Consider the following 55650-nt stretch of genomic DNA (forward strand, 5'->3'; position numbering starts at 1 on the left):
CGATGAGCAATGTCATTCCTCCTAGGAAAGTGGCCGAGACGTACTCTTCGATTTTGTTCAGTATGTTATCTCTGTTGGCGTTCACAACGGCACTCCTAAAAGGCCGGATACCTTCTACAGGTACCCGGCCTTGGATATTTTATTTTCCTGCGACGGTCGCCTTGACCTGTTCGATCAGGTCCTTGCCGATTCGATCTTCAAACTGCTTGTAGACACCTGCAGTCGCTTCGGCCCAGCGGGTGCGCTCTTCGGGGGTCAGAGTGTATACATTCACGCCCTTGCTCGGAAGCTGGGCCATGATTTCGGCCTCGCCATCCCGTATCAGCTTTCTCTGGTAGAGTTTGCTCTCTTCAAATGCGTCTTCGATCATTTTGCGGTTTTCCGGGGACAAGCTGTCCAGGAATTTCTTGGAGATCATGACCAAGTGAGGACTGTAGATGCTTCTGACGATAGTCAGGTAGTTGTTAACTTCAGGAAAATTGTTGTGCCAGGCGAGGTTGAGATCAATGTCAATGCCGTCGACGGTCTTCTGCTGCAAGGCGGTATAGACTTCGCCCCACGCAATTGGGGTTGGGTTCATGCCCAGGGCCGCGAGCGTGGCAATGTGGGCCTTGGAGGCAGTGGAACGGATCTTCAGATTTTTGGCATCCTCAATGGTTTTCACGGTTCGCTGGTTGTTCCAGAGATTTCGGAAGCCGATTTCCATATAGCCAAGTCCGACGATGCCGCTTTTCTCCATCGCTTTTGCTGCCTTGGCACCGATGGGGCCATCCGTAATCTTGTCAGTTGACTCGTAATCCGGAAACAGGAACGGGAGGTCGTAAATCAGAAATTCGTCCGAGAAGGGGGCGAGATTGGGGGTTGAGTCGCAGCCCATCTGAAGCATGTTGTACTGCAGACCTTGTACGACGCTGTCGAAATTGCCGAATTTTGAACTGTCGTAAATGTCGACACGGAATTCGCCTTTGGAGCGGGTTTCAACGAGTTCCTTGAATTTTTCGAAGGCCTTCCCCATGGGATGCTGGGGGACATTGGGGTGAGCTAACTTGATGACAGTTGGAGCTGCAAACGCGGCAGAAACACTCAGGGCGACCACGGCCACAACAACAATCGCGATATTCCTGATGCGGGACATGAGTGACTCCTCTTTCGTTTAAAAACATTTTTAAAAAGTTACCTAAATCCGAAGCATCCAGCCAGTACAAAACTGCCCGCGTCAAGGAGCGGGCAGTCATTTTCTAGTCGCGGAAGGTATCCAGATACGCATAAAGCGCCGGAGAACCGCCTGTGTGGAGGAAGAGCAAATTGGAACCATCTGGAAAATACCCGGAGCGCACCAAATCGATGAGGCCAGCCATGGCCTTGCCCGAGTACACCGGATCGAGAAGGATGCCTTCAGTGGAGGCCAGCAACTTCACCGCCTCGACCATACTCTCTGTCGGCAACGAGTAGCCGGGCCCGACATATCCATCGAAACAGGTCACCGCTTCAGCGGAAATGCCTCCCCTCACGCCCACGAGTTCGGCAGTTGCCTCGGCCAGCTTGTGCACGATTCCTTCCTGGACTTCCTTGGTGCGGGAAACATTCACCCCGCTGACAGGAATGTCCGCGTTGCACCCGACCATGCCCACCACGATCCCGGCATGGGTGCCCGCGCTGCCGCTCGGGACAACCATGTGGTCGATCTTCAGGCCCATTTCGAACAACTGCTGGAGAATTTCCTGGGCGCAGGCCACGTACCCGGTGGCCCCGATGGTATTGGAAGCGCCTCCTGGCACGACGTAGGGTTTCTTCCCCTTGGCAGCCAAGTTGTCCGCCACTTTCTGCATTTCACCCATCATGTCCGAACCGGCCGGAACCACCGTGATGCTTTTCACACCCATGAGGTGGAATAGGAAGTTATTCCCCGAGGCGTCGGGCTTGTAACTGCCTTTGACACGCTCTTCCAGCACCAGATGGCAATCCATGCTTTCTTTCACGGCCCAGGAGAGGGTCAGGCGGCAATGGTTGGACTGCACTGCTCCGCAGGTGATGATCGTGTCTGCGCCTTTTTCGAGAGCATCGGCTATGCAGAAGTCAAGCTTGCGGGTTTTGTTGCCACCTGCGCAACCCGGCAGGAGATCGTCGCGTTTGATGAAGATGTTCACCTTGCCGCCCAAGGCGCGGGAAAAGGCGGGAACTGCCTCGATGGGTGTAGGGGACTTGACGTAGCCCCTGCGGGGAAACTTTGCCAGATTCATGTGTGCTCCTTGCTCAAGGAAGTTGAAGAGATATCAATCCCGCCTACAGACGATCGCCTCGATTTCGACCTTGGCGCCCAGCGGCAGCCTGGCGACTTCAACAGCGCTCCTGGCGGGAAAGGGTTGGCTGAAATAAGTGGCGTACACGGCATTTACCACTTTGAAATCATTCATGTCCGCCAAAAAGACCGTCGTCTTCACGACGTCGCCGAGGGTCGCCCCGGCTGCTTCCGCCACCGCCCGGAGATTCTTCAGCGACTGATGCGCCTGCTCCTCGACCCCGTCGGGAAAGGTGCCGGTTTCTCTGTCGATGGGCAGTTGCCCGCTGATGAACACAAGGCCCGGCACAGCGATGGCGTGCGAGTAGGGACCGACCGCAGCCGGGGCTTTTTCTGAAGTTATTTGTTTTTTGCTGTCCATCCGCCTCCCCCTGAGAAGCTCATGTTTGTTAACTTGTCACCATGTGAAATGTCGACATTTGTGCATTTTTATTCTTCGGCATTGCTCGCTGTCAAGGGAAATTGTTCAGAGAGTTGAATAGTTGTGATTCAATTTTTAAACAATAATTGCAGCATATTATGAGAATAAATTTCTGTTTCGACACTCTCGGGCGGGAATGTTCAGGTAACAGAGGAGAGTTAGGAGACAAGGTCGTGACAAAAGCATTTGTCAGGATTCGAGCCGCTTTTCTTGTTGATGGCGAGGAGTTGTGGGCAGAGCTGATTGATGCTGACAGTGATGGTTCAATTGAGTGGCATTGTTGCCATAATGGGGTATAAATATCGAGTTTTAATATATAATTTCAGATTGTTGGCTGCGAATGAATCAAAGAGTTTCCATCCTTCGGCATCAAAAACGAGAAAGCCGTTGAAGCTGGTAACTTCAACGACCTTTTCCCTTTTTGATGAGGTCGGTTTCGCCGGCACGGTCCACATCCTCGCTCCACGATCCGTTCCGACAAACCGCGCCGGACTCCGCGTCGTATGACAAGGCTTTGGTCGTTCAGGCAAGAAGCTCCCTGCAATACCCCGTGCAGTGCCTAAGTCGGTGTCGGGACTTTCTCGGCAGCTAGTGGGTGTGCGTTTTCCCGCATCCGCCGTGGGCTCCGGGAACGCAGTTCCGGGCCTGTTGTCCGTCGCCGGGGCCCAGGTCTTGGGTGGAGATCAATTCCCGCAGGATGGCGCAGGATTTCCGGGGCCGGACATGGCTGCACATGCCCCGCAGGGAGACGAGCTGGCGCTGCAGGCTGCGCAGGTTGTCGATTCGTTCGGTAACGTGGGCGATGTGCGCGTCCAGGATGGCGTTGACCTCGCTGCAATCCCGCTCCGAATCGAGCCTCACATGCATGAGGGCGCGGATTTCCTCCAGGGTCATTTCCAGCACGCGGCAGTTGCGGATGAAGCGCAGGCTCTCCAGATGGGACGGGCCGTAGAAGCGATAGTTGTTGGCCCCGCGTTCCGGATGGGGCAGCAGGCCCTCGCGTTCGTAATAGCGGACGGTTTCCACCGAGCATCCCGCCTGTTTCGCCAGTTCTCCGATTTTCATGATGCGCCTCCGAAAAATTGTGCTTGACCCTGAAGTTGCTTCAGGGTGTGTGGTAAGACCGAAAACAATTCGCGCAAGCACCGCTGGACGATTTCGACCATGGCGGCGCAAATTTCGGAGGATCGACCATGGCACAGCTTACATATAACATCGAAGAGATGGACTGCGCGGAAGAGGTGAAGCTCTTGACCCGCGCCCTGCTGCCCGTGGTGGGGCAGGAGAACCGGCTCGGTTTCGACGTCCTGCAGCGCAGGCTGCGGGTGGATGTTTCCGGGCTGTCCGTCACGTCGGAGCAGATCGAACAGGCCGTTGCCGGCACCGGCATGCGTGCCGAGCCGGTGCGGGAGGCCGTGCCGTCCTGCGCCTGTTGCGGCGGCGCGTGCGCCACGCAGGGTTCCCTGTGGAAGCGGCGGAAACGGGAAATCCTCTGCCTTGTCAGCGGCGTGCTGTGGGCGGCCGGGCTGGTGCTGATGATGACGGAGCACGGTTCGGTCCTGGCGGCCTTCCGGGACAGCGACATGGCGCCGTTGTCCGCCAGGGCGCTGTGGATCGTCTCGGCCTGCGTCGGCGCCTGGCACGTTCTGCCCAGGGCCCTTGCCTCGCTGCGCGCCCTGCGGCCGGACATGAACCTGCTCATGGTCCTGGCCATCGCCGGGGCCATGGGCATCGGCGAATACTCCGAAGGCGCGTCCGTGGCCTTTCTGTTCGCGCTGGCCAACCAGCTCGAGGCCTGGAGCGTGGGCCGCGCCCGCAACGCCATCGAGGCGCTCATGACCTTGGCCCCGGACAGGGCGCTGGTCCTTTCGCCTTTTTCCCTGGAGCCGGTCGAAACCCTGGCCGCGTACGTGCCGGTCGGTGCGCGCGTCCTGGTCAAGCCCGGCGCCAGAATTCCTCTGGACGGCGTGGTGCGGGCCGGCTCGTCCGCCGTGGACCAGGCTCCCATCACGGGCGAGTCCGTGCCGGTCTTCAAGGCGCCGGGCGATCCTGTCTTCGCGGGCACCGTGAACACCGACGGCGCGCTGGAAGTGGAAACCACAAAGCGCGCCTCGGATTCCACCCTGGCGCGCATCATGCGCATGGTCGAGGAGGCGCAGTCGCGTCGCGCCAAGGCCGTGCAGTGGGTGGAGAAATTCGCGGCGCTCTACACCCCGGCCATGGTCGGCGTGTCGCTGCTGGTCGCCCTGGTCCCGCCGCTTTTTCTGGGCGGGGAGTGGGGACGGTGGGTGTACGAGGCGCTGGTCGTCCTGGTCATCTCCTGCCCCTGCGCCCTGGTCATCTCCACCCCGGTCAGCATCGTCGCGGGCATGGCCTCGGCGGCGCGCAACGGCGTGCTGATCAAGGGCGGCGCGTTTCTGGAGGTCCCGGCCGGCCTCGACGCCGTGGCCCTCGACAAGACGGGCACCCTGACCTTCGGCAGGCCCCAAGTCACGGCGGTCAGCGTCCATGGCGACATATCGGAGCCTGAACTGCTGCGCATCGCCGCGGCCCTGGAGTCCCGCAGCAGCCATCCGGTGGCCCGGGCCGTGCTGGCCCATGCGGCATCCCAGGGCATTACCCCCGGTCCGGTGGAGGATGCGCAGTCCCGGCCTGGGCTCGGCGCGTCGGGAACGATCGACGGCGTGACCTGCCATATCGGCAACATGCGCTATCTCGCGGGCACGGACGGGCATGAACTGTCAGCCGCCGAACAGGCCCTGCTGGAGCGTCACGAAGAGTCCGCCGGGACGGTCGTCGCGGTGTGGAGCCGCGGCGCCGTGCTGGGCTTCCTGAGCGTCGAGGACACGGTCCGGCCGCAGGCCCGGGCCGCCCTGGATCAGCTCAAGGACGCGGGCATCGGGACGATCCTCATGCTGACCGGCGATTCCCGGCGCAGCGCCGAAAAGATTGCGCGCGAGACGGGTGTGACCGAAGTGCGGGCCGACCTTCTGCCCGAGGACAAGACCAGGGCCGTTTCGGAACTGGCGGCCGCCGGCAGGAGGGTGGCCATGGTCGGCGACGGCGTCAACGACGCCCCCGCCCTTGCCTCGTCGCACCTCGGCGTGGCCATGGGCGCCATGGGCACGGACGCGGCCATCGAAACCGCCGACGTGGCTCTCATGAGCGACGACCTGGCCAAGCTGCCCTGGCTGATCCGGCATTCGCGCCGGACCATGGGCATCATCAAGGCCAACATCGCCATCGCCCTGGGCATCAAGGCCGTATTCCTGCTGATGGCCGTGCTGCAGCTGGCGACGCTCTGGACCGCTGTGCTGGCCGACCTCGGCACGTCCCTCTTCGTCATCTTCAACGGCCTGCGCCTGCTGCGGATCAAGCAGTAGGCCTTGCAAGCTGCTCAGCCTCCGGTCCGTACGTTATGCGTCGCACCTTGTGCTGCGGGAAATGCTCAAAAAAAAGCGCGGCACGTTGACGTTGCCAACGTGCCGCGCGCTTTCCGGACTGATCGTTACAGTTCCAGTTGCTGGATGCCCTCCAGGGTCCACTGGGGGGACGGGTCGCTTTCGTCGCGCCGGATGTGCCAGACTTCCCTGACCTGTTCCGCCGGGGCGCCTTCGCCGTCCTCGCGTAGCATGGCGTCGAAGAGGACGCTGATGACGGTCTCGGTGCCTGAGTTGCGGGCCTCCAGCACGCGCGCCTCGACCATGAGAATTTCCGTGCGTCCGGGCGCCGGGTCGAGCGATGCCTGGCGTGCGATCTCGCCGTGCACTTCCGGGCTCGTGAACTGGCGGATGTCGTCGATATCCCGGCGGTCCCAGGACGCCTGCAGGCGGGTGTACAGGGCCTTCGCCCCGGCCAGGAATTCCTGCTCGTCCAGGCCGTGGGGCATGACGGGCTGCTGCGGCGCCTGCGCTTCGAAGCGCTGCTGGCCCCATCCGCCGTGAGAGCCGGGGTTCCGGGCTTCTTCATGTCCGGCGTAGGCATAGGGGGCGGAATTTGCCGTGGCCGCGCGGCGGGATTTCACGAACTTGAACAGCAGGAACCCGCCCATGGCCAGGAGAAGCATGTCGAGCATGCCCGGGCCTGCGAATCCGCCGCCGAAAAGCATGGAGCCGAGCAAACCGCCCATGAGCAGACCGCCGAACATGCCGCCGAGGCCGCCGAAGCGGGACGGGCTGTTCGGCGCAGCCTGTTTGGCCATGGCCGGGGAGTCCTTGGAAGGGGAGGCCTGCTTGTTGTAACCGCTGCTGTACGAGGGCTTGCTGCCGAAGGACCCGCCGCCGCCCATGCGCTTTGCGTCGGCCAGATCCGGCCAGGCGAAAAGGAGCAGGGTCAGGGCGATAAGGGGGAAAAAGAGGTAGGCTGTTCTTGTATGCGCAACGGCCGCGCAGGATGGAGAAAGAGAACCGGTCTTCATGGAACCTCCTGATTTGGCTGGAGGTCATCCAAAAAAAGACCTCCAGCATGGTTGATCATGCTGAAGGTCTGGCTCATCGGTTGGTTCCGACGGCAAGGCCAAGCGCTTTCGCGCCAGTATTGTTGACCTTGCCACTGGGAGCTACTCCCCTTCAAACTTTCAAATATTGTGCATGGAGGCGCATTGTCAAGAATAATTCCGAGCGTTGTGCTCCAAAATGGACCGTCATGCCGTGTTCGGCCTTTCAGGCTGCTCGGGACGCTGACTCCGGCCCCGTCCCGCCATCGGACGTCCCCCCACGATCCTGGCTGTCAGTCTCCGGACCCAATGGTCGGTCGGACCGCAGGTGGCGCAACGTCACTGCGTGCGGGCGGTTTCGTCCGTTCGGGGACCGTCGCAGGCCCGGACGACGGTACGGTTCCTTCCAAGGGCCTTGGCCTGGTAGCAGGCCGCGTCGGCGACGGAGAAGAATTCGTCGACGCTGACCCTGGGGCCCTGCATGGCGGCGATTCCGATGCTGACGGTGAAGGCCAGCTCCTTGCCCCCATGCGTGAACCTTCCTTGCGCGATGGCTGTGCGAATCTCTTCGAGCACCGTACGCGCAGTCTCCAGACCTGTGTTGGGAAGCAGGATGGCGAACTCTTCGCCGCCGATCCGGCCGACGGTGTCCGAGGAGCGCAGGCGCGAGGTCAGCGTGTCGGCCAGGTATTTCAGGGCGGCGTCCCCGGCCGCGTGTCCGTAGGTGTCGTTGATGCGCTTGAAGTGGTCCGCGTCCAGGAGCACCAGACACAGCGGCTGACGCAGGCGCGTCGCCTGGGATATTTCCGCTTCGGCCCGCCCCATGAAGCAGCGCCGGTTCCAGAGGCCCGTCAATTCGTCCGTGGCGGCCAGCAATCTGAGCTTCTCTTCGGCCATGATCTTGATGGTCACGTCCTTGAAGCTCCACAGCCAGCCCGTGACGCCATCGTCTTCGAGCAGCGGGCGGGCCGTCTGTTCGAGGATGATCCCCGTTTTCAGGTGAATCAGCTCGCTGTCCCGGCCCTTGCGGCGCGATTCGAGCACGCTGCCGGCGGATTCAGGCAAAACCGCCCCTCTGACGTGCCCGATGACAAGGCCGCTCAGCCCCTCGCCGACGTGCTCGTCCCGCAGTCCCCACAGTTCGAGGAATCGCTGGTTGTAGTGCGTGATCCTGTCCCGGTCGTCCAGCACCAGCAGGCCGTCGCTGGTCGTCTCCAGGATGAGCCTCAGCTCCGCGGCCTTGCGGCGGAGGGAGGACTGGGTCATCCCCTCGATGCTGTCCGCGATGGAGGCCAGTTCGGCGTTGGAGAAGGACGGCGGCTTTCTGCCGGCCTCTTTGCCTGAAGTGATGTCGGTGATGCGCCGCTTGAGTGTCATGAACGGCTCGACGAAGCGCGATTCGTACGTCTTGAATTGCAGGAACCCAAGCAGCAGTGTGACCAGGGCCGTCGCCGTCACGGTCAGCGCGATCCTGCTCCGGATCGGCGCCATGACCTCGTCCCGGTCCACGGCGGACACGATGATCCAGTCGTTGATCTTGAGCCTGGTGAAATACGCCATCCGGGTCCCGGCTCCGGGCAGGAGGTATTCGACGTAACCGGCGTCGCCCGTGAACAGCGCCATGGCCCCCGGGACAATAGTCTCCAGGTTCCGCTCGAGTAAGCCTGTTTTTTCGTTGTGGATCAGCAGCAGACCGTCTGAGTTGATGACGTAGTTCGACTGGCTGGCGAAGGATTTGATGCTGTTGAGCATGCCGTCCATCCTGGACAGGGTGCTGTCGACGGAAACGACGCCGCGCAGATCGGACTTGTCGAAGAAGGCCGACGAGATGGCGACAAGCCACTCCTGGTCGACGATATCCCGGTAGGGCAGGCCGATCTTCATGTCCGGCCAGGCCCGGACCGCGGCGGTATACCAGGGCCGGACCCTCGGGGCGTAGTCTTGGGGCGGGGTATAGCCATTGATCAGCAGTTCCCCGCCTTCGTAGCCGGCATAGCAGTACTTCACGTTCGGGTTGGACAGCTCGACGAAGCGGAAATAGGTCCGGGCGCGTTCCCGTGATTCCTCTCCGCCGGTGTCGCCGTGCACGACATCGGGCGTGGCGGCCATGATCCGTACCGCAGCCGCCAAGCCTTCCAGGTGGGCCTCGACATAGGACGAGATCTGCCTGTTCGCACCGGTGATCCGTTCGCGGGCGCTGTCCATGCCCGCGCGGTATATCCCCATGGACTGCATGGACACGACGACAATGGCGATCGTCGCCAGACAGAGCAGGCCGATGAGGAACATTTCCCTGCGGATGGTCTGGCCGCCGGAGTAGGAGGACTCCCGGTCAGGGGGGGCGGGGCGTCGGGAAAGAAGCTGTTTCAGGCGGTGGATCATGTATTGGAGAGTCCGGACGGTCATGGTCGGGCGTTGCGGCAGCCGTGCTCGATTTGCCGTGGCTGCCGGAAATATCAGCAAGAGTTCATTATTACAAGGCGGGAGTCGATGTTCTGGCGGCGATGATCTGCGCCACCCTGCGGCGGAAAGGGAGTCGATGTGCTGAGAATGTACGGGCTTCGGCTTTACCTGTACAATCAGTTCGTATATTTTTCGCAGAGGTGATCAAGAACGTATTCGGTAGCCGGGCAGCCTGTGTTTGCGGAATTTTGGGATGGCGACATGAGTACGGAGAGCGCTGACAGGGGGCTGGTCGTGGAGAGGGACTCCTCGATGAGGAAGAAAGCCGGGGGCGACCTTGACGGACGCATGGGGCGGCTGTAGTTTCTTTTCATTCGAAGGGGAGTAGCTCCTCCAGGCAAGGTCAACAACACCGGCGCGTCCGCGCTTGGCCTTGCCGTCGGGACACACCGATGAGCAAGACCTTCAGCACCGAACCGTGCTGGAGGTCTTTTTTTGCGGACCTTCGGCCAAGACCCGGAGGTCTCATGAAAAACAACCGTTTTCTGCCGTCTACGTCATCCGTGAACGACGGCTTCGTCCCGGATCCCGGCGTCCATTCCGCCGGGTTGCCGTACATCTTGAGCGGGGGCTTCGCGTACCCAGGGAGGGACCGCGCATGATCACACCGATTCTCGCCGTCGTGTTCGGGCTCGCCCTCCTGGTCTGGAGCGCCGACCGCTTCGTGGACGGGGCCGCGTCCGCGGCCTGCCGCCTCGGCATGCCGTCGCTGCTCATCGGCATGGTCATCGTCGGCTTCGGCACGTCCGCGCCGGAGATGGTCGTCTCCGCTCTGGCGGCAAGCCAGGGAAATCCGGGCATCGCCCTGGGCAACGCCTTCGGCTCGAACATCACCAATATCGCCCTCATCCTCGGCCTGACCGCCGTCATCCGGCCCGTCATGGTGCATTCGCGCGTGCTGCGCACGGAACTGCCGATCCTTACGGCCGTGACCGCCTTCGCCGCGTGGCAGATCATGGACGGCGAGGTCTCGCGTGGCGATGCCGCGATGCTCCTGGCCGTCTTCGGCGGGCTAATGGCCTGGACCATATGGCAGGGCCTGCGCCGGAAGACCGATGCCCTGGGACTGGAGATGGAGCAGGAGATGGGGTGCCCCATGCCCCTGCGCCGCGCCCTGACCTGGCTGGCGGTCGGCCTTGCGCTGCTCGTGGCCAGCTCGCGCATCCTGGTCTGGGGTGCGGTGGAACTGGCCCGCGGTTTCGGGGTCAGCGACATGATCATCGGCCTGACCATCGTCGCCGTGGGCACCTCACTGCCCGAGCTGGCCTCGTCCATCATCGCCGCGCGCAAGGGCGAGGACGACATCGCCCTGGGCAACATCCTCGGCTCGAACCTTTTCAACACCCTGGCCGTGGTCGGCATCGCCGGGTCCATCTCCCCCATGCGCGTTGGTCCGGAGGTTTTCTCCCGCGACATCCTGGTCATGGCCGGCCTGACCTTTTCCCTCTTCGTCATGGGCTACGGTTTTCGCGGCCCGGGCCAGGGGCGTATCAACCGTTTCGAGGGCACGTTCCTTTTGGTCTGCTACGTCGGCTACGTGTCCGTGCTGATCCGCAGCGTGCTGCTGACCTGACGGTGCGTTTGCGCCCCGGTGCATGTTGCCGGTCCGCGGGAAAACCTGATACGTAGGTTCCTCCCGGCGGACCGGCGTCCGGGCGCGGGTGAGACGCAACAAGGAGGACGGGCATGAAATGGCGCGGACGGCAGGAGAGCTCGAACATCGATGACCGCCGGGGGCGCAGCGTCAGGGCCGGCGGGCTGGCCGGAATGGGCGGCCTGGGGATCATCGTGGCCATCGTCTACATGCTCCTGGGCGGGAACCCCCTGGACCTGCTCATGCTGGTGCAGGAGCAGCCCTCCACCTACGAGCAGTCCGGCGGCGAATACCGGGAAAGCGCCGAGGAGCGCGACGTGCGGCAGTTCTCCGCCGTGGTGCTCAAGGAGACGGAGAACGTCTGGCACGACATCTTCTCCCGCTCCGGGCGGCGTTACGAGGAGCCGACCCTGACCATCTATTCCGGCCAAGTCCAATCGGGGTGCGGGTTCGCGTCGTCGGGTTCCGGCCCTTTCTATTGTCCGGCCGATCAACGGATATACCTCGACCTGGCCTTCTCCAACGAGCTGCACCACAAGTTCGGCGCACCGGGCGATTTCGCCCTGGCCTACGTCATCGCCCACGAGGTCGGGCACCACGTGCAGAACCTGCTGGGGGTCCTGGGCAAGGTCCACGAACTGCGCTCGCGGGTCAGCCAGGAGGAGTTCAACGCGTATTCCGTCCGGCTGGAACTCCAGGCCGATTACATGGCCGGCGTCTTCGCCCGCCACGTCCAGAACAAGAACCTGCTGGACGAAGGGGATGTCGAGGAGGCCATGAACGCGGCCAGCGCCGTGGGCGACGACACCATCCAGAAGAAGGCGCAGGGGTACATCATGCCGGACAGCTTCACCCACGGCACGTCGGAGCAGCGCATGCACTGGTTCAGACAGGGGTATCTGGCCGGGGATCTGTCCCGGAGCGACACCTTCTCGCGGAACCCCTGAATATCGGACCCGGACGGCCGGCGGGCACGGCCGGGAAGATCGTTTTCCGTTCTCCGGTTGCGTCCGTCAGGGATGCGGCGCACGGGCGGCAGGAGATCAGCTTCCTTCGGTGATCCCCAGCCGGCGCATCTTGGCGTAGAGCGTGTTGCGGCCGATGCCCAGCTCCTTCGCCGTTCGCGACATGTTGCCCGCATGTCGTTCCAGGACTTCGCGGATGATGTCGGCTTCCTGGTACCGCAGTGAGCCGGAGCGGAGCTTCCCCGAGGTTCTGGGCGCAGCGGCCGACGTGCGGAGATGCTGCGCGAGGTCTCCGACCCGGAGGAGGGGCCCCTCCATGGCGTTCAAGGCATGTTCAATGGCGTTGATCAGTTCGCGCACGTTGCCGGGCCAGTGGTGGGCGCGAAGCCGGGCCAGGGCGGCTTCCTCGATGCCCTGGAAGGGCAGGCCGAATTCGCGGGCCAGCCGCTCGGCGTGCGCCCGGGCCAGGGTCTCGATGTCGCTCCCTCGCTCGCGCAGGGGCGGGATGTGGATGCGGACCACGTTCAGGCGATAGAGGAGGTCCGGCCTGAAGCGGCCCTGGGCCGCCTCCTGCTCCAGGTCCTTGTTGGTGGCGGCGATGATCTTCACGTCCACGGGGATGGCGCGCCCGCCGCCGACCCGCATGACCTTCCGGTCCTCCAGCACGCGCAACAGATTGACCTGCATGGCCAGCGGCATCTCGCCGATCTCGTCCAGAAACAGGGTGCCCGTGTCGGCCAGTTCGAACTTGCCGGGACGGCCCTTGCGGTCCGCGCCGGTGAAGGAGCCGCCGGTGTAGCCGAAGAGCTCGCTCTGGATCAGTTCCGGGGCGATGGCCCCGCAGTTCACGGCCACGAAGGGTCCGTCGGAGCGACCGCTTTCGGCGTGGATGCCGCGGGCGAACAGCTCCTTGCCCGTGCCGGACTCGCCCGTCAGCAGCACGGTGGACGGCGTGCGCGCGGCCTTGAGGGCCAGGCCGATGGCCCGGGCGATGGCCGGGCTCTGGCCGAGGATGCATCCGAGCCCCTGCCGTTGCTCCGTTTCGCCGGCTTCATGCTTCAGGCTGCCGGCCAGGCGCGGAGAGACGGTGCGGTCGCGCCGCGGGGCGCGCTGCGGCTCCATGACGGCAACCACGGTGCCGACCCAGGTGCCGTTCAGGGAGTACATGGGCGTGGCCCGGGCCAGAAGTTCGTGGCTGACGCGGCAGGGCATGGGGATGGCCGCGGCTTGCCCGTCTCGGTGGCAGGCCAGGAACGCGCCGTAGTCGAAGAACCTGTCCGCAGGCTGCCCCTGCAGGGCCGCTCCGGGCACCCCGAGCAGCGTTTCGGCGGCGATGTTGGCGTCGGAGATGAAGCCTCGGCAGTCGATGGAAATCATGCCGGTCAGCACCGAATTGAAGGCCGCGGCCACCAGGGACCCCGAGCGGTGTTCGAGTTCCGCGCAGTGCTGCTTGAAGAGGCGCTTTTCGAGCACGCGCACGGCGTCCAGGACCAGGGTCAGGGCCAGGGCGTGGTCCCCTTCGGAGGGGCCGGAGATGTCGAAGCAGCCGACGATGTTGCCGAGGGGGTCGAAAATGGCGGCTGCGGAACAGCTCCAGCTGTGGTGGCTCTCGCAGTAGTGCTCTCGGCCGAAGACCTGGGTCGGCTTGCCCGTGACCAGGGCCGTGCCGATGGCGTTGGTGCCGACGCTGCCCTCGGCCCACAGCGCCCCGGGCCCGAAGTTGAGCTTGTCGGCCAGCTTGAGCGTGTCGGGGTCCCCGCTGGTCCTCACCACGTAACCCTCGGCCGTGGTCAGGGTCATGAGCAGATTGCGGTCCCTGATGGCGGCGTAGACGTCGTTCTCGACGTCGCGGGCGAGGCTTCGCAGCCTGCCCGCAGCGGGTTCGAGGCTCTCCATGGGCAGGAAGTTCCAGCACTTGCGCGGTCCGGGATCGACGTCCTGCTTGCGGCAGCGGCTCCAGGACTCCCGCAGGGCCCGGTTGAGGCCTGTGACATCATGGTGCCCGGTCCGCATGAACTGTGACCACTGGGCGTAGCTCACGCTGCACTGTCCCGGGCGATTCATCCCGGAAAGCTCAGGTGCGCCCCCCTCGCCGGGGTCGGCCAGTCCCGTCTCTTCCCGCCGCACGTCAAACCCGTGCTTGTCCCAAACCAATGTGTACATGGCGATACCTCTTGGTTTGCGCCTTATCCTCGCAGTTTCCGCATACTTTCCCAGTAAACCTGCATGGTCAAGTGTTCCGTTTCCGAACACCGTTCTATTGCTGTGTCACAACATACTGATTTCAATGGACGGCCACGGTGTTGCTCCGCGGTTGTATCCATCGTTCGCTTTTCCTGTTCGCTTCCGGAACAATCGGTCAGGTGCGATGGTGTTTTGTAATATCCTGTTTTGTATAGAGATTTACTGAGGAATACAGTGGCGCCCCCGTTGCAAAACAGACAGCAATACCAAAAGGAGGTGTTACTGGTGGCACACAATGCAATCATGCCCAAGTGGGGCCTGACCATGAAGGAAGGCAAGATCACCCGCTGGCTCAAGCAGGAAGGCGAGAGCGTTGCGGCGGGCGAAGCGCTTTTCGAGGTCGAAACCGACAAGATCACCAATACAGTGGAAGCCCCGTCATCGGGCGTTCTATTTCAGATTGTCGTTCCCGCCGGCAACGTCGCCCCGGTGCAGGCCGTTGTCGGCGTCATCGCCGAGTCCGGCGAGACTCCTGACCGTGTGGCCGGGGGTGCCGTGCAGGCTGCCGCCGTCCCGAAGGAGGCCAAGGCCGCGTCCGTCCCGGCGGCAGCCGGCGGGGAATTCGTCCCGGCCACACCGGCCGCGCGCAAGTTGGCCAAAGAACTCGGCGTCGACCTGGGCGCCGTGCAGGGCACAGGTCCCGGCGGCCGCGTCACCGAAAAGGACGTCCAGGACTTCAAGGACTCCGGCCCGGCGATCAACGCCAGCCCGCAGGCCATCGAGTTCGCCCGCGCACACGGCATCGACCTGAGCGAAATCCCGGGCACGGGCCCCGGAGGCAAGGTCACCAAGGTCGACATCCTGCGGGCCATGCAGCCCCAGGCAGCACCCAAGCCCGCGGGTGGCGCGTCGGCCGTGTCCGCGCCGGTTCCGGCCGAGGCCAAGGTCGTGCCTATGGAGGGCATCCGCCGGCTCATCGCCGAGAACATGAAGGCCAGCCTGAACAACGCCGCCCAGCTCTCGGTCTTCGTCGAGACCGACGTCACGGCCATGGTCTCCCTGCGCGACCTCTTCCTGGCCCGCAACAAGAAGAACCCTGACTACCGCCTCTCCTACAACGACATCATTTCCTACGCAGTGTGCCGGGCCCTGAAGAAGCATCCCATGATGAACTCCACCCAGACCGGCGATTCCATCTACCTGCACGAGCACGTCAACCTCGGTGTGGCCGTGGCCCTGGATAACGGCCTCATCGTCCCCAACGTCAAGAACGCCGACACCCTGGGCCTGGACGCCCTGGCCGCGGCCGTGCGCGACGTGGCCGGGCGGGCGCGCAAGGGCGGCCTGACCATGGACGAGATCAGCGGCGGCACCTTCACCATCACCAATGTCAGCATGCTCGGCATGGACGGCTTCACGCCCATCCTGAACCCGCCGGAGACGGGCATCCTGGGCGTGGGACGCGTGGTGGAGAAGCCCGGCGTGTTCGAGGGCGGGATCTGCGTCCGCAAGTACATGACCCTGTCCCTGACCTTTGACCACCGTGTCACCGACGGCGCTCCGGCCATGACCTTCCTGCGCTACCTGGCCGACCTGCTTGAACAGCCCGTCCTGATGCTGGCGTGAGGCGGCCATGAAACGTTTTGCCATCGAACTGGGCTACGGGGCCGACCTGCACGGGGCCGACATGACCAAGGCCGCCGCGCGCGCCGTGCGCGACGCCATGTCCAGGGTCTGCCTGGCCGGGCTGGTGGAGATCCTGGGCCTGACGAACTTCGCCGGCGTGCACGTGCACGTCGAGGTGGCCGTGCCCTGCCCCGAGGCCGTGGATACCGCGGCGCTTGCCGCTCTGGTGCCCATCGGCACGGTCAGCGTGAAGGTGGTGCAGGGCGGCCTGCGCACGGCCGGGCTCCTGGTCGAGCGCTTCGGCCCGGACCAGAGCGACATCGTGGCCGCCTGCGCGGCCCTGACCGTGTCCGTGGAACGTACGGAATAATATCCGCGTGCAGCGCGGAAAAACTGGAGGAAACAATGAGTCACGACAAAGAGATCATGGTGAAGATGTACACGACCATGAACAAGATCCGCATGTTCGAGAGCATGCTGCAGGAGTACTTCGCCGCGGGCAAGATCCCTGGCTTCGTGCACCTGTACCTGGGCGAGGAGGCGGTGGCCGTGGGCGCCTGCGCCTGCCTGACGGACAGGGACAGCATCACCAGCACCCACCGCGGCCACGGGCACCTCATCGCCAAGGGCGGTGACCTCAAGCTCATGATGGCCGAGATCTTCGGCAAGAGCACGGGCTACTGCAAGGGCAAGGGCGGATCCATGCACATCGCCGACGTGGACCTGGGCATCCTCGGCGCCAACGGCATCGTCGGCGGCGGCGGCCCTTTGGCCACGGGGGCGGCTCTGGCGGCCAAGTACCGCAAGACCCAGGACGTGACGGTCTGCTTCTTCGGCGACGGCGCGTCCAACCAGGGCACGACCCAGGAATCCCTGAACCTGGCCAGCGCCTGGAAGCTTCCTGTGGTCTTCGTCAATGAAAACAACGGCTACGGCATATCCTGTCCGCAGTGCAAGTCCATGGCCGTGACGGACATCGCCGACCGCGCCGCCGCCTACGACATGCCCGGTGTGGTGGTGGACGGCAACGACGTCCTGGCCGTGCACGAGGCCGTGGGCGAGGCAGTGAAGCGCGCCCGCCGCGGCGAGGGCCCGACGCTCATCGAGTGCAAGACCTACCGCTGGCGCGGGCATTTCGAGGGCGACGCCTGCACGTATCGTTGCGTGGAGGAACTGAACGAATGGATGGCCAAGGATCCCATTCCCCGTTTCGAGGAGAAGCTGGTCGAGAGCGGGCTGGTCACGGCCACGGAGCTCGAGGGGATAAAGGCGGCGGTGAAGAAGGAACTGGACGCGGCCCTGGAGTTCGCCCAGTCGAGCCCGCTGCCCGAATTGTCCGCCCTGCTTGAGGATGTTTACGCCTAACCCGCAACACGGAGAGAATCATGGCCAAGAAAACATATCTGCAGGCCCTCAACGAGGCCCTCGCACAGGAAATGGAAAGGGATCCCAACGTGTTCATCCTCGGTGAGGACGTGGGGCGGTTCGGCGGGTGCTTCGGCGTTACCCAGGGGCTTTTCGACCGCTTCGGCGAGGAGCGGGTCATGGATACGCCCATCACCGAGAGCGTCATCGTCGGCGCGGCCGCCGGCGCGGCGGCCTCGGGCCTGCGGCCCGTGGCCGAGCTCATGTTCGTGGACTTCATCGGCGTGGCCCTGGACCAACTCTTCAACCAGGCCGTCAAGATGCGCTACATGTTCGGCGGCAAGGCCAAGGTGCCGATGGTCCTGCGCATGCCTCAGGGCGCGGGCATCGGCGCGGCCGCGCAGCACTCCCAGTCCCTGGAGGCGTGGTTCATGCACATCCCCGGCCTGAAGGTGGCCATCCCCTCCAGCCCGGCTGACGCCAAGGGCATGCTCATCAGCGCCATCCGCGACGACAACCCCGTGGTCTTCCTTGAGCACAAGCTGCTCTACGGCGTGGAAGGGGACGTGCCCGAGGAGAGCTACACCGTCGAGTTCGGCAAGGCTGACATCAAGCGCGAGGGCACGGACGTGACCGTGGTGGCTACCTCGAAGATGGTCTACTCGGCCCTGGAGGCTGCCGAGACCCTGGCCAAGGACGGCATCAGCATCGAGGTGGTGGACCCGCGCAGCCTGCTGCCGCTGGACACGGAGACCATCCTGAACTCCGTGCGCAAGACCCACGCCCTGGTCATCGCCCACGAGGCCGTCGGTTTTGCCGGCCCCGGCGCCGAGATCGCCGCGCAGGTTGCCGAAAAGGCCTTCGACTACCTCGATGCGCCCATCACCCGCGTGGCCGCGCCGTTCTGCCCGGTGCCCTTTTCGCCGCCGCTGGAGCAGGCCTTCATCCCCGGCGCCGACGAGATCGTGAAGGCGGTCCGGGCTTTGCGCTAGAACCATTGTCCCTGCGGAGACCCCTTCCGCAGGGACTTTTCCCTTTTTGAGGAGGTGTGCGTGAGTCTTGCCGCCATCGTGGCCAATCCCGCCTCGGGCAAGGACATCCGCCGTCTGGTGGCCCACGGCAGCGTCTTCGACAACCAGGAGAAGGTGCGCATGGTGCGCCGCCTGCTGCTGGGACTGGAGCGGGCCGGGGTGGAGCGGGTGCTGTACATGCCCGAAGGCTACGGCATCGTGCCCCGCGCCCTGAACGCCATCCGTCCGGACATGGCCGTGGAGGCCCTGGAGATGCCCGTGCGCAACAGCCAGGAGGACTCCATCCGCGCCGCGGAGATCATGGAGACCCTGGGTGTCGGCGTGGTCGTCGTGCTTGGCGGGGACGGCACCAGCCGGGCCGTGTGCAAGGGGCTGTCGGACACGCCCGTCCTGCCGCTCTCCACCGGCACCAACAACGTCTTTCCGTATATGCTCGAAGCCACGGTGGCCGGGCTGGCCGCCGGGCTCGTGGCCACGGGCGCGGTGGAGCGGGAGACGGCCTGCGTGCGTTCCACGGCCCTGGAGATCCTGGTCGACGGCGAGGTCGCCGACCTGGCCCTGGTGGACGCGGCGGTGTACGAGGACGTGTTCGTGGCCTCGCGCGCGGTATGGGACATGAGCAAGGTCTCGAAGCTCTGCCTGACGCGCTGCCGGCCGGACAGCATCGGTCTTTCGGCCGTGGGCGGCCAGGTGGAGCTGATCCGTCCCGAGGAGTCACGCGGTCTGGCTCTGGAGTTGGGGCCTGACGCGGCCGAACGTGTCGTGGCGGCCATCGCGCCGGGGCTGTTCGAGGAGGTGGGCATTCTGCGCCGGGAGATCATGGAGCCCGGTGTCCTGTATCCTGTCGGGCATGCGCCGTGCCTCGTCGCCCTGGACGGCGAACGCGAGGTCTCGGTGCGGCGCGGCAGCGAGGCCGCCATCCGCCTGACCGTTGACGGGCCTTGGGTGGTGGATGTGGGGCGGGTCATGGAGGCGGCCAGGATTCGACGGATTTTCGCGCGCTGAACGTCAACCGGCCGGGATGGTCCGGCCGTTCAAGGAGAAGATCATGAGCGAGCCACTCAAGGCGGCATTCCTGTTCATCGCCCCCGAGGCGGACCCGGCCGTGCACCGTCAGTGGGTGCGCACTCCGGCCGTGCATGTCCTGGCCATCGCCGTGGCCTCCTATGCCCAGGCCGAGGAGATCGCGCCCAGGTTGGTGGTCGAGGAGGGTATCGGCGCCTTCGAACTGTGCGGCGGCTTCGGCCATGAAGGCGCGGCCAGGGTCGCTGCCGGCGTCGGCGTGCCCGTGGGCGTGGTCCGTTTCGACGGCCATCCCGGCCTCGGCAACGTCAGCGGCGACAGCCTGTTCGGACGCCGGAGGGCCTGATTCCGGCTACTTTGCAGGTGCGAGGACGTGCTCCTTGGGCACGAAGCAGGTGAAGCGGCCGGTAAAGACCGCTTCACCGTCCAGGAGCACCTCCACGCCGACAAAATGCTTGCGGTCCTGGACTGGTTCCAGGACCGCGACCGCCTCCAGCACCTGTCCCGCGCGTACGGGCTTCAGAAACCGGCACTCGGCCGCACCGAGGACCACGGTGGGCTGGTTCACGGCCAGCATGGCCGCGTAGTCGGCCAGGCCGAAGACGAAACCGCCGTGCACCAGACCGCTGTCGTCGGACTTCATGCTGTCGAGGGTGGTCAGTACGACCCGGCATTTTCCGGGTTCCAGTTCGACGGCCTTCCCGCACAGTGAGGCGTCGATGCCTTGGTGTGTCGCGATTTCCATACGCCGGGTCTTCCTTGCCTGCAGGGTTCGGGGCCGCCGCAGCGGCCCGCTGGTTGTCTAGCCGAAAAGATCCTCGATCTCCTCGAACACGTTTCGCATATACATCATCTTGGGCGAGCCGCCCATGGAGATGGCCAGCATGGCCGCCTGCAGGATTTCCTCCCGCGAAAGGCCGGCGGCCGCGCCGTTCTGGACGTGGATGGATATGCACTGTTCGCACTGCGACATGAGGGCGCAGGCGATGAGGATCATCTCCTGGGTCTTGTGGTCGATGGGGCCGAACTCGGAGATGGTCTTGGTGAACGCCAGATAGTTCTTGAACACGTCGCCCGATTCCGTCTGCATCTTGGACAGGGCGATGGCGGCCTTTTCTGCTGCTTCCATACGATACTCCATAGAGGTTGATTGATGATCGTATGGAAGAATGAGCAAGGAGCGGGCCACGCGGGCGCTTCCCGCGGAGCATCGAGCAGGCGGCGATTTGCGGCCTTGCGGGTGCGTCCGGGGTGTTCCGGAGTGTTCGGCTCGGGAACATCGCTCCGAATCCGAACACCCGGCCGATCAGAACAGGCAGTCCAGGAAGGCCTCCTCGTCCAGGTCGCGGATGTAGTCCTCCGTCCGCACGCCCTCCAGGGCCCCCTGGATGTCCGCGCGCTCGTGGCGGCATCCGGCCAGCAAAGCCTCCAGTTCGGCCACCGGGCGCACGCCGAAGAAGTCCCCGAAGATGCGGGCGGCGCGGATGCGGCCGTGATGCACGTCCAGGTGGACCTCCACCAGCCCGCCCGGAGTTTTGCGGCACTGGGCGATGCCGTAGTCCGGCGAGGCCCCGAAGTTCCAGTCCCAGGTGCCGTATTTGGCCCGCACCAGTTCGCGGATTCCCGCCTCTTCATCGGGGCGCAGGCCCAGGGCGTGGCCGGGGGCGCCGCCCGAGACGTGGTCCATGACGCGGGAGATGAAGGTCTCGACGTCCATGGGTGCGGGCAGGTGGCTCGAAATGTTCGTGACCCGCTTCTTCACGCTCTTGACCGCCTTGTCCTCGAACTTGAGCGGGTTGGCCTTGAGGGCACCGGACAGGTCGGCCATCTGGGCCGAGAAGAGCAGGGTGCCGTGGTGCAGGACGCGGTCCTTCTCGATGAGCTGGGCGTTGCCCGAGAATTTGAGGCCGTCGATGGTCAGGTCGTTTCGCCCCTCGAACCGGCAGTCCACGCCCATGGCCCGCAGGGCTTCGAGGATGGGGGCCGTGAAGCGGTGGAAGTCGAGGTGCCGGCTCTGGCTGCCGAGCTGGATGAAAGAGAAGTTGACGTTGCCCAGGTCGTGGAACACGGCCCCGCCGCCGGTCATGCGACGGATGACCGTGATGTCGTGCTCGCGTACGTAGGCCTCGTCGATCTCGGCGGCGGTGTTCTGGTTTCGCCCGACGATGACCGCCCGGTGGTTGCGCCAGAGCATGAAGATGTCCTCGTCCGTGTTGCGCAGCAGCCATTCCTCGGCGGCGAGGTTGAAGGCCGGGTCGGTGTGGGGGTGGTGGATGTAACGCATGGGAGCTCCTTGTTTCGTTGGCGGCCATCAAAAACGATGCCGGGCGGGTTTGTCCAGTCGGATGTTTCCGCTTCGCCCCGCGCGCAAAAAAACTGTTGGTGTGGACCCAAGGCCGTGCCGGCAGCGACGGAGGGCCTGCACGCGCAAAGGCCGGCAACGCGATGAAGCGTAATGCCGGCCTTTGCGCGTCTCATCGTTCCGACCTGCGGGGCATGACCGCGGTGCGGCCTTCTTCCCGGTCGGGGAGGATGTGCGGGGACTTCAGACGATTTCCTTCACCGCCGCGATCAGCTGCCCTTCGTCCGGAATGTAGAAGCGCTCCAGGGGCGGGCTGGCCGGGACCGGGATGTCCGGACCGGTCACGCGCCGCAGGGGGGCCCTCAGGCTCTCGAACGCCTGTTCCATGACCACCGCCGCCACCTCCCCGGCGAAGCCGCCCGTGCGGCAGGCCTCGTGCAGGACGACCAGGCGGCCGGTCTTGCGCACCGAGGCAAGGATGGTCTCCGTGTCCAGGGGGGACAGGGTGCGCAGGTCCACGACCTCGGCCTCGATCCCCTCGGCGGCCAGCGTCTCGGCCGCCCTCAGGGCCACGCCGAGCATCTTGGACCAGGTGACCACGGTCACGTCCCGTCCCGGCCGCTTGACGTCGGCCTGGCCGATGGGGATCAGGTACTCCCCTTCGGGGACCGGCCCCGGCGCGAAGTAGAGCATCATGTCCTCGATGAAGACCACGGGGTTGGGGTCCCGGATGGCGGACTTGAGAAGCCCCTTGGCGTCGGCCGGCGTGGAGGGCATGACCACCTTCAGGCCCGGGCAGTGGGCGACCCAGGCCTCCAGGTTGTGGGAGTGCTGGCACCCGGCGCCGAAGCCCGCCCCGGACTTCATGCGCACCACCAGCGGGAAGGACGACTTGCCGCCCGAGAGGTAGCGCAGTTTGGCGGCGTGGTTGACGATCATGTCCGAGGCCAGGGTGAAGAACGGGTTGAACATGATCTCCACCACGGGCTTAAGCCCCGCTTCCGCCGCGCCCACGGCCAGCCCCGCGATGGCCGCTTCCGAGACGGGCGTGTCCCTGACGCGCGTTGGCCCGAACTCCGCCAGCAGCCCGTGCGTGGGGAGCATGGGGCTGTCGTGGATGCTCACGCCGACGCCCTCGCCGGCGATGAAGACGCCCGAGTCCCGGATCATTTCCTCGCGCAGGGCCTGGTTCACGGCCTGTCCCATTCCTAAGTGCTGCATTGCGGCTCCTTGTGTGCGTTCCGGTTGCTTCAGGCAAAGACGTCTTCGAGGGCCTCGTGGGGTTCCGGGTAGGGGCTCTCCTCGGCGAAGCGGATGGCCTCCTGCACGACGGCCTCGGCCTGCGCCTCCATCGCCCTGACCTCGTCCGCGGTGACGAGCCCCTCGGCGAGCATGTCGGCGCGCAGCCTCGGAATGGGGCACGCGGCCTGCCAGCGGGCGATCTCGTCCTTGGGCTGGTAGAGCTGCGTGTCGTTTTCGCCGTGGCCCCGCCAGCGGTAGGTCTTGTATTCGATCAGAGTCGGGCCCTCTCCGGCCAGGGCCCGCTGGCGGGCCTCCCTGACCGAGTCGTAGACCGCCGCGGCGTCGTTGCCGTCGACCACCACGCCGGGCATGGCGTATCCGGCCGCCCGGTCGGCGATATTGGCGGCCCTGGTGTGCTCCTCGTAGCGCTGGGCGCCGGCGTAGACGTTGTTCTCGCAGACGAAGACGACCGGGAGGCGCCACACGCTGGCCAGGTTCATGGCCTCGTGCACGGAGCCCTCGTTGGCCGCACCGTCGCCGATGAAGCAGACGGTCACGCGCTTTTCGCCCCTGTACTGCTGGGCAAAGGCCCGGCCCACGGCGATGGGCGGCCCTCCGCCGACCACGGTGGTCGTGCAGGGCGCGTTGACCTCCGGCACGGCCAGGTGCAGCGTGCCGCTCTTGCCCTTGTTGCACCCCGTCCTCTTGCAGAAGATTTCGGCCATCAGCAGATTCGGGTCCGCGCCCTTGGCCAGCAGGTGGCTGTGGCTGCGGTGGTTGGTGATGATGACGTCCTCCGCCTCCAGGGCGGCGCAGACCCCGGCGCCGACGGCCTCCTGGCCCGTGCACAAGATCATCATCCCCGGAATCTTGTTCTTGATTTTGCACAGCTCCGTCAGCTCCTCCTCGAATTTTCGGGCCAGGAGCATGGAACGGAGCATTTCAAGTTTTTTTTCTTTTGATGCGGGCATGTGTTCTCCTCATGCAGCGCGAGAGTTGGGGGCCCGGCAGCCATATCACGTGCCCGCGGGATCGCCGGTCGGCGATCCCGCGTGATGCCGGGCTGTCCGGCGTGTATGTTCAGCCGGGGGTCATTTGACCACGAGGTCATTCTTGACCGACTTCACCCCCTTGACGCCGCGGGCGACCTGGCCCGCCTTGTTGACGCTGGCCGCGGAGTCGACAAAACCGCTCAACTGCACGACGCCCTTGAACGTGACCACCGTGATCTGCAGCGTCTTCAGGGACTCTTCGGCGAATATGGCGGCCTTGACCTTGGTCGTGATGGCGGAATCGTCGATGTACTGTCCGGTGCTTTCGCGCGTCTTTGTTCCGGCGCAGCCCACGAAAGACGCGACCAGCAGCACGCACAGCATGATTTTCATGATCTTCAGACAATTATTCATAGTGGTACCTCCGTTATGCCAGTGTGGCGTTGCATACCCGCATTGTCGTATCGCACCGCATCCATACGATGAGGTTCGGAACGGACTCCCGGGCGATGCGGCCTCGGGGGGTCAGGGCCGTCGTCGCGTCCTGTTTCTCGTTCCCCGCACGAACCATCGGCAGCGGGCAGAGCCCGCCCCGTGGCAAAATCGGTAGAGTCAACGATACGTAATTCTTGGTCTCATATCAACATTTCCGGATAAACGTCAGCCGCAACGCGCGCTTCGAGTGAACGATGAGTGGGGTGCTTCTTCTCGGGCTTTGATTTTTTCCGCTTCATAAGTGAAGACAGCCGGCATGAGGTCGTGCGAGGACGGGGTGGTGACGCAATTTTCGCGACCGATGCGCCGCGGCGTCCCGTGCAATCAAAATGTTGGAAAAGAAGGTGAGTGAAAATGGAGAAAGCGAAGGTATATTTTACCGATTTCCGCACGGTGGCCTTTGGTGACGGCCTGCCCACCAAGCTCAAGAAGATGATCAGGAAGGCCGGGATCGGGGAGATCGACATGGACGGGAAGTTCGTGGCCATCAAGCTGCATTTCGGCGAACTGGGCAACATCAGCTACCTCCGTCCCAACTACGCCAAGGCCGTGGCCGACGTGGTCAAGGAGTTGGGCGGCAAGCCGTTTCTGACGGACTGCAACACCATGTACCCGGGCAAGCGCAAGAACGCCCTGGAGCACCTGGAGTGCGCCTGGGAAAACGGGTTCACGCCGCTCTCCGTCGGCTGTCCCATCCTCATCGGCGACGGGTTGAAGGGAACGGACGATATCGCGGTACCCGTGGCAGGCGGGGAGTACGTGAAGCAGGCCAAGATCGGGCGGGCCGTCATGGACGCCGACGTGTTCATCAGCCTGACGCACTTCAAGGGCCACGAGATGACCGGGTTCGGCGGGACCATCAAGAACATCGGCATGGGCTGCGGCTCCCGGGCCGGCAAGACCGAGCAGCACAGCGGCGGCAAGGCGTCCATCGACGAGGCGAAGTGCCGCGGCTGCATGGCCTGCCTGAAGGAATGCGCCAACGACGGGCTCTTCTTTGAGGAGGACGTCAAAAAGATGCGTGTCAACGAGGAGAATTGCGTCGGCTGTGGCCGCTGCCTCGGGGCGTGTAATTTCGACGCCATAGCGTTCACGAACTTCGCGGCCAACGAACTCCTGAACCGGCGCATGGCGGAATACACCAAGGCGGTGGTAGACGGTCGTCCGTGCTTCCACATTTCCCTGATCGTCGACGTCTCACCCTTCTGCGATTGTCACGGGGAAAACGACGTGCCCATCCTGCCCAACCTGGGCATGTTCGCCTCCTTCGACCCGCTGGCCCTGGACCAGGCCTGCGTGGACGCCTGCATGCAGGCCAAGCCGCTTCCGGGGAGCCATCTCTTTGAGAACATGTCGAAGCTCGACTTCCTTGACCACCAGGACCACTTCAAAAACTGCACGCCCCAATCGGAATGGCGATCCTGCCTGGAGCATGCGGAAAAGATCGGGATTGGCACCCGGGAGTATGAGCTGATCGTCGTCAAATGAACTGAGCGAAATGGATGCGGGGCGCCCATGCGTTTGCCTGGGCGCCCCGCTTTTTTGGGCCTGCACGCATCCCTGCCGCCTGCGGCGTCGCGGGGTGCTTTCTCTGCGGATCAATCCAGAGAGCCGGGCAACCCGCTCACGAACTCCCGGATCTCATCGCGCACCCGGCGGTAGACGGACAGGATCTCCTCCTCGTCCGTCATGCCGGCGCACAGGCTCGGCGGGTCGTCGAAGCCGCGGTGCACCCGGCGGGCACGCCCCGGAAAGAAGGGGCACGTTTCGCTAGCGTGCCCGCACAGCGTGACCACCGCGTCGAACTCCAGGCTCGGCAGGTCGTCCAGGGTCTTGGACGAGTGGCCGGACATGTCCACCCCAGCTTCCTCCATCACGCGCACGGCGTACGGATTCATGCCGTGCCGGACGACTCCTGCCGAACTGGCCTCTATCGATCCCTTTTTGAGATGCTTGGTCCACGCTTCAGCCATTTGGCTGCGACAGGAGTTGCCGGTGCATAAGAAAAGGATTCGCATAGGAAACCTCAGGCCTTGGGTTTGACCCGCACGTGACAGACGCCCTGCAGGGTGGCCACGGCGTGGGGGAAGTATTTTTCCTTGAAGCGCAGGGCCACGCCGACCAGGCCGATGAGCACCGGAACTTCGACCAGGGGCCCGATGACCGCGGCGAAGGCCTGCCCCGAGTTGATGCCGAACACGGCGATGGCCACGGCGATGGCCAGCTCGAAGTTGTTGGATGCCGCCGTGAAGCTCAAGGTCGTGGACTGCTCGTAGGTCGCCCCGGCCTTGGCCGAGAGGTAGAAGGACACCAGGAACATGACCAGGAAGTAGATGGTCAGGGGGATGGCCACCCGCACCACGTCCATGGGCAGCTGCACGATGTACTCGCCCTTGAGGGAGAACATGACCAGGATGGTGAAGAGGAGGAAAATGAGCGTGAAGGGGCTGATCCTCGGGATAAAGACCTTTTCGTACCAGTCCTTGCCCTTGGTCTTCAGGCCCACGAAGCGGGTGATCATGCCGCCCAGGAAGGGTATGCCCAGGTAGATGAAGACGCTCTCGGCGATCTGGCCCATGGAGATGTCCACTTCCATGCCCTTCATGCCGAACCAGCCGGGCAGAATGGTGATGAAGACCCAGGCGTAGACCGAGAAGAAGAGGACCTGGAAGATGGAGTTGAAGGCCACCAGGCCCGCGCAGTACTCCGTGTCGCCCTTGGCCAGGTCGTTCCAAACGATGACCATGGCGATGCAGCGGGCCAGGCCGATGAGAATGAGGCCGACCATGTATTCCGGGTAGCCGGACAGCAGGGCGATAGCCAACAGGAACATGAGGATGGGCCCGATGACCCAGTTCTGGACCAGGGACAGGGCCAGGACGCGGCCGTTGCGGAAGACCTGGCCGAGCTCCTCGTATTTCACCTTGGCCAGGGGCGGGTACATCATGAGGATGAGGCCGATGGCGATGGGGATGTTGGTGGTTCCGACCTGAAAGGCGTTGATGACGTCCTTCACGCCGGGGGTGAGGTAGCCAAGCCCCACGCCGACGAACATGGCCAGGAAGATCCACAGGGTCAGGTAGCGGTCCAGAAAGGAGAGTTTGCGGATGACGGATTCGGTCATGGGGTCCTCTTTATGGGTTATCAGTCACAGGACTGCGACGGTTTGACGGCGAGATAGGCGAAATAGCGCCGGTCGTCGTCCCGGCAGGCGGCGTGCAGGGGCAGCTCTTCCTTGAGGATTCCGGCGATTCGCGTCTGGAGCGATGAAACCTCTTCCAGCAGGAGGTAGTGCATCCACTTCCCGCTGCGGCGGGCCTTGACCCAGCCCGCGTTCTTCAGGGACGCCAGGTGCCTGGACACGGTCGACTGCGGTATTTGCAGGGCTTCCGTCAGGTCGCACACGCACAGTTCTCCGTGGCGGAGGAGCGAGACGATTCGCAGCCGGGTGGGGTCGGACAGGGCTTTCAGGATTTCGGCGGTTCTTTCCATGTCCGAAGACATATTCGGATAGGCGGATATGTCAAGCCCTGAAATTCTTTTGTGCCCTGGCGGGCTCTGGGCGTAGTTCTGCAAGGGAGTAAAAATTCATGAGCCGGATAACGGGAGGTGGGCGGCGTTTGCCACCGGCAGGCCCCCGTTTCCAGTCACTGCAAGGAAGGGGTGCATGAACGAGGTCTGGTTTGCTCTGGGATTGACGGCTTTCGCCGGCCTGGCGACGGGTATCGGCAGCATCATCGCCTTCACGGCCAAGTTGTCGAGCTACCGCTTTTTGTCCGTGGCCACGGGTTTTTCGGCAGGGGTGATGCTCTACGTCTCCTTCGTCGAGATTTTTTTCAAGGGCCAGGAATCGCTGGTCCGGCATTACGGCGATCCAGCCGGTCATTGGGTCAACGCGGCCTCGTTTTTCGGCGGCATGCTCCTGATCGCCCTCATCGACAATCTTATCCCCGAAGAGACCAACCCCCATGAGATACCGTCCGAGGCCGAGTCGGACATGCTGCACGGCAAAAGCTCATCTGTCTGGGACATCGGCAAGAACGCCGCGTGTCCCAAGACGGCCAGGGCCACGACAGCCTCTTCGGCCTGGTGGGCGGCATGGTGGTCATGGCTTTGAGCCTGTTGCTGATGAAGTAACCGTTATTCGTCGGAAAGAAAAAACGGGGGCCGTTCGTAACGGCCCCCCTTTTTTTCGAGGGTTATGCTTTCACCAGCTTGACCTGGCTCTGGTAGAAGACGGCGCTGCCGCCGACCACGTCACTTAAGGTCGTGTTGCCCAGAATGGGGTCCACGCGCATGGCTGCGTTGGCATGGAAGCCCTTGGAGCGCCGCGCGTCCATGGTAATGGGCCTGCCGTCGATCTCGAACGGCATGGAGCCCTGGGCCCAGTGTCCGTGCCCGAGGGAGAAGGCGACCACGCCGGGGCGGATGCCCTCCAGGGCCTTGACCTTGCCGGTCATGGGAATCTTGGTTCCGTTGCCCAGGTCCCAGACGCCTTCGGGATTGGTGGCGGAAACAATGCGCACCATGTCGCCGTTCTGGAGGCCCATGCGCCGGGCGTCACTGGTGGATATCTCGACGAAGTTCTCCGGATAGACGGCATTCAGCCAGTAGTTGCCGATGGTCCGGCTCTTGGTCTGGGTGATGAACTTGTAGGTGATGAGTGTCATGTCGAACCCGGCCGTCCGGTCGTCGATGAGGTTGCCCGCGCAGTCCGTGGGGCCGGGCATGAAGGCGGCATGCGGCTTGTAGGGCTTGCCGGTCATGGAGTGCTTGGTGGTGACCATGTTTTCGAAGTAGAGGCCGAGCATCTTGTTGTAGGCGTTGGCCAACTGCTCGTTCTTGTAGGCCTGGGCGTAGCCCTGGAAGCGGCCGCCTCTGTTCAGCACGTAGACCACGTGGGGCCAGAGCTCCTCGCCGACGATGGCCTTCCAGCGGTCCGCGTCGAAGACCGTCTTGGGCAGGTGCCGCCTGGACTCCACGAAGATGCGGATTTCCTCGGCGTCGGCCGCGGGCACTTTGTCCGAGCCGTCCTCCTTGTCTCCGAAGGCCACGTTGGCGACCATGCGCAGGTACATGTCCTCCTCGCGCTTCATGGGCTTGCCCGGACCGAAGACGTCATCCCCGTAACCAGGCACGCCCAGTTTCTCAGCGAAAGCCAGGATCATGGACTCCATGTTCATGGCCATCTCTTCTCCGAAGACCGTGACGCTTGGCGTGAGGGGCGCCACCACGGGCTGGCGGATGGGGAAGACCTTGGGCGCCACCGAGGGGTGCGCTCCGGGGAATTCCCAGCGTTCCAGGTAGGTGGTGTCGGGGAAGATGTAGTCCGCGTACAGGCTCGTTTCACCGATGACGATATCCGAGGCGATGAAGAGCGGCAGCTTCTTGGTGTCGCTCAGGATTTCGGCCAGGGTGTGCCCCGAGGGCAGGGAGTAGTTGGGCGCGCCCATGTATAGGAGCAGGGCCTTGATCTGGTAGGGGTACATGTCCCCGATGCTGGGGATGACCTCCTGGTAGATGTCCGTGGCGAAGGGGTACCAGGTGCGTTTGGCCGGGAAGCCCTCGAAGAGGGTGGTCTTGTCGTAGACCGCGCTGTGACGGATGATGTTCACGCCGAAGCCCTTGATGCCGCCCTTGTACTGCTTGGTCATGTCAAAGGGCTTGCCCGGACGGTCGCCTGTGTAGTTGTGCGTCGTCGCCTTGCACAGGCCCCCCTGCCAGCCCGTGTTGCCGATGAGGGCGTTGACCACGTACCAGGCACATACATTGTAGAACCCGCCCGTGTGCTGGGACACGCCGCGGTGCAGATCGGCCACGGCCTTCTTGCCGTGGCTGGTGAATTCCTTGGAGATCTCGATGATGTCATCGGTGGGCACGCCCGCAATGGCGCACCACTCCTCAATGGATTTAGTTTTGGACTCTTCGAGGATGATCTGCAGCACGCTCTTCACCCGCATGCCGTTCTCCAGCACCGTGTCGACGAACAGTTCGCCTTCCACGGGGTTGGCCTCGTCATTGGGGTCGAAGAACACGGGCTGGCCTTCAAACAGGGTCGCGAAGGCGTCGAACTCCCACTCACCTTCCTTCTTGGCCGGCCGGATCTCCTTCGCCAGCCCCAGCTCCGAGCCGCGCAGGTATTTGCCGGGTGTGCCGTCCTCGCCGATCTTGACCAGCCAGGCGGCCTGGCTCCAGGTCGGCTCGTTATCCTTCTTTGAAGCGCCCTTGTTGGCGTTGGCCAGGTAGCGGGCGTCATAGCGCTTGTTGTCGATGATCCACTGGATCATGGCCATGGCGATGGCCGGGACGCCGTTGACCGGTTCCACGGGCAGCCATTTCCAGGCCCGTGACGCGGTCTTGGAACAGCGCGGGTCGATGACCGCGATCTTCATGCGCCCGTCGACGGTTCCTTCCGTGACCTTCTGCACGCGCAGGGGGGGGCCGTAGTTGGCTTCGAAGGGGTTGGCGCCGACAAAGATGCAGAATTCGGCGTTGCCCGTGTCCGCTTGCCAGTAAAACTTGCTGCCGCCGGTGAACTTGCCCTCGTCGAACTGGTCGCTCATGGCCTTGCCCGAGAAGTACAGGGAGCCCTGGCAGACCGTGGTGTGGCCGTGGTAGTTCACGGAGCCGCAGGCCTTGCTGAAGAAATCCTTGATCATGTCGCCGCGGCCGTTCTTGATGCGGCCCCAGTTGAAGCAGAACTGGTTGTTCTTGGGCCCCAGGTCCGGATGGTCGGGATCGATGAGATGGTGCAGATTGTCTGCGTGTTTGGCCTTGAACTCATCGATGGTCATCTTCTTGCCGGCCACGAGCTTGGCGTCGTCGGCCAGGGCCGCGGCGACCTTCGGGTCGCGCAGGGTTACGATGTCCTTGAGGCCCTCCACCGGGCCCTCGCCGAAGAGGTCCCCGCCTTCGACGATCTCCTGAACGGCCTGGCCGAAGGGGACCGTCTTCCACTTGTTCTGGCCTCGCTTGCCCGTGCGCTTGAGGACCTGCACGATGCGGTAGGGATCGTACAGAGTCTGTATGCCGGCGTGGCCCTTGGGGCAGAGGGATCCTTCGATCAGGGCCGCCTCACCGATGGGAGTGTTCTCCGGAATCTGGGGCGTCATGTTGAAGGGGTTGTAGGGGTTGCCCTCGATTTTCTCGATCACGCCGTCGCGCAGCTTGACCTTGATGCCGCAGTTGGTGTTGCACTGCTGACAGCAGGAATAGAGCTGGTTCTCGGGTTTGTGGTGGGAGTACGCCGAACTGCCGAGAATGGTGGCGTCGGCTTCTTTCACCGTGCCCAGGAATGGGCCTATGGCTCCGCACGCGGCCACGGAACCTCCGATGAGGGCAGTGTATTTGAGGAAGTCTCTGCGATCCACCCCGCTGGCAGCCGGGGCGGGGGTTTTGTTGGTGGCCTTGCTAGGCATGGTCGGTACCTCCGTTCTCGGTGACGATGGGGAGAAAGCGCGTGCCCAGGAGCATGACCACCAGTCCGGTCGAGATGATCCAGAGACTGACCAGCCACTCGTTCAGGTTGGGCACGTAGTCGGTGCTCAGGCGCGGGTGGGCGAAGGCGGCTTCCAGACCTTCGAGCTTGTACACGGCCAGATCCGGGATGACGAAGTTGTAGCGCACGGCCGCGAAGGTGATGAAGATCAGGAAGCAGGCCAGGGCCACGGATTTCACGTCTTTGGCGCGGAATATGAGCAGGAGCAGCGGGACGAGGCTGCCGATCAGGAGGTGCACGATCCAGAACACCCACCAGTGCGGCCCCTTGACGATGAGGTCGAGGCTGGTGACCACGGCGATGGTGGCGGTCTGGTAGCCGACGAAGAACTGCATGCCTTCAAGGGCCAGAAAGACGATCAACAGGAAGAGGATGACCTTGCCCAGATCCAGGCAGATGCGGTCCTCGTAGCACAGGCCGTCGGGGTTCAGCGGATCCCTCTGCCGGAAGATGTAGGTCAGGAAGGCGATGAGCGCGCCGCCGGAGAGCAGGGCCGCGACCACGAAAAGGAGCGGGGTCAGGGCGCTGTTCCAGACCGGACGGCTGAGCAGGACCGCGAAGAACGCGCCGTTGGTGCCGTAGAAGATGAGGCCTACGGGCAGGCTGATCTTGGCCAGCAGGTGAACCTTGTGCATGTCCTTTTCACGGTCGGCGCTGGTGTATTCCGTCTTGCCGAAGGCCAGCAGTCCGTAAAGCCCGCGCAGGCCGCCCTTTTCAGGATTCTGTGACCAACGCACCAGATCGCCGCGGATCAGGAAGAAGGTTTTCAGGGCGTAGACGACGAGCATGGCCATGAAGAGCACGAACATCCAGGTCATAAGCGAGGTGAAGCTCGGAGTGAGGAAGAACTGGTACAGGGCACGGTGCCATTGGCCCAGGTCGAGCAGGATGAACTGCACCTCGCAGATGAGCGCCACCAAGACCACGAAGGCCGAGAGCGGGCCGATGTGTTCGAACTGTTTCATGCCCAGGACGTAGGTCATGATGGTCACCAGGAACGCTCCGGCGGACAGGCCCAGGAAGAGCAGGTAGAAGGCGACCCAAAGCCCCCAGGGGATGTAGGAGCCCAAGGCAGTGGGGTTCAGGCCGTGCTGGAGCCTGTCCACCATTCCGATGGCCCCGACGGCCAGTCCGGCCAGGGCCAGGATGAGCAGAGGTATGAAGTGCTTGTATTTCATGGGGCCTCCTTACTTCAGGTAGTACACGGCCGGCTCGGTGCTCAGCTCCGGCTTGAGGACAAAGACCCTCGGGTCGGCCACAAGCTCTGAAATGAGGCTGCCCGGGTCGTTGCGGTTGCCGAAAAAAGTGGCGCGTCCGATGCATGTGGTCACGCAGGCCGGAAGCATGCCTTCGGCCAGACGGTGCTTGCAGAAATGGCACTTGCGGGCGTTGCCGATGGGCGAGCTGCGCCCTCTCTCGGGCCACTCTTTGCCATACTCCTTGGCCGGCTGCCGCTCATAGCTGTCGGAGCAGGCGGCTCTGCCGACGATCTTGCCCGGTTCCTCGGGCGTTCCCTTGGTGTACCACTCGCCGAAATCCGAGGTTCTGGCCGCGTAGGGGCAGGCCACCAGACAGTAGCGGCAGCCGATGCAGCGCTCGTAGTCCATGACGGTCACGCCCTGGGCGTCCTTGTAGGTGGCCTGGACAGGGCAGACCTTGACGCAGGGCGGATTCTGGCACTGCAGGCAGGGCCGGGGCACGAACCGGCGGCGTACGTTGGGGTAGGTGCCGATCTCCTCTTCCGTCACCGGGCGGTAGACCACGCCGGGCGGAAGTTTGTTCTCGGCCACGCAGGCCACGGTGCAGGCATGGCAGCCCACGCATTTGGCCAGGTCGATGACCATGGCCCATTTGATGGACGCATGGTCGCCTGCCAGGGAGCGCGCGAGATCGCGCTGCATGCGCACCAGCAAGTCTTCCTTGGGCAAGATCCTCATCGTGTTCTCCTCCGTTGGGTTGCGCTGGGGAAGGGGATTTATGGTGTCGGCTTTTCAGCACCTCCGTGAAATACTGAAAAGGTTTTTGCCGTAGTCATGAACTCGCAACCTGGGTTGTGTAGGTATTCGCACAGTTGTGCGGACATCGTTGAAATGAGCGGACGGGCGTTGGATCGGGGGGAAGACTGGGCGTTGAGGCGGCGCGGCAGGTGCGCCGGGATATGTGGCGAGTGACTCCCAGGCCGGACATGCCCGGGGGGAGAGTGCAGGCGACAAGAAGAATCGGAAGCTGGCATCATGCTATTTCCATATCCGCATAGGCAGATATGTCAATGCGGAACTGTCCGCAGCGACCGCGGGCCTGGCTGCATATTTCCGCAGATTCAGGCGGCCAAAAAGGGGCGGACAATGAAATAGACGCCCATGAGCCCGATCAGGACCCCGGCCAGACGGCGGAAGGCCGTGCCGCCGCGCTGCCAGGATGCGTTGGCCATGAGGCGCCGGACCAAAGCGGTGGAACTGCCGGCGATGACGATGGGAATGCAATGCCCCAGGCCGAAGAGGACGATAAGCAGGATGCCTGTCATGACCTTTTCCTGGACTGTGATGACGGCCAGGATGGGGGCGATGAAGCCGAAGGTGCAGGAGCCCGACAGGATGCCGTAGGCCAGGCCGAGAACGAAGGCTCCGCCCATGCCGCGCAGCCTGAAGCGGCCCATGAGGCTGCCGCCCATGGAGCACTTGGCCACGCCGAGCATGTCCATGGCCACCCACAGGAGAATGAGCCCCACGACGATGGTCCAGTACGGGCCCACGTCGCCGAGCATACGGCCGAGCAGGGCGCAGATCGCGCCGATGGCCGCGATGGTCAGGAACAGCCCGGTGGTGAAGAGGCCGGCGTAGAGCGCGGCCTGGCGCCCCTCCACCAGCTTGTCCTGACCCGCCACGTAGCCGACGATGAGCGGGATGGAGGCCAGATGGCATGGGCTGAAGAGCACGCTGACCACGCCCCACAGGAAACAGCCCACGGCCGCCAGGCCCACGCCGGACCCCATCCATTCGTGGATGAGGATCAGGAACTGATCCATCATTGTACCCCGAGCTTGGTCAGAACCTTGATGATCTCTTCTTTGGAAAAGTAGCCTTCGTGGCGCATGACCTCCTTGCCGTCCTTGTCATAGAAGATCTGGGTCGGGATGGCGCGGATGCCGAACTTCTCGGCCTCCTTGGGGTTTTTCCAGACATCGATGAAAACGATGCCGGCCCGTCCTTCGTACTCTGCGGACAGGGACTCGATGACCGGGATCATCATCTTGCACGGGATGCAGGCTTTGGCGCCTATGTCCACCATGGTGACCATGCCCTTGAGGGGCACTTCCTGGGGATCGCCGGAGATGAGCGGGGACGGGGCGGCAACGGCATGGCCCGCGGAGGCAAGGAAGAGGACGGCGAGGAGAAGGCGAAGGATTTTCATGGGAACCCCGGTTATTCGATTGAGCGTAGAGGACTTCTGGAGTCGAAGCGCGATGCGGTCCTTTCTCGGTCCCTGGCGGTGCAGTATCCGGGGCCATGAGGCGCGGAGCGCATCGCTAGGGACGAGTGTCATGCCTTCAGCCAGGCCACCACATCGGCCTTCTTGGGCACCTTGCCCATGACCTTGACCGTGCCGTCAACGGCCACGGCCGGGGTGGTGAACACGCCGAACTTGGCGATCTCGGTGAAGTCGCTCACCTTTTCCAGGCTGGCTTCCACCCCGGATTCGGCGATGGCCGCCTCGATGATCTTGTAGGTTTCCGTGCACTTGGGGCAACCAGGGCCCATGACGTGAACTTTTTTCATGACAGCTCCATAGGGGTTGAATGATGATTTGGCGAAACGGCCAAGAATCAGCCCAGCCGGTCTCGGGCCGTGAGCACCGAATCCAGGCAGTGGAAGAAATTCAGCACGCAGGGCACCCGCAGACGGTAGTAGACCTGCTTGCCCCGCTTCTCGTCCTCGACGATGCCCGCGTCCTTCAGCAGCGCGAGATGCTTTGAGACCGTTGACAGGTCGCATCCTGCGAGGTCACGCAGATCGCAGACGCAGCGCTCACCCCGTGAGAGTTCCTCAATCATCATGAGGCGGGTCGGATGGGCCAGGGCTTTCATGACTTTGGCGCGGGCCTCGAATTCTTCCCGGGTCGGGCAAAGGTGCATGAGCATGGGATTCCTCATTTTTATGCTTGGCAATATTGCCAAGTGTTGTCGGCGTCAATTCTTTTCCAGCATGCGTCGGTCCATAAGTTCGTCTGTGCCGGAAGTCTTCACTGGCCACTTGACGAGATCGTACAGTTTGCATATTTGGTCATTCGTGCAAATGAAGGAGGGTGAATGAAAGTTGACGACAAAAAATTTTTCGAGGCCAAGGCCAACGTGCTCAAGGCCCTGGCTCATCCGACCCGTCTGTGGATGGTCGAGGAACTGGAATCGGGCGAGAAGTGCGTCTGCGAATTCGCCGAGGTTATCGACGCCGATTTCTCGACGGTGTCCAAGCACCTGAACGTGCTCAAGCAGGCCGGGATCGTGCAGGACGAGAAGCGGGGCAAGCAGGTCTACTACAGCCTCAAGGTCCCGTGCGTTTTGAATTTCATCCATTGCGTGGAGGCGGTGCTGTCGACGCGCGCTCTGGAACATCTTTCAATGACCGGCTTCTCGGACCGGCCGCAAATCAAATAGGGGTTTGTCATGAACTGGAAAGAAGAGTGGAAGCCGCTGGCCATTATCGTGGTCGTATTTCTGGCCTGTTTTTATTTGCCAGTGGGCACGCAGCGCTTTGACAACGCCATCCTCGAAGCGTTTCACCTCGTCAAATGGTACGCCCAGGAGCACGTGCTTCTGTGTCTGATACCGGCTTTCTTCATTGCCGGAGCCATTTCGGTCTTCGTCAGTCAAGCTTCGGTCATGAAATATCTGGGGGCTAAGGCAAACAAGGTTCTGGCTTACGGAGTGGCGGCGGTCTCGGGCACCATTCTGGCAGTATGCTCCTGCACGGTGCTGCCGCTTTTCGCCGGCATCTATCGCATGGGCGCGGGTCTTGGCCCGGCTTGCGCGTTTCTCTATTCCGGCCCGGCCATCAACGTGCTGGCCATCGTCATGACCGCGCGCGTTCTCGGGCCTGAAATGGGCATCGCCCGCGCCGTGGGGGCCATCCTCTTCAGCGTGCTCATCGGCCTCTTGATGCACTTTTTCTTCCGCAGGGAAGAGGCCGAGCGGCAGGTCATGCAGATGGCCATGTTGGACGAGGACGTGAAGCGCCCCCTGTGGCAGAACGCTCTGTATTTCGCCTCCATGGTCGCCATCCTGGTTTTCGCCAACTGGGGTGCGCCGCAGACCGATTCCGGAGTCTGGGCCGCCATTTTTGGAGCCAAGTGGATACTGACTTCGGCCTTTTCCGTGGCTCTGGGCGCCATGCTCGTGGCCTGGTTCAGCGTACGGCCCTGGAAAGTCGGCGTCGCGTCCGTCCCCGTAGTTCTGCTCGCGCTCGCTTTTCCGCAGCAGCCCCTGTTGGCCTTCACGGCCGGCGTCGTCGGCCTGTCAGCCTTCACCAGCACCGACGAGGGCGAGGTCGGGGATTGGTTCTCGTCGTCCTGGGGGTTCGCCAAGCAGATTCTGCCGCTGCTGCTCTTCGGCGTGCTCATCGCGGGCGCGCTGCTGGGCCGGGTGGGCTACGAGGGACTCATCCCCTCGGAGTGGGTGGCCAAAGCCGTGGGCGGCAACTCCATTCGGGCCAACTTCTTCGCCTCCTTCGCCGGGGCCTTTATGTACTTCGCCACCCTGACCGAGGTGCCCATCCTGCAGGGGCTCATCGGGGCGGGCATGGGCAAGGGCCCGGCCCTGGCCCTGCTCCTGGCCGGTCCGGCCCTGAGCCTGCCGAGCATGCTGGTCATCAACAGCATCATGGGCGCAAAGAAGACCGTAGCATTCGTCAGTCTGGTCATCGTCATGGCCACGTTCTCGGGGTTTATGTACGGGGCTGTCTGGGGCTGAGCATCTAACTTCTGGCAATGGAGAATGGCAACGGGGAGGGCAGCCGCTCGGCTTCCTCCCCGTTGCTGCGTGGTTCGGTCGGGAATGCGCCCTAGATCTTGAACCGGCTGACCATGCCGTCGAGATTGCCGGCCAGGCCGGCCAGGGGCTCGGTCTTGCCCCTGATCTCCTCGGTGGCCTGGCGGAGTGGCGCCACGTCCTTGATGATGCTGTGGACCCGGCCGACGAACTGGTTGGCCCATTCGGCCAGTTCCTGGGTTTCCGTGCCCGAGCGGTCCTCGATCCACTTGGTCAATCAGGGACGCTCCAGGCGAATATGACCGCATTGACCTTGGCGGTGATGAGTCGTCGACATGCCGCACCGTGCGTTCATGGAAGGGCGCATGTTGCCGGCGGGATTTTCACCACGGCGACGGTCATGTCGTCCGTTTTCTTGGCGGCGCCCCGGAATTCGTTCAGGGCGGCGACCATGGCGCGGACCATGGCGGCCGCATCGGCGTTCCGATTGGCCCTTATGACGTCCTTGAAGCGTTCCTTGCCGAACATGAGGCCTTCCGGGGAGGTCGTCTCCCATATCCCGTCCGTGCCGATGACGATGATCCGGCCGGGCGGCAGGCGCGGGTGCTCGCGCAGCTCGAAGGCCGCGTCGCGGATGACGCCCAGGGGGAGCCCGCCGCCGGCAAGCTCCTCGAACCTGTCGCCTGCAGGGTCGTACAGCAGCGCAGGGTCATGCCCGGCCCTGACCCACCGGACGGCGCCGTGGCCCGTCAATTCCAGGAGAAACAGTGTCATGAAGCGGCCAGTCTGGTGCATGTCGTCGGAGATGAGCTCGTTGACCCGCCGCACGACGACGTCCAGCCGCTCGTCCGAGGCCGCGTGGCTGCGGATGTACGCCCTGGCCGAGGCCATCATCAGGGCCGAGGGGATGCCGTGGTCGCTGACGTCGCCGACCGCGACGACGAGGCTTTCGCCGTCGCCGGTCCGGCGCGGGATGAAATCGAAGTAGTCGCCGCCGGTTTCGAAGCAGTACTCGCTCAGGGCGGCGATGTCGTGCCCGTGGAAATGCGGGCTTTCGGCGGGCAAGAGGCTCTGCTGGACCTGTTGCGCCACTTCGAGGGCGTTCTTGATGGCCATGCGTTCCTTGAGTTCAGGCACCATGCCGTTGAATGCCCGGCCCAGGCGTTCGATTTCGTCGTTGCCGCGCACCTCGGCCCGCGCCGTGAAGTCGCCCCCGGCGACCCTGCCGACGGCGTTCGCCAGCGACGAGATTTTCCGCGTGAACAGTTTCGACAGGAAAAAGGCCAGGTACATGACGACCAGCCCCACCGCCAGGACGGTGAGGCCCATTCTCCTGTCGTGATTGCCGATCTGGCCGAGGATGAACGCCTTGGCCGTCTGCGCCTGGGCCACGACGTCGGCCTTGGGGACCAGGATGACGAGGGACGTCCCCCCGGGCTCCACGGGGGCGTAGGCCCACAGCGTGTCGCGTCCGGCGTGCGGCATGTCCGTCACTCCGGAGCTGGCGCCGCGCAGGGTGTCCATCATCATGGCGTACCGCTCGGCATCGCCGGATGCGAGCCAGGTGTCACTCTCGGGCGTCCGCCAGTGATCGCGCATGGACTCTTGGTCCTGTTCCTGGGCGATGACCTTGAGCCGGCCGCCGAGGGCCGCCGGTCCGTCCTCGGGGATGACGACCAGCGAGACGGCGTTGTCGGAATAGATGTCGAGGTGCATGCTCTTGTGGAGCAGGGCGCTGATGGGGACCACGATGGTGACCTCCCCCCGGATCTTCCCCGCGGGATCCTTGATGGGGGCCGTGACGTTGAAGACGAGCAGACGGGTTCGCGCATCCGTCCGCGGGCGCGACCAGACGACCCTGTCGGGAAGTCGCGACGGCGCAGCCTCGTAAAGGGGCTCCCGCATGTAACGGTCCGATGTGGATTTGGGGTAGGTTATTCCCATGCGGTCGGCCAGGGTCATGTCGACCCAGAGCACGAGCTCGGGGTAGCGAAACTTCATCCGCTTCATGAGGGGCAGGAGCATGTCGCGAACGGCCGCTTCGTCGAGAGCGGGCGGCGCAGTCGATCCCGGCCGGGTTTCCAGAGCGTCAAAGTCGACATCGAGATTCTGGCGGCCGTGCATGTGCAGGAAGTAGTAGGCTTCGCCGGCGGTCCGCATCTCGTCCGCGGTCGCCGTAAACTCCTGGTCCGTGGCGGAGTGTTCGTGCCCGTAGATGATGCCTTCGACCTTGGACGCCATGAAGAGCGCACTGGATTCGAGAAGCTGTTTTTCGCGCCTCAGGATGCGCGCGTGGTCCTCGACGATGCGCTGCAGGCCGCTGTGGGCCTTGCGGATCAGAACCGCGGCGCTGCGCGCGGCCAGTTCCTCACCCAGCCGGGCCAGGTCCCTCTTGATCCCGACCCCAACGGCCAGGAGGGGGATCAGGGAAATCAGCAGCAACAGAATGAGGAGCTTGTGGCGAATGCCCATGGAGCCTCCGGGATGACGGCCTGAGATGCTGCTTCATTCCATGAACCAGGGAATGGCGTAAAGCGGAAAGAGCGGCACCGGGCGTAAGGTCGACCGGTCCTCTGGCGTGTCGGGCGATTCCGTCGTACACGTCAGGAAAAGGAAGGACATCCCTGGCCGTGAACCCCAACCCCTCGCGAGGTTTTCCATGGATCGCCGCCGCTTTCTCAAGACCGCCATAGGTGGGGTCATCGTAGCCGGATCGACGCTGACGCCCGGACATCGCCGACTCCTGGCCGCGACAGCGCGACAGGCCCCTTTGTACGACCTCGTCGCAGTGCGGGGAGGGGAGCCCGATGCAATGTTCGACCGGGCCATGGCCTCCCTCGGAGGCATGGGAGTCTTCGTGCCCAAGGGCGCCAGGGTGCTGGTCAAGCCGAACATCGGCTGGGACGTGTCGCCGGACCGGGGCGGCAACACGAACCCGAGGCTCGTGGGACGCATCGTCGAGCACTGCCTGCAGGCCGGGGCGCGGGAGGTGTCGGTCTTCGACCACACCTGCGACGCCTGGGCCCGCTGCTACCGCAACAGCGGCATCGAGCGGGCCGTCGCGGACGCCGGCGGCCGGATCGTTTCCGGCGACAGCGAAGGATACTACCAGCGCGTGACCGTGCCGGGCGGCCGGCGGCTGGCCGAGGCCATGGTGCACGAACTCCTGCTGGAGGCGGACGTGTTCATCAACGTTCCGGTCCTCAAGCACCACAGTTCCACCATGCTGACCATCGGCATGAAGAACCTCATGGGCGTGGTCTGGGATCGCGGCTACTGGCATCGCAACGACCTGCACCAGTGCATCGCCGATTTCCTGAACCTGCGCCGGCCGGACCTGACCGTCGTCGACGCCTGGAACGTGATGCGGCAGAACGGCCCGCGCGGCGTGTCCGCCGCCGACGTCGAGAACATGAAGGCCCTCGTCGTCTCCACGGACCCGGTGGCGGCCGACACGGCGGCGGCCATGCTCTTCGGGACCCCGCCGGCCGATATCGGTCACATCAGGCTGGCGGCGGAGATGAGGCTCGGGAGCATGGATCTGGGTTCCCTGGCCATCAACCGCATCGTGATGTGAGCCCATGCGATTCCGGCGTCTGAAGGCCGCCCGCGTGGCCGTTTCGGCGATCTTTCTCGCCCTGACCGCCCTGGTCTTCCTCGATCCGGGGAATTCGCTGCCCCCGGCGTTCTCACGTGGCGTCCTGTTCCTGCAGTTCGTCCCCTCGCTGCTGAGCTTCTCACACGGGCCGGCCCCGGGCGCGGCGGGGTGGCTTGCCGTCGCTGTTCTGACCGTCCTGGCGGGCCGTGTCTACTGCTCCACGATCTGTCCGCTCGGCACCCTGCAGGACGCGGTCGGCTTCGCGGCCCGCAAGCTGCGGCGGAAGGCCGGTTACCGTTTCACCAAACCGGAAAGGACGCTGCGCTACATCCTGCTGGCCTGCACGGCGCTGCCGCTGGCAGTCGGCATCGGTCTGCCGCTCGACGTGCTGGACCCCTTCAGCGGCTTCGGCCGGATCATGGCCCACCTGGTCCGCCCCGTCGTCATCCTGGCCACCAATCTGGCTGCGGCCGGGCTGGAACAGTTCGGCCTGTACACCCTCGCCCGCGCGGGGTGGGGCGCGGTTTCGCCCCTGTCCGCGGGCCTCGCCCTGGCGCTGCTGGGACTCGTGGTCTGGCTCGCGGCCACGCGCGGGCGGAGGTACTGCAACACCGTCTGCCCCGTGGGGGCCGTCCTGGGCCTCGTGGCCAGGGTGTCGGCGCTGCGCGTGGGACTCGACGCGGCCGCCTGCCGGGAATGCGGGCGGTGCGAGACGGCCTGCAAGGGCGGCTGCTTGGACCTGCGGTCCTTGACCGTCGATGCGAGCCGCTGCGTGGCATGCTGCAACTGCCTGGCCGCCTGTCCCCACGGTGCGGCCCGCATCGAATATGCATGGAGGAGCAAAATTGTCGCCGGGCCGGATCAGGGGAGGAGGGATTTTCTCGTGCGCATGTCCCTGCTTGGGCTTGCCGGCCCGGAAGGACTCAACGCGACCGCCCTCCAGGCCCGGCCCACGACCGTTCCCGAAGGCATCAGCGGGGCGGTCTCGCCGCCGGGTTCCGTCGACGTCGGACGATTCACGTCCCTCTGCACGGCCTGCCACCTTTGCGTCAGCGTCTGCCCGTCGCGGGTGCTCACGCCGTCCCTGCTGGAGTACGGTCCCGAGGGGATCATGCAACCCCGGCTGAACAACAGGGCCGGTTTCTGCAACTACGAGTGCACGCTCTGTTCACAGGTCTGTCCGACGGGGGCCATCCTGCCGCTGACCCCGGAAGACAAGAAGCTCACTCAGATCGGCGTGGCCAGGTTCATCAGGGAAAACTGCGTCGTGGTAACGGACAACACCAGCTGCGGGGCATGTTCCGAGCACTGCCCGACCAAGGCCGTTCGCATGGTGCCGTACCCGAACCTCGCTAACAAACCCCTCGTCGTCCCCGAAGTCATCCCGGACTACTGTGTGGGCTGCGGCGCTTGCGAGCACGCCTGCCCGACGAAGCCTTTCAAGGCCATCTGCGTCGACGCCAACCCCGTCCACAGGCGGGCCAGGAAGCCAGATGAACGCAAGACGAAGTTCAAGACGAACGACAAAGCCGCCTTTCCCTTCTGAGACGTCCGGGCCGCTCCCGCCACGCAGAGCGGCGGGCGGGCATCCGGCTTCCCGCGCCCTTCCTTCGCGTCAAGCCTGCCGTGGCGTCTAGACCTTGAACTGGCTCACGAGCCCCTTGAGCTGTTCGGCCAGCCTGGACAGTTCCTCGGCGCTGGCCTGAACCTGGTCGCCGCCCCCGCGGATGTCACCCGTGATGGCGTCCACGGACGTGATGTCGCGCGTGATGTCCTTGGACACGGCGGACATCTCCGAGGAGCGCCTGTTGGCGTCCTGCACGTCCTGCGTGGCCTGCGATATGTTTTCGGCCACCTCGCGGGTCACGGCGGACTGCTCCTCGATGGCCGCGGAGATGGCCGTGACGATGGTGTTGACCTCGCCGATGACCTGCACGATCTGCCCGATGTCGCTCACTGCGCTGCCCGTGGCGGCCTGAATCCCGCCGATGCGTTCGCGGATGTCCTTGGTGGCTTCGGCCGTTTTCTGGGCCAGTTCCTTGATCTCGTTGGCCACCACGGCGAAGCCGCGGCCGGCATCGCCGGCCCTGGCCGCCTCGATGGTGGCGTTCAGGGCCAGGAGGTTGGTCTGGGAGGAGATGGCGGCGATGGTTTCCGTGACCTTGCCGATCTCCTGGGCCGCAGCCCCGAGGTCCCGCAGCACGCCCGCAAAGCTGTCCACCTGCTGCGCCGCGCTGTCCGTGGTGCCGCGGGCGCGTTCGGTGTTGCCGGCGATTTCGCCGATGGTCGAGGTCATTTCTTCCGTGGCCGCGGCGACGGAGGAGAGGTTGGCCGTGGTCTCCTCCATACCGGAGGCCACCGAGGCGATGTTGGCGCTCATCTCCTCGGCGGCCGTGGCCACCGTGGACGTCTTGGTCGACAGGGAGCGCACGTTCTGCGTGGTCTGGCCGCTCACGGCCGAAAGCTCCGTGGCCGAGGAGGCCACGGTCTGGGCGTTGCCCGCGATCTCGGAGATGATGCGCTGCAGCTTTTCGACGAAGGTGTTGAAGTATTGCGCCAGCTGCCCGATTTCATCCCGGGTCTCGACGGGCAGGCGCTTGGTCAGGTCGCCTTCGCCTTCGGAGATGTCCTTGAGCAGATGCACGCAGCTCCTGACCGGGAGCAGGACCATGCGGCTGATGATCAGGGCCATGCCGATGCCGATGGCGAAGAAGACCAGGGACGCCAGGGCGATCATCCAGCGCATCTGGTAGATCGCGGCCAGCACGTCGTCCTGCATGGCCCCCACGGCGATGGACCAGCCGGTCCCTTCGATGGGAGCGAAGCCGAAGAAGCGGTCCTTGCCCATGAACGGGTACTGGTCGAAACCGGACTCGCCCTTGACCATGCGCTGGAACATGGCCGACAGGGTCGCGTATTCGGGGTTGGTCTTGCCTTCTTCGAGGAAGTTCTTCTGGTCCAGGACGAACTGACGGTTGGCGTGGGCGATGAGCACGCCCTTGTCGTCGATGATGTAGGAGTAGCCGTTCTGGCCGTATTTGATGCCGTCGGTGATTTCGCTCAGCATGGTCGCGTCGAGCCTGGCGATGAGCACGGCGCGGGCTTTGCCGTCGTCACCCTTGATCGGGGTGGCCAGGACGATGACCGGCGAGTTGGTCACTTTGCTGATGATGACGCTGGAGAAGAGCGATTCGCCGGCCATGGCCTGCTTGAAATACGCCCTGTCGCCCAGGTTGGCGGTGGAACCGTCCGGGTAAATGGCCTGGCCGTCGGCGGAGACGACGCCCATGCCGAGGTATTTCAGCCGGGCCGTTTCATTTTCCAGGGCCGGCCGCTGCTGCTCCCAGTCCATGGACCTGACGACGTGTCGGTTGGCGATGCCCTGCATGACCGCGAGGTGATAGTCCAGGCGGCTGCGGACCAGATTGGCGCCGCTTTTGGCCGTCAGGGTGATGTTCTCCTCCACCTGCCCGCGGACTGCCTGCATGGCCCGGTTGTAGGCGATATACCCCAGGCCTGTACAGACTACCGCCAGCAGGGTCAGAATCCCGCCGATCAGTTTCACGCGAATGGGGATGTTCTTCATTGCCGCCTCCGGATGGTGGATGGTTCAGATGACCCTTTCATGCCGTTCAGTTCCCAGAACTCAGAGCTTTCGTCCTCGCGAGATCCCGACCCCGGGCGATCCCCCCTGGGCGTGCGACAGCGGCATAGGGGGGACTACTTAGACTGTATGACAAAGATACAGAAAATTACTGATGAGAGAAAGGGGGGGATGGCATGAAAACCGCGATTTATCCAAGTTTCCGGTCCGGACAGGCCGGATGCATGCCAAAGAGATGCATCGCGTAGCGCGGAGAATGCACCGAACTTGTGATTTCAATCTGCTGGATCAGTATGACAGGGACGTCCATAAGACCGGGGCGGGGCCGGCGTCGCCCCCCCGCCCCGGTCGGATCAGTATGGATTCCCGATGTTCATGGCCGTGTGGACCGTTTCGGCGAAGAAGGCCGCGCGGCCGGCCAGTTCGCCCAGCAGGGCCAGGATGGGGAGCCAGACAGGGATGGTCCGGTTCTTCCCGAGTACCCCAAGGCAGGCCGCCAAGACGGCGATGCTTGCCCAGTAGAGCGGTGAGCCGAGCCAGGCTAGGCCGCTTAGGCGCATGACCTCGCCCCCCGAGAGCCAGACGCAGGGCACGGCCAGGCGCACGACCAGGCCCGTCACCAGCGCCGTCGCACAGATGCGCGCCAGTAGCGCCTGACTGCCGGGGCCTGCGAACCAGCTGGCGAAGCCCGCGCCCAGGACCACGGCCGAAATCAGGAAGAAGACCGTGGGCAGGGCGTTGTTCAGGGCCGGAAACGCGGGCGGAGCGTACGTCATGCCGGACGCCAGGACCGTGGCCAGGCCGGCCGCGACCGCCCCCCAGAGCAGGGCGCCCCTGCCGCCGCCCGCGGCTGCCGCCCCGGCCGCCAGAGCCAGGAAGGCCCCCGCCGCGAGCACCTCGCGGCTGAGCCACGCCTTTTCCAGGTGCGCCAGGGCGCGGTATGCCTCCAGCGGGTGGCCGAGGTGGAAGAGGGACGCGGCGATGCCGAGTCCCATGAGGCCTGCGACGAGCATCCACTCGTTGCGGGCGCTCCCGGCGCCGTGGCCTGCGACGCCGCGCACGGCGCTCATGAGGACCATGCCGACGGCCGCCTGGGAGAGGACCGTGAACAGAACAAGTGGCAATTCCATGGATTGCATCGCTACCTCCTTACCAGGGTCGGCACTTTGGGCATGATGAAGCGGGTGGAAGGGTTCACCTTCTCGTTTCGGGGGAACCCGGCCGGGAATTGAATCTCGTTTCCGTGCTCCATGGTCGCCAGGTCCACGAGCTTCAGCGCGCCGGTGGGGCAGCTCTGCACGCAGGCCGGCAGGAGGCCTGCGTCGAGGCGTTCGTGGCAGAGGCTGCATTTTTCCGCGCGCTTCTCCACGGGGTTGTAGACGGGCGCGCCGTAGGGGCACGAGCGGATGCAGTTGCCGCAGCCGATGCACTTCTCCTGGTGATGGACCACGACCCCGTCCTCTTCGCGCTTGGTGTAGGCCTCGACGGGGCAGACGTTCAGGCAGGCCGGGTTTTCGCAATGGTTGCAGGCCAGGGAGAAGAAGGCCCTTTCCCGGTGCGGGTAGATGGGCTCACCCAGGGGATAGACCTGTCGCCAGACCACGCCCTCGACCTGATGGTAGTAATTCCGGCAGGCCATGGCGCAGGTGAAGCAGCCGATGCACTTCTCCGAATCAACCAGAAATGCGTAGTGTTTTTTCATCGCTATCGCTCCTTAGACCCGTTCGACATTGGCGAACTGTCCGTGAATGGCCACGCCGGGCGCGCCGGTCTTGTAGGCGCCCATGTCCGCGGCCTCGTCGTCCACGAGGTTCTGGACGTTGAAGTCGTTGCCGCGTCCGAACCAGGCCTCGTACATGACGAGGCTCTTCGGGGCGACGTTTCGGGTCAGTTTGACCTTGACGCGCACCTCGCCGACCTTGTTGAAGACGCGGACCGTGTCCAGGTCCTTGATGTTCTTGGCGCGCGCGTCGTCCGGGTGCATGTAGAGGAAGGGCTCCTTGTTGTATTCGTGCATCCAGTCGAGGTTGATGAACTGCGAATGCAGGCCGAACTTGGTGTGCGGGGTCAGCAACCGGAACTCGTCGTAGGGCTTGCGGCCTTCCTTGTACTTGGGGAGGGCTTCATGGCCGTGCTCGGCGCAGAGGTCCGAGCGGAACTCGTACTTGCCCGACGGGGTCCCGAACTTCATGTCGTGCCAGGAGGCGGTGGAGGCGAGCCGTGCCTTGACGGGGCCGTTCCTCAGGTCCGTCCAGTGCGTGATGCCGAAGAGGTCGTAGATGCCCTGGTTGAACTCCTTCTCCATCCACTCCCTGGTGTCGATGTCCTGCGGGAAGGTGCAGGAACCGGGGGCAAGCGCGTTCATCTTCTTTGAAAGCAGGGACGCGATCTCGATATTCGACTTCGTCTCGTACATGGGGGTGATGGCCTGCTCGTTGATGCCCAGCCAGTAATGCCAGTAGGACACGTTGACGGTCCATTCCTCGAAAAGGGTCGTCACCGGCAGGACGATGTCGGAGTTGGCCACGGTCTCGTTGAAGAACTGGTCCACGGTCACGACCAGCTCCAGCGTGTCGAAGGCCTTCTCGAGCTTGGGCCGGTCGAAGTCCTGGGCGAAGGGGTTCTTGCACGACACCCACAGCATCCTGATGGCCGGGTCCTTGGCGTCGAGGATGCCCTGGGCGGTCTTGTTGATGTTGAAGGTGCGGTCCGTGTAGCTGGCCGCCTCGCCCTTGGTGAAGTCGAACTCGCCCTTGGGGCCGCCCGCGCCGACGAAGCCCACGGAGCCCTCGGGCTGCTTCTGGAGGAGGGCGTGGTAGTTGAAGCCCCAGGTCCGCAGATGGCCGTAGCGCGCTCCGCCGCCTTCCTTGCCGACGTTGCCGGTCATGGCCACCAGGGCGTCGAGGGCCCGCACCGAGGCCCCGCCGTTGGTGTGGCGCTGCATGCCGTAGCCGATCCAGATGGTCGCCGGGTCCGCCGTGGCGAATTCCTCGGCCACCTCGCGGATCTGCTCGGCCGGGATACCGCTGACTCCCGCTGCCCATTCCACGGTCACGTTCTCGCGCAGGTAGGCGGCGAATTCCTCGAACCCGAGGGCGTTTTCAGTCACGAAGCCCTTGTCCACCAACCCCTTGTCGAGGATGTGCCGGGCCATGCCCAGGGCCAGGGCGCCGTCGCTGGACACCTCGGGCTGCCAGAAGACGTCGGCCTTGGCCGCGGTCTGGGTGAAGACGGGGTCGATGACCACGACCTTGGCGCCGCGCCGCTTGGCTTCCAGGATGTACTTCATGGAGTGCACCGAACACCAGGCGGGGTTGGCGCCCCAGACGATCACGTACCTGGCCTTGACCATATCCTCCGGGTCGTTGCACCACATGTCGCCCAGGTCGTAGTTCTGGGCGTCGATGCCCGCCGGCCAGCAGGGGGTACCCACGAAGCGGGTGGTGTAGCCCAGGGACGACATCATGCCTTCGACGCCGTAGTTGGTGATGCCGAAGTTGCCGGAATATTTGGTCAGGCCCAGGCCCAGAAGGCTCCCGTCCTTTTCCTTGATCTCGAGGATCTTCTTCGCGATGCGGTCCATGGCTTCGTCCCAGGATACGCGCCGCCAGTTGCCCGAACGGCGGCCGTCCTGGACCATGGGGTACTTGATGCGGTCGGGGCTATAGACGCGCCGGGGGTAGGCATAGCCTTTGACGCACAGTCCACCGGCCGTGAAGGTCGACTCCTGCGCCCCCTCGATGAACTGCACGACCCCGTCCTTGACGTACGTCTTGATGGAGCAGGTGTCGTAGCAGTTGCGGGGGCAGGCGTTGCGGAAGATCTGAAAATCCTTGGCGTTGAATGCCGTGGCAGCCTGGGCGGTGTACGGCATCAGCAGGCGCAGGGGCAGGAGCGAGGCCGCCCCGGCCATGGTCAGCCCCTTCAGGAACTGCCGCCTGCTCAATCCACTCGGTGTGTGTGACATGTCACTCCTCCTCGACCGCGCGGGCTTCAGCCCCGGCGCGGCGCTGCTGTTGAATTGCGTTCGCTTTCGAACCACGAGGACAGGGCGTCCGCGGCCAAGGCGATGACGCCGCCGCCGGTCGCGTGCTCCCTGACTGTCCGGACGAAGGGGGGGATCCAGTGCGCCAGATGCTCGCCGATGAACCATGCGTGCAGTTCCGCGGTCCCGGCGTCCGGCTCGCCTGCTTGCGCGGCGAGCATGGACTTCATGGCCAGCACGGCTTCGAGTTCGTAGGCCAGGTGGTCGTCGGGGATGACGCCCTCTCCGGGCACGGCCAGGCCGAGGCGGTGGTATGTCTGCCGCGCCTCCATGGTCGCCCGGCCCATGAGGGCGCGGTCGGTTTCGGACCAGGCCGAGGCGAAGGGCGGGGCCGGTACTGCGGCCGGTCCGACGAAGAGGCGGTTGAACTCGTACTCGGCCGCTGCCCAGTCCGTATCGGCAGGGATTGCGATCCCGGCGTGCCGGGCGATGCGGGCGGCCGCGTCCTTCAGGCCGTCCGCGTCGGATGCGGCGAAGAAGTCGCGCAGGGCTTCGATGATGGGAAATGCAAATGCGGACATGCTGACGTACCTTGGTTACAAGTAGAGGTACAGAGTACCCGTATCACAGGTACGTCAGCGATGCCATGTCCGACAGGCGGGATTCAGGGTAAATATTGGGTAGTTTCAACTACCCATCGACGCGTCCAGCCCCATGGTGTTGAGATGGGCATAGAGGCTGATGTTGCGGCCGTGCAGGCCGAGCTTGCGGCGGATGCTCTTGCGGTGGGTCTGGATGGTTTCCACGGAGAGGTTCAGGAGGTCGGCGATGTCCTTGTTGGAATGGCCGGACTGGATGAACTGGCAGACCTTCATCTCCATCTGCGTGAGCTTGAGGAGCAGGGGCATGCCGCCGGAGTCGCGGGGCAAAAGGCGCGTCAGCTGGTCCTTGACGACGGTGACGTAGCCCTTGCGGATGGCCGGGTCGTTCTCGGACTCGATACGCTCCAGGGCCGGCAGCACGAGGGTGTTGACCTTGGCGGCCAGGTTGCTGGCGTGCTCCTCGTGTTCCCGGCCGACGCTCTTGAGGACGTTGCGCAGGGTGATGTTCATCTCTTCGAGCTGCGCCTTTTCCCTGCGCAGGGCCTCGGTCTTTTCGTCGACGATGCGCTCCAGTTTCTCGCGCTGCAGGGCCTGGGTGGTCATGTTCGTCAGCACGAAGATGTACTGGTCGCTGGCCATGCTTACGGACTTCAGGGGGTTGACCTGCATCTTGTAGATGGCGTTCTCCCCGAAGGGCGCAAGCTCGCAGGTGATGCCGACGGGATAGTACCGGAGCAGTTCCTCGACGCTGTCGCCCTCCAGGGACAGGACTTCCCAGATGGGCCGATGCAGCACGCGCGCCTCGTCCATGACGGCCTTGACCGCGGCGTTGATGTTCACCACCTGTCCGGTGACGTCCACCACGAGGATGAGGTCCGAGGTGGCGTTCAGGATGTTTTCGAAGCGGCATTTCTCCAGGGTCAGGAGCCGGTTCATGTCGTCGAGCCTGCCGTCCGAGAAATCGGGGAAGGTGCGGATCCAGTCCTGCAGGTAGAGCACTTCGAGGGCGTCGCCGTAGAGCCGGATCAGCCTGCGCGCCTCCACCTTGCGGGCGTATTCGGCATCCATGGCTTCGATGACGTCGAGGAGGCTGTGGATGAAGGTCTTGAAGCACCCGAGGAACATGTCGAAGGTGATGCCGCGCGCCCGGTGGCGGCGGGACGATTCGATCAGGAAGCGTTCCCAGTCGCTGTCGCGGCGGAGCAGTTCCGGGAAATCCGATGGAATGCCGCCCGATTCGATGTCGGCGAGGATCGGGTGCAGGAATTCCTGCAGCGCGACCATGCAGTCTACGCGCTTGGCCGTGGTGTGCTGCAGATATCCTGCGGCCTCCATGCGGATGGTCCATCTTTCGAGGAAATAGTCCTGGTGTGACTCGATCAGCCGCAGCAGGCCCTCGTGGCCGTTCGTGACGGGCGTCTTCATGGCGTTCTTCTCCGGCAAGGCGTTCTACCCATTATCTACCCACCGGATTGTCTTATTTCTTTTTGGGCGTATCAGCAAGGCAGGTGAATCCGAGCTTCGGGAGGAAAAATGCGACGTATCTGCGTGCTCATAACTGTCTTGTGCCTCGGCGTGACCGGTCTCGCCGTCGCGGGCGGCAACCGGACCGCCGGGACGGAGGGCGGCCGACTCGTCCTGCAGGGGACGCGAAGCGTGGGCGCGGACATGACCGCGTCCTTCGACATGGGCGGCTACACCCCGCCGTCGGGGCAGTCCGTGGCCATCAACGTGGACATCCTCGAAAGCCCCGACGGCCCCAAGCCGAGAATCATACCCGGATACCCGGTGACCAGCCTGGTCTTCGAGACGCCCGGGAAATACGTACTGAACTTCAGGCTCAACCAGATCTGCAAGACCAGCTGCGGCGGAGTGGCGGCCAGGCCGCTGATGGAGAGGCAGGAGACCATCGAGATCGCCCCGTGACGCGGCAGGGGCATTTCCCGGTTCGCCTGGATCGGCCGGTGCGTTGGCGCCGACGTTCAAGACGGCCGCTGCTTCGGCGCCGGTGCCCGGGACGGAGACGTTCGGCGGAAGCATGGACGCCGGAGGGGCTGCCGCTCAGGCCATCAGGCGGCTGCGCCCGCGATTTTTTCAGGTTTCGTATTCGTGTCGTGTTCGCCGGGTTCTTGCTCCCGGTTGAAACGTGCTCGTTCCGACCGCGCCGGCTCAGTCTGGTGCGCAATCGGTGAAGATGTCGTCGATGGTGGCTGCGTCGAGGATGCGCTCAGCCCATGTGTCGAGTTCTTCCTGCGTGGCTGAGCGAAGCCGCTCCTGCAGTCGGATGTCGAGGATGGAGTCGCCGAACCGTTTGGCCAGGAGGCGTTGCAGCACACTCTGCCTGCCCTCCAGCCGTCCTTCCAGTTTCCCTTCCATGAGCCCTTTCTGGTGCAGTTTTTCAGCCAGCGTCATGACGGTGTCCCTCTTACTCGTCGAAAGTGTCCGGTGGGCAATATCCTGCACGACCTCTGCCTCGATGTCCATGGTCCCCGCCATGTAGCGATAGATGGTCGCCACCCACTGCAGGGCACAGGCGTCGTCGCCGAGGTCGTGCAGGAGGTGAAATATCTCCAGGACGCGCCGTACGCTCTTGGGGTCATTCTTGGCACGCAGGTCACAAGGGCACTTCGGACCTGACCCTACCGGCGCAGAGCCGAGAGGAAATTTTTACGGACAAGATGACCGCCCTGGCCCTGCGTCGGGCTTGGTTCAAGGGCAGGGATCTGTGTGTCTGCAAGCTCTGCTCGTCGGCATCGTGAAGTTTATAAGCTTTGTCGGCCGGCTTTGCCGCTCGAACTTTTGCGTCTGCAAGCACAAGATACCGCGTTCACGTTATCTTAAAGACCACCCTTGGCACGATACCCCACAATCGTACCCCAATAAAATTATCCACACGTTGCAGAGAAATGAATTGATCTGATGGGTAATGAAACTAACAATTCGTGATTATTGGTTGAATTGCACAAAAAAGCCCGCATTGCGCGGGCTGATTTTGTATGAATGGTGGGCCAACCAGGGGTCGAACCTGGGACCATCCGGTTATGAGCCGGGGGCTCTACCAACTGAGCTATTGGCCCGCCTGTGACGGTTTGGGCTTGTTATGTTTCCGGGGCCTTATTTGTCAAGGTTGGCGCGGCGGCTTTCCTTGACGTGGCTGATGGCCGCGCGTCCGGCCAGGGCGCCTTCGCCCACGGCCACGCTGATCTGCAGGAAGCGGCCCACGCAGTCGCCGGCGGCGAAGACCCCGGGGATGTTGGTGCGCTGCTCGCGGTCCGTGTCGATGAACTGCCCGTTGCGCAAGAGACCCAGGCTGTAGGCGAAGTCGTTGGACGAGGCCTGGCCCATGGCGATGAAGAGTCCCTGGGCGTCGATGTGCTCCCCGCTGTCCAGGACCACCTGCTCCAGGCCGCCGTTGCCGGCCAGGCTCGCGATCTTCTTCTGCAGCACCGGGATGCCGTTTTCGCGCAGGCGCAGGAGGAATTCCTCGCTCATTTCCGGGGCCTTTCCCTGGGTGCATACCTGCACGCTCGGCGTGTACTGCAGCAGTTCGAGGGCCTGGTTGGCCGCGAAATTGGCTTCGCCGACGACCATGACCGGCTTGCCGCGCATGAAGTAGCCGTCGCAGCTCACGCAGTAGGACACGCCCTTGCCCTCGTAGTCGCCGAGGTTGGCGATGCCCGGCCGGACCCTGGACACGCCTGTGGCCAGGATGAGGGCCGTGGCCTCGATCTCGCCTTCCTCGGTCTTGGCCACGAATTTCTGTTCCCCGTTCTGATGTACGGCCAGCACCCGATCGCAGCGCATTTCGACGCCGAACTTGGCGGCCTGGGCGCGGCCCCGTTCGATGAGTTCCTTGCCCGTGATGGTTTCGGTGAAGCCGAAGTAGTTGTCGATCTCATAGTCGCCCGCAACCTTTGGGGCGCAGCCGACGATCAGGGTGCGCATGCCGGCCCGGGCCGTGTAGATGGCTGCTGAAAGCCCTGCGGGACCCTGCCCGATGATGAGGATGTCGGTCTTTTCCATATGAAACGCTCCTGTCGTTGAGTATGGCGAACTGATAAGACGCGGGGGCCGCCAAGGCAATGCGCCGGCATCACATTTTGCGGGAAGGGCGGGAGAGGCAGTGGCGCAGGGCGCGGCCGAGGGAACCCATATCCACGGGCTTGGAAATGACCCTGCAGACCCTCCCGGGACGAAAGGCGAGTCCCGGAGTGGGGGAGGCCGAGGCCAGGACCACGCAGGCCTGCGATCCTGCCGCGTTCAGGGCTGCGCACAATTCCTCCACCTGTCCGGCTGTGCCGTCCTCGGTCAGCACGAGGTCCAGCCGGCTGGACTGCGCGGCGATGGTTTCGATGCCCCGGCCCGGGCTGTCGGCCTGGATTGGTTCATAGCCGAGTCTGGTCAGGCAGGAGCAGGTCGCGGCCCGGACTTCGGGGTCCGACTCGACCACCAGGATGCGTTCGCCGCAGCCCATTATTTCCGGAGGCGCGGCCGCTTCGGGACTTTCCGCGGGTCCATGGGGGGTGGCCGGCAGGCAGACCCTCACCGTCAGGCCGCCGGCCTCGTTGCCGGAGAAAAGCAGTTTGCCGCGCAGGGTCTTGACGATCTTCTGGGTTACGAAGAGGCCCAGTCCCGTGCCCTCGTCCTTGGGCTTGGTGGTGAAGAATGGCTCGCACAGCCGCGACAGGTCCTCGTCGGGGATGCCGGGGCCGTTGTCGGACACGGTGATGACCGTCAGCACGCTGTCCGGGTCGGTGACCAGCAGCTCCGGATCCTGGTCCGAGTGCCTGCGAACCGTGATCACGATGCGCGGGTCCGGCGATCCGGCCAGGGCGTGCACGGCGTTGTTGGTCAGGTTCATGAGGATCTGCTGCAGATGGACGGGGTCGCCGAAAAGGGCGCCCGGGTCGGGGTCGAGGCTCGCCTCGATGGCGATGTGCGGGGGGGTCGTCCCGCGGATGATTTCTAGGGCTTCGAGCATGGCGTAGCGGATGGGGAAGCGCGTGAACTCCTCGTGCATCTTGCCCGTGAAGTGCAGGACGCTGCGGATGAGGGAGGTGCCGCGCTGGCAGACGCGCAGGATGCGGTCCAGGTCCTCCTGGTCCGGGGGCTCTCCGGCCTCGACGGCCCCGCGGACGAGCTCGGCCGAGAAGACGACGGATGACAGGATGTTGTTGAAGTCGTGGGCCATGCCGCCGGCGATGGTGCCGATGATGCCCAGCTTCTGCTGCTTGAGGAACTGATGCTCCAGTTCGAGGTTGGCCTTCTGCAGTTCCAGGGTGCGCTGCTGGACCTGGCGTTCCAGGCCCAGGCGGTACTCCTCGTTTTCGCGGATCAGGGCCGCGCGCTCCAGGGCCTTGTCCACGGCATGGTTCAGGACCGTGGGCGAGACGATGGGCTTGACGAGATAGTCCCAGGCGCCCAGGCGCAGGGCCTTGACGGCTTCGTCCAGGCCGCCCTCGCCGGAGATGACCAGGACCGGCACGCGATCAATGACGTCGGACAGGTGCGAGAGAAGGTCCAGGCCGTTCATGACCGGCATCTTCAGATCGACGATGAGCAGGTCCGGCCGGCGGCTCCGGAAAAGATCGAGGCCCTCCAGGCCGTTGCCGGCCTGCAGGACCTCGAAGCCGCGTGATCTGAGCACCGTGCCGGTGGTGGCGCGGACGAACGCGTCGTCGTCCACCACCAGAACGGTCGTGGTGCGGGTTTCGGGCATCCTAGAACTTGTAGCCGATCATGCGCAGGAGCTTGGAGCGCTTGGCCTTGTCCTCGTCGGTCTCCACGCCCTTGGAGGCGAAGCCGTCGATCACGCCGAGGATGCCGCGCCCCTGGTCCGTCTGGGCCACGATGGCCTGGACCGGGTTGGCCGAGGCGCAGAAGAGGCGCACGACCTCGGGCACGTTCTGGATCGTGTTGACGACGTTGATGGGGTACATGTCGCGC

52 protein-coding genes and 1 tRNA gene (2 of these 53 cut by a window edge) are annotated in these 55650 nt (G+C 64.0%); 16 read left to right on the top strand and 37 right to left on the bottom strand.

Features of this window, described 5'->3' with window-relative positions; translation table 11 throughout:
* From ACZ5AC_RS04415 to cadR, 5 genes are all read right to left on the bottom strand, one after another.
* A protein-coding gene (locus ACZ5AC_RS04415) for a TRAP transporter small permease (RefSeq protein ID WP_464249743.1) crosses the window boundary here: on the bottom strand, nt 1-85 show its start. 416 nt of this gene lie to the left of the window's left edge; the window shows 85 of its 501 coding nt (coding positions 1-85); its start codon is at nt 83-85; the stop codon falls past the left edge of the window.
* A gap of 54 nt (nt 86-139) precedes the next feature.
* A complete protein-coding gene (locus tag ACZ5AC_RS04420; RefSeq protein WP_464249744.1) occupies nt 140-1135 on the bottom strand; it encodes a TRAP transporter substrate-binding protein in 996 nt (331 codons plus the stop codon).
* A gap of 103 nt (nt 1136-1238) precedes the next feature.
* Nucleotides 1239-2240, bottom strand: a complete 1002-nt coding sequence (gene cuyA, locus ACZ5AC_RS04425; RefSeq protein ID WP_464249745.1) for a D-cysteate sulfo-lyase — start codon at nt 2238-2240, stop codon at nt 1239-1241.
* 33 nt (nt 2241-2273) lie between these two features.
* Entirely contained in the window at nt 2274-2660 is a 387-nt protein-coding gene (locus ACZ5AC_RS04430; protein WP_464249746.1) for a RidA family protein, read from the bottom strand.
* Between the two features lie 648 nt (nt 2661-3308).
* A complete protein-coding gene (gene cadR / locus ACZ5AC_RS04435) occupies nt 3309-3785 on the bottom strand; it encodes a Cd(II)/Pb(II)-responsive transcriptional regulator (protein WP_464249747.1) in 477 nt (158 codons plus the stop codon).
* Nucleotides 3786-3913: 128 nt separating this feature from the next.
* Between cadR and ACZ5AC_RS04440 the strand changes: the two genes are divergently transcribed.
* Nucleotides 3914-6103: a heavy metal translocating P-type ATPase gene (locus ACZ5AC_RS04440; protein ID WP_464249748.1), complete on the top strand. Its 2190-nt coding sequence runs from the start codon at nt 3914-3916 to the stop codon at nt 6101-6103.
* Nucleotides 6104-6228: 125 nt separating this feature from the next.
* Here the strand turns inward: ACZ5AC_RS04440 and ACZ5AC_RS04445 are convergent, their stop codons facing one another.
* Both ACZ5AC_RS04445 and ACZ5AC_RS04450 read right to left on the bottom strand, forming a co-directional pair.
* A complete protein-coding gene (locus ACZ5AC_RS04445; RefSeq protein ID WP_464249749.1) occupies nt 6229-7137 on the bottom strand; it encodes a Tim44 domain-containing protein in 909 nt (302 codons plus the stop codon).
* 357 nt (nt 7138-7494) lie between these two features.
* Complete coding sequence (locus ACZ5AC_RS04450; protein ID WP_464249750.1) at nt 7495-9537, bottom strand: diguanylate cyclase; 2043 nt, start codon at nt 9535-9537, stop codon at nt 7495-7497.
* A 679-nt stretch (nt 9538-10216) separates the two neighbouring features.
* Between ACZ5AC_RS04450 and ACZ5AC_RS04455 the strand changes: the two genes are divergently transcribed.
* A complete protein-coding gene (locus ACZ5AC_RS04455; RefSeq protein ID WP_464249751.1) occupies nt 10217-11191 on the top strand; it encodes a calcium/sodium antiporter in 975 nt (324 codons plus the stop codon).
* 113 nt (nt 11192-11304) lie between these two features.
* The gene (ypfJ, locus tag ACZ5AC_RS04460; protein WP_464249752.1) at nt 11305-12159 is read left to right on the top strand and encodes a KPN_02809 family neutral zinc metallopeptidase; all 855 of its coding nucleotides are present in this window, start codon (nt 11305-11307) and stop codon (nt 12157-12159) included.
* A gap of 96 nt (nt 12160-12255) precedes the next feature.
* Here ypfJ and ACZ5AC_RS04465 read toward each other — a convergent pair whose 3' ends face one another.
* The gene (locus ACZ5AC_RS04465) at nt 12256-14340 is read right to left on the bottom strand and encodes a sigma-54-dependent Fis family transcriptional regulator (RefSeq protein ID WP_464249753.1); all 2085 of its coding nucleotides are present in this window, start codon (nt 14338-14340) and stop codon (nt 12256-12258) included.
* Nucleotides 14341-14646: 306 nt separating this feature from the next.
* Here ACZ5AC_RS04465 and ACZ5AC_RS04470 point away from each other — a divergent pair, with 306 nt between their 5' ends.
* From ACZ5AC_RS04470 to ACZ5AC_RS04495, 6 genes are read left to right on the top strand one after another with little or no spacing between them, the layout of a single operon-like run.
* Nucleotides 14647-15987: a 2-oxo acid dehydrogenase subunit E2 gene (locus ACZ5AC_RS04470; RefSeq protein WP_464249754.1), complete on the top strand. Its 1341-nt coding sequence runs from the start codon at nt 14647-14649 to the stop codon at nt 15985-15987.
* A gap of 7 nt (nt 15988-15994) precedes the next feature.
* Entirely contained in the window at nt 15995-16357 is a 363-nt protein-coding gene (locus tag ACZ5AC_RS04475) for a Lin0512 family protein (protein WP_464249755.1), read from the top strand.
* A gap of 35 nt (nt 16358-16392) precedes the next feature.
* Entirely contained in the window at nt 16393-17352 is a 960-nt protein-coding gene (locus ACZ5AC_RS04480; RefSeq protein ID WP_464249756.1) for a thiamine pyrophosphate-dependent dehydrogenase E1 component subunit alpha, read from the top strand.
* 20 nt (nt 17353-17372) lie between these two features.
* Nucleotides 17373-18344, top strand: coding sequence for an alpha-ketoacid dehydrogenase subunit beta (locus ACZ5AC_RS04485; RefSeq protein WP_464249757.1), 972 nt, complete (start codon nt 17373-17375; stop codon nt 18342-18344).
* A 60-nt stretch (nt 18345-18404) separates the two neighbouring features.
* Nucleotides 18405-19388 carry an NAD(+)/NADH kinase gene (locus ACZ5AC_RS04490; protein ID WP_464249758.1) on the top strand — a complete coding sequence of 328 codons (984 nt, stop codon included), beginning with the start codon at nt 18405-18407 and terminating at the stop codon, nt 19386-19388.
* 43 nt (nt 19389-19431) lie between these two features.
* The gene (locus ACZ5AC_RS04495) at nt 19432-19752 is read left to right on the top strand and encodes a DUF6506 family protein (RefSeq protein ID WP_464249759.1); all 321 of its coding nucleotides are present in this window, start codon (nt 19432-19434) and stop codon (nt 19750-19752) included.
* Between the two features lie 6 nt (nt 19753-19758).
* Here the strand turns inward: ACZ5AC_RS04495 and ACZ5AC_RS04500 are convergent, their stop codons facing one another.
* The 6 genes from ACZ5AC_RS04500 to ACZ5AC_RS04525 form a co-directional block, all read right to left on the bottom strand.
* The gene (locus tag ACZ5AC_RS04500) at nt 19759-20151 is read right to left on the bottom strand and encodes a PaaI family thioesterase (RefSeq protein WP_464249760.1); all 393 of its coding nucleotides are present in this window, start codon (nt 20149-20151) and stop codon (nt 19759-19761) included.
* Between the two features lie 57 nt (nt 20152-20208).
* A complete protein-coding gene (locus tag ACZ5AC_RS04505; RefSeq protein WP_464249761.1) occupies nt 20209-20535 on the bottom strand; it encodes a carboxymuconolactone decarboxylase family protein in 327 nt (108 codons plus the stop codon).
* A 177-nt stretch (nt 20536-20712) separates the two neighbouring features.
* Entirely contained in the window at nt 20713-21690 is a 978-nt protein-coding gene (locus ACZ5AC_RS04510; RefSeq protein ID WP_464249762.1) for a lipoate--protein ligase, read from the bottom strand.
* Nucleotides 21691-21951: 261 nt separating this feature from the next.
* Nucleotides 21952-22929: an alpha-ketoacid dehydrogenase subunit beta gene (locus tag ACZ5AC_RS04515; protein ID WP_464249763.1), complete on the bottom strand. Its 978-nt coding sequence runs from the start codon at nt 22927-22929 to the stop codon at nt 21952-21954.
* A 29-nt stretch (nt 22930-22958) separates the two neighbouring features.
* Nucleotides 22959-23921, bottom strand: coding sequence for a thiamine pyrophosphate-dependent dehydrogenase E1 component subunit alpha (locus ACZ5AC_RS04520; RefSeq protein WP_464249764.1), 963 nt, complete (start codon nt 23919-23921; stop codon nt 22959-22961).
* Between the two features lie 120 nt (nt 23922-24041).
* Nucleotides 24042-24356 carry a BON domain-containing protein gene (locus ACZ5AC_RS04525; RefSeq protein WP_464249765.1) on the bottom strand — a complete coding sequence of 105 codons (315 nt, stop codon included), beginning with the start codon at nt 24354-24356 and terminating at the stop codon, nt 24042-24044.
* 435 nt (nt 24357-24791) lie between these two features.
* Here ACZ5AC_RS04525 and ACZ5AC_RS04530 point away from each other — a divergent pair, with 435 nt between their 5' ends.
* Nucleotides 24792-25925, top strand: coding sequence for a DUF362 domain-containing protein (locus ACZ5AC_RS04530; RefSeq protein ID WP_464249766.1), 1134 nt, complete (start codon nt 24792-24794; stop codon nt 25923-25925).
* Nucleotides 25926-26035: 110 nt separating this feature from the next.
* Here ACZ5AC_RS04530 and ACZ5AC_RS04535 read toward each other — a convergent pair whose 3' ends face one another.
* From ACZ5AC_RS04535 to ACZ5AC_RS04545, 3 genes are read right to left on the bottom strand one after another with little or no spacing between them, the layout of a single operon-like run.
* Complete coding sequence (locus ACZ5AC_RS04535; RefSeq protein WP_464249767.1) at nt 26036-26455, bottom strand: arsenate reductase ArsC; 420 nt, start codon at nt 26453-26455, stop codon at nt 26036-26038.
* 8 nt (nt 26456-26463) lie between these two features.
* On the bottom strand, nt 26464-27561 hold the full coding sequence (gene arsB / locus ACZ5AC_RS04540; RefSeq protein WP_464249768.1) for an ACR3 family arsenite efflux transporter: 1098 nt from the start codon (nt 27559-27561) through the stop codon (nt 26464-26466).
* A 20-nt stretch (nt 27562-27581) separates the two neighbouring features.
* Nucleotides 27582-27929, bottom strand: coding sequence for an ArsR/SmtB family transcription factor (locus ACZ5AC_RS04545; protein ID WP_464249769.1), 348 nt, complete (start codon nt 27927-27929; stop codon nt 27582-27584).
* A gap of 175 nt (nt 27930-28104) precedes the next feature.
* Here ACZ5AC_RS04545 and ACZ5AC_RS04550 point away from each other — a divergent pair, with 175 nt between their 5' ends.
* Nucleotides 28105-28554, top strand: coding sequence for a ZIP family transporter (locus tag ACZ5AC_RS04550; protein ID WP_464249770.1), 450 nt, complete (start codon nt 28105-28107; stop codon nt 28552-28554).
* 82 nt (nt 28555-28636) lie between these two features.
* Here ACZ5AC_RS04550 and ACZ5AC_RS04555 read toward each other — a convergent pair whose 3' ends face one another.
* The 7 genes from ACZ5AC_RS04555 to ACZ5AC_RS04585 all read right to left on the bottom strand — a co-directional run bounded on the left by ACZ5AC_RS04555 (nt 28637) and on the right by ACZ5AC_RS04585 (nt 36073).
* Nucleotides 28637-31855, bottom strand: a complete 3219-nt coding sequence (locus tag ACZ5AC_RS04555) for a molybdopterin-dependent oxidoreductase (RefSeq protein WP_464249771.1) — start codon at nt 31853-31855, stop codon at nt 28637-28639.
* Nucleotides 31848-33113, bottom strand: coding sequence for an NrfD/PsrC family molybdoenzyme membrane anchor subunit (nrfD, locus tag ACZ5AC_RS04560; RefSeq protein ID WP_464249772.1), 1266 nt, complete (start codon nt 33111-33113; stop codon nt 31848-31850). The genes ACZ5AC_RS04555 and nrfD overlap by 8 nt, the downstream gene beginning before the upstream one ends.
* Before the next feature lie 9 nt (nt 33114-33122).
* On the bottom strand, nt 33123-33872 hold the full coding sequence (locus ACZ5AC_RS04565) for a 4Fe-4S dicluster domain-containing protein (RefSeq protein WP_464249773.1): 750 nt from the start codon (nt 33870-33872) through the stop codon (nt 33123-33125).
* A 383-nt stretch (nt 33873-34255) separates the two neighbouring features.
* Nucleotides 34256-34960 (bottom strand): cytochrome c biogenesis CcdA family protein, encoded by a 705-nt coding sequence (locus ACZ5AC_RS04570; RefSeq protein WP_464249774.1) that lies wholly within the window; start codon nt 34958-34960, stop codon nt 34256-34258.
* A complete protein-coding gene (locus ACZ5AC_RS04575; RefSeq protein ID WP_464249775.1) occupies nt 34960-35346 on the bottom strand; it encodes a thioredoxin family protein in 387 nt (128 codons plus the stop codon). Before ACZ5AC_RS04575 ends, ACZ5AC_RS04570 begins: the two co-directional genes overlap by 1 nt.
* A gap of 128 nt (nt 35347-35474) precedes the next feature.
* The gene (locus ACZ5AC_RS04580) at nt 35475-35711 is read right to left on the bottom strand and encodes a thioredoxin family protein (protein WP_464249776.1); all 237 of its coding nucleotides are present in this window, start codon (nt 35709-35711) and stop codon (nt 35475-35477) included.
* A 47-nt stretch (nt 35712-35758) separates the two neighbouring features.
* Nucleotides 35759-36073, bottom strand: a complete 315-nt coding sequence (locus tag ACZ5AC_RS04585; protein WP_464249777.1) for an ArsR/SmtB family transcription factor — start codon at nt 36071-36073, stop codon at nt 35759-35761.
* Between the two features lie 168 nt (nt 36074-36241).
* Between ACZ5AC_RS04585 and ACZ5AC_RS04590 the strand changes: the two genes are divergently transcribed.
* Nucleotides 36242-36586 carry an ArsR/SmtB family transcription factor gene (locus ACZ5AC_RS04590; protein ID WP_464249778.1) on the top strand — a complete coding sequence of 115 codons (345 nt, stop codon included), beginning with the start codon at nt 36242-36244 and terminating at the stop codon, nt 36584-36586.
* A gap of 9 nt (nt 36587-36595) precedes the next feature.
* The gene (locus ACZ5AC_RS04595) at nt 36596-37897 is read left to right on the top strand and encodes a permease (RefSeq protein WP_464249779.1); all 1302 of its coding nucleotides are present in this window, start codon (nt 36596-36598) and stop codon (nt 37895-37897) included.
* 91 nt (nt 37898-37988) lie between these two features.
* On the opposite strand, the gene ACZ5AC_RS04600 is transcribed toward ACZ5AC_RS04595, so the two are convergent.
* A complete protein-coding gene (locus ACZ5AC_RS04600; RefSeq protein ID WP_464249780.1) occupies nt 37989-38192 on the bottom strand; it encodes a hypothetical protein in 204 nt (67 codons plus the stop codon).
* A 74-nt stretch (nt 38193-38266) separates the two neighbouring features.
* Entirely contained in the window at nt 38267-40387 is a 2121-nt protein-coding gene (locus ACZ5AC_RS04605) for a SpoIIE family protein phosphatase (RefSeq protein ID WP_464249781.1), read from the bottom strand.
* A gap of 187 nt (nt 40388-40574) precedes the next feature.
* Here ACZ5AC_RS04605 and ACZ5AC_RS04610 point away from each other — a divergent pair, with 187 nt between their 5' ends.
* Both ACZ5AC_RS04610 and ACZ5AC_RS04615 read left to right on the top strand, forming a co-directional pair.
* The gene (locus ACZ5AC_RS04610) at nt 40575-41492 is read left to right on the top strand and encodes a DUF362 domain-containing protein (RefSeq protein ID WP_464249782.1); all 918 of its coding nucleotides are present in this window, start codon (nt 40575-40577) and stop codon (nt 41490-41492) included.
* A gap of 4 nt (nt 41493-41496) precedes the next feature.
* Nucleotides 41497-43059 carry a 4Fe-4S binding protein gene (locus ACZ5AC_RS04615; protein WP_464249783.1) on the top strand — a complete coding sequence of 521 codons (1563 nt, stop codon included), beginning with the start codon at nt 41497-41499 and terminating at the stop codon, nt 43057-43059.
* An 87-nt stretch (nt 43060-43146) separates the two neighbouring features.
* On the opposite strand, the gene ACZ5AC_RS04620 is transcribed toward ACZ5AC_RS04615, so the two are convergent.
* The 6 genes from ACZ5AC_RS04620 to ACZ5AC_RS04645 form a co-directional block, all read right to left on the bottom strand.
* Nucleotides 43147-45099 carry a methyl-accepting chemotaxis protein gene (locus ACZ5AC_RS04620; RefSeq protein WP_464249784.1) on the bottom strand — a complete coding sequence of 651 codons (1953 nt, stop codon included), beginning with the start codon at nt 45097-45099 and terminating at the stop codon, nt 43147-43149.
* A gap of 371 nt (nt 45100-45470) precedes the next feature.
* Nucleotides 45471-46247, bottom strand: a complete 777-nt coding sequence (locus ACZ5AC_RS04625; protein ID WP_464249785.1) for a dimethyl sulfoxide reductase anchor subunit family protein — start codon at nt 46245-46247, stop codon at nt 45471-45473.
* A gap of 11 nt (nt 46248-46258) precedes the next feature.
* Entirely contained in the window at nt 46259-46819 is a 561-nt protein-coding gene (locus tag ACZ5AC_RS04630) for a 4Fe-4S dicluster domain-containing protein (protein WP_464249786.1), read from the bottom strand.
* A 12-nt stretch (nt 46820-46831) separates the two neighbouring features.
* Nucleotides 46832-49084: a molybdopterin-dependent oxidoreductase gene (locus ACZ5AC_RS04635; RefSeq protein ID WP_464249787.1), complete on the bottom strand. Its 2253-nt coding sequence runs from the start codon at nt 49082-49084 to the stop codon at nt 46832-46834.
* A 26-nt stretch (nt 49085-49110) separates the two neighbouring features.
* A complete protein-coding gene (locus ACZ5AC_RS04640) occupies nt 49111-49683 on the bottom strand; it encodes a TorD/DmsD family molecular chaperone (RefSeq protein WP_464249788.1) in 573 nt (190 codons plus the stop codon).
* Nucleotides 49684-49788: 105 nt separating this feature from the next.
* Nucleotides 49789-51129, bottom strand: a complete 1341-nt coding sequence (locus ACZ5AC_RS04645) for a LuxR C-terminal-related transcriptional regulator (RefSeq protein WP_464249789.1) — start codon at nt 51127-51129, stop codon at nt 49789-49791.
* 108 nt (nt 51130-51237) lie between these two features.
* Between ACZ5AC_RS04645 and ACZ5AC_RS04650 the strand changes: the two genes are divergently transcribed.
* Nucleotides 51238-51630, top strand: a complete 393-nt coding sequence (locus ACZ5AC_RS04650; RefSeq protein WP_464249790.1) for a hypothetical protein — start codon at nt 51238-51240, stop codon at nt 51628-51630.
* Between the two features lie 243 nt (nt 51631-51873).
* Here ACZ5AC_RS04650 and ACZ5AC_RS04655 read toward each other — a convergent pair whose 3' ends face one another.
* From ACZ5AC_RS04655 to ACZ5AC_RS04675, 5 genes are all read right to left on the bottom strand, one after another.
* The gene (locus ACZ5AC_RS04655) at nt 51874-52188 is read right to left on the bottom strand and encodes a DUF4351 domain-containing protein (RefSeq protein ID WP_464249791.1); all 315 of its coding nucleotides are present in this window, start codon (nt 52186-52188) and stop codon (nt 51874-51876) included.
* A 517-nt stretch (nt 52189-52705) separates the two neighbouring features.
* Nucleotides 52706-52781 (bottom strand) — tRNA-Ile (locus tag ACZ5AC_RS04660).
* A 37-nt stretch (nt 52782-52818) separates the two neighbouring features.
* Nucleotides 52819-53727, bottom strand: coding sequence for an NAD(P)/FAD-dependent oxidoreductase (locus ACZ5AC_RS04665; protein ID WP_464249792.1), 909 nt, complete (start codon nt 53725-53727; stop codon nt 52819-52821).
* 70 nt (nt 53728-53797) lie between these two features.
* The gene (locus ACZ5AC_RS04670) at nt 53798-55423 is read right to left on the bottom strand and encodes a hybrid sensor histidine kinase/response regulator (RefSeq protein ID WP_464249793.1); all 1626 of its coding nucleotides are present in this window, start codon (nt 55421-55423) and stop codon (nt 53798-53800) included.
* Nucleotide 55424: 1 nt separating this feature from the next.
* Nucleotides 55425-55650, bottom strand: the final stretch of a protein-coding gene (locus ACZ5AC_RS04675; protein WP_464249794.1) for an adenosine-specific kinase. It continues 257 nt past the right edge of the window; the window shows 226 of its 483 coding nt (coding positions 258-483); the start codon falls outside the window, past its right edge; its stop codon occupies nt 55425-55427.

This window comes from Desulfomicrobium aestuarii (genome assembly GCF_055385525.1).

Coding starts and splice junctions, on each gene's coding strand:
- ACZ5AC_RS04570 (WP_464249774.1), bottom strand. CDS start 34,960: ATGGATCAGTTCCTGATCCTCATCCACGAATGGATGGGGTCCGGCGTG.
- cadR (WP_464249747.1), bottom strand. CDS start 3,785: ATGAAAATCGGAGAACTGGCGAAACAGGCGGGATGCTCGGTGGAAACC.
- ACZ5AC_RS04515 (WP_464249763.1), bottom strand. CDS start 22,929: ATGCAGCACTTAGGAATGGGACAGGCCGTGAACCAGGCCCTGCGCGAG.
- ACZ5AC_RS04670 (WP_464249793.1), bottom strand. CDS start 55,423: ATGCCCGAAACCCGCACCACGACCGTTCTGGTGGTGGACGACGACGCG.
- cuyA (WP_464249745.1), bottom strand. CDS start 2,240: ATGAATCTGGCAAAGTTTCCCCGCAGGGGCTACGTCAAGTCCCCTACA.
- ACZ5AC_RS04445 (WP_464249749.1), bottom strand. CDS start 7,137: ATGAAGACCGGTTCTCTTTCTCCATCCTGCGCGGCCGTTGCGCATACA.
- ACZ5AC_RS04475 (WP_464249755.1), top strand. CDS start 15,995: ATGAAACGTTTTGCCATCGAACTGGGCTACGGGGCCGACCTGCACGGG.
- ACZ5AC_RS04545 (WP_464249769.1), bottom strand. CDS start 27,929: ATGGAAAGAACCGCCGAAATCCTGAAAGCCCTGTCCGACCCCACCCGG.
- ACZ5AC_RS04595 (WP_464249779.1), top strand. CDS start 36,596: ATGAACTGGAAAGAAGAGTGGAAGCCGCTGGCCATTATCGTGGTCGTA.
- ACZ5AC_RS04655 (WP_464249791.1), bottom strand. CDS start 52,188: ATGGACATCGAGGCAGAGGTCGTGCAGGATATTGCCCACCGGACACTT.
- ACZ5AC_RS04665 (WP_464249792.1), bottom strand. CDS start 53,727: ATGGAAAAGACCGACATCCTCATCATCGGGCAGGGTCCCGCAGGGCTT.
- ACZ5AC_RS04440 (WP_464249748.1), top strand. CDS start 3,914: ATGGCACAGCTTACATATAACATCGAAGAGATGGACTGCGCGGAAGAG.
- ACZ5AC_RS04640 (WP_464249788.1), bottom strand. CDS start 49,683: ATGTCCGCATTTGCATTTCCCATCATCGAAGCCCTGCGCGACTTCTTC.
- ACZ5AC_RS04465 (WP_464249753.1), bottom strand. CDS start 14,340: ATGTACACATTGGTTTGGGACAAGCACGGGTTTGACGTGCGGCGGGAA.
- ACZ5AC_RS04615 (WP_464249783.1), top strand. CDS start 41,497: ATGCGATTCCGGCGTCTGAAGGCCGCCCGCGTGGCCGTTTCGGCGATC.
- ACZ5AC_RS04650 (WP_464249790.1), top strand. CDS start 51,238: ATGCGACGTATCTGCGTGCTCATAACTGTCTTGTGCCTCGGCGTGACC.
- ACZ5AC_RS04645 (WP_464249789.1), bottom strand. CDS start 51,129: ATGAAGACGCCCGTCACGAACGGCCACGAGGGCCTGCTGCGGCTGATC.
- ACZ5AC_RS04620 (WP_464249784.1), bottom strand. CDS start 45,099: ATGAAGAACATCCCCATTCGCGTGAAACTGATCGGCGGGATTCTGACC.
- ACZ5AC_RS04505 (WP_464249761.1), bottom strand. CDS start 20,535: ATGGAAGCAGCAGAAAAGGCCGCCATCGCCCTGTCCAAGATGCAGACG.
- ACZ5AC_RS04430 (WP_464249746.1), bottom strand. CDS start 2,660: ATGGACAGCAAAAAACAAATAACTTCAGAAAAAGCCCCGGCTGCGGTC.
- ACZ5AC_RS04530 (WP_464249766.1), top strand. CDS start 24,792: ATGGAGAAAGCGAAGGTATATTTTACCGATTTCCGCACGGTGGCCTTT.
- ACZ5AC_RS04610 (WP_464249782.1), top strand. CDS start 40,575: ATGGATCGCCGCCGCTTTCTCAAGACCGCCATAGGTGGGGTCATCGTA.
- nrfD (WP_464249772.1), bottom strand. CDS start 33,113: ATGAAATACAAGCACTTCATACCTCTGCTCATCCTGGCCCTGGCCGGA.
- ypfJ (WP_464249752.1), top strand. CDS start 11,305: ATGAAATGGCGCGGACGGCAGGAGAGCTCGAACATCGATGACCGCCGG.
- ACZ5AC_RS04575 (WP_464249775.1), bottom strand. CDS start 35,346: ATGAAAATCCTTCGCCTTCTCCTCGCCGTCCTCTTCCTTGCCTCCGCG.
- ACZ5AC_RS04500 (WP_464249760.1), bottom strand. CDS start 20,151: ATGGAAATCGCGACACACCAAGGCATCGACGCCTCACTGTGCGGGAAG.
- ACZ5AC_RS04605 (WP_464249781.1), bottom strand. CDS start 40,387: ATGGGCATTCGCCACAAGCTCCTCATTCTGTTGCTGCTGATTTCCCTG.
- ACZ5AC_RS04555 (WP_464249771.1), bottom strand. CDS start 31,855: ATGCCTAGCAAGGCCACCAACAAAACCCCCGCCCCGGCTGCCAGCGGG.
- ACZ5AC_RS04550 (WP_464249770.1), top strand. CDS start 28,105: ATGAACGAGGTCTGGTTTGCTCTGGGATTGACGGCTTTCGCCGGCCTG.
- ACZ5AC_RS04455 (WP_464249751.1), top strand. CDS start 10,217: ATGATCACACCGATTCTCGCCGTCGTGTTCGGGCTCGCCCTCCTGGTC.
- ACZ5AC_RS04480 (WP_464249756.1), top strand. CDS start 16,393: ATGAGTCACGACAAAGAGATCATGGTGAAGATGTACACGACCATGAAC.
- ACZ5AC_RS04450 (WP_464249750.1), bottom strand. CDS start 9,537: ATGATCCACCGCCTGAAACAGCTTCTTTCCCGACGCCCCGCCCCCCCT.
- ACZ5AC_RS04495 (WP_464249759.1), top strand. CDS start 19,432: ATGAGCGAGCCACTCAAGGCGGCATTCCTGTTCATCGCCCCCGAGGCG.
- ACZ5AC_RS04510 (WP_464249762.1), bottom strand. CDS start 21,690: ATGCGTTACATCCACCACCCCCACACCGACCCGGCCTTCAACCTCGCC.
- ACZ5AC_RS04580 (WP_464249776.1), bottom strand. CDS start 35,711: ATGAAAAAAGTTCACGTCATGGGCCCTGGTTGCCCCAAGTGCACGGAA.
- ACZ5AC_RS04420 (WP_464249744.1), bottom strand. CDS start 1,135: ATGTCCCGCATCAGGAATATCGCGATTGTTGTTGTGGCCGTGGTCGCC.
- ACZ5AC_RS04565 (WP_464249773.1), bottom strand. CDS start 33,872: ATGAGGATCTTGCCCAAGGAAGACTTGCTGGTGCGCATGCAGCGCGAT.
- ACZ5AC_RS04485 (WP_464249757.1), top strand. CDS start 17,373: ATGGCCAAGAAAACATATCTGCAGGCCCTCAACGAGGCCCTCGCACAG.
- ACZ5AC_RS04525 (WP_464249765.1), bottom strand. CDS start 24,356: ATGAATAATTGTCTGAAGATCATGAAAATCATGCTGTGCGTGCTGCTG.
- ACZ5AC_RS04590 (WP_464249778.1), top strand. CDS start 36,242: ATGAAAGTTGACGACAAAAAATTTTTCGAGGCCAAGGCCAACGTGCTC.
- ACZ5AC_RS04625 (WP_464249785.1), bottom strand. CDS start 46,247: ATGGAATTGCCACTTGTTCTGTTCACGGTCCTCTCCCAGGCGGCCGTC.
- ACZ5AC_RS04520 (WP_464249764.1), bottom strand. CDS start 23,921: ATGCCCGCATCAAAAGAAAAAAAACTTGAAATGCTCCGTTCCATGCTC.
- ACZ5AC_RS04535 (WP_464249767.1), bottom strand. CDS start 26,455: ATGCGAATCCTTTTCTTATGCACCGGCAACTCCTGTCGCAGCCAAATG.
- ACZ5AC_RS04630 (WP_464249786.1), bottom strand. CDS start 46,819: ATGAAAAAACACTACGCATTTCTGGTTGATTCGGAGAAGTGCATCGGC.
- ACZ5AC_RS04635 (WP_464249787.1), bottom strand. CDS start 49,084: ATGTCACACACACCGAGTGGATTGAGCAGGCGGCAGTTCCTGAAGGGG.
- arsB (WP_464249768.1), bottom strand. CDS start 27,561: ATGACCGAATCCGTCATCCGCAAACTCTCCTTTCTGGACCGCTACCTG.
- ACZ5AC_RS04585 (WP_464249777.1), bottom strand. CDS start 36,073: ATGCTCATGCACCTTTGCCCGACCCGGGAAGAATTCGAGGCCCGCGCC.